Annotated in this window: 49 protein-coding genes and 2 tRNA genes (1 of these 51 only partly in view); 33 read left to right on the top strand and 18 right to left on the bottom strand. The window is 31.0% G+C overall.

Annotated elements, in window-relative coordinates; translation table 11 throughout:
* The first annotated feature begins 17 nt into the window (after positions 1–17).
* The 3 genes from BWR22_RS13580 to BWR22_RS13570 are packed head-to-tail and all read left to right on the top strand — an operon-like array spanning position 18 to position 2,593.
* Positions 18–1,004, top strand: coding sequence for an outer membrane beta-barrel protein (locus BWR22_RS13580; RefSeq protein ID WP_076734195.1), 987 nt, complete (start codon positions 18–20; stop codon positions 1,002–1,004).
* A gap of 12 nt (positions 1,005–1,016) precedes the next feature.
* Positions 1,017–1,355, top strand: a complete 339-nt coding sequence (locus tag BWR22_RS13575; protein WP_076734194.1) for a P-II family nitrogen regulator — start codon at positions 1,017–1,019, stop codon at positions 1,353–1,355.
* Between the two features lie 5 nt (positions 1,356–1,360).
* Positions 1,361–2,593: an ammonium transporter gene (locus tag BWR22_RS13570; protein WP_076734193.1), complete on the top strand. Its 1,233-nt coding sequence runs from the start codon at positions 1,361–1,363 to the stop codon at positions 2,591–2,593.
* A gap of 166 nt (positions 2,594–2,759) precedes the next feature.
* On the opposite strand, the gene BWR22_RS13565 is transcribed toward BWR22_RS13570, so the two are convergent.
* The 5 genes from BWR22_RS13565 to BWR22_RS13545 form a co-directional block, all read right to left on the bottom strand.
* On the bottom strand, positions 2,760–5,339 hold the full coding sequence (locus BWR22_RS13565) for a phosphoenolpyruvate carboxylase (RefSeq protein WP_076734192.1): 2,580 nt from the start codon (positions 5,337–5,339) through the stop codon (positions 2,760–2,762).
* A complete protein-coding gene (gene leuB / locus BWR22_RS13560; RefSeq protein WP_076734191.1) occupies positions 5,339–6,457 on the bottom strand; it encodes a 3-isopropylmalate dehydrogenase in 1,119 nt (372 codons plus the stop codon). Before leuB ends, BWR22_RS13565 begins: the two co-directional genes overlap by 1 nt.
* Before the next feature lie 201 nt (positions 6,458–6,658).
* Complete coding sequence (gene leuD, locus BWR22_RS13555; protein ID WP_076734190.1) at positions 6,659–7,246, bottom strand: 3-isopropylmalate dehydratase small subunit; 588 nt, start codon at positions 7,244–7,246, stop codon at positions 6,659–6,661.
* A gap of 1 nt (position 7,247) precedes the next feature.
* The gene (gene leuC, locus BWR22_RS13550) at positions 7,248–8,648 is read right to left on the bottom strand and encodes a 3-isopropylmalate dehydratase large subunit (protein WP_076734189.1); all 1,401 of its coding nucleotides are present in this window, start codon (positions 8,646–8,648) and stop codon (positions 7,248–7,250) included.
* A 3-nt stretch (positions 8,649–8,651) separates the two neighbouring features.
* Entirely contained in the window at positions 8,652–9,827 is a 1,176-nt protein-coding gene (locus BWR22_RS13545; protein WP_076734188.1) for a 2-isopropylmalate synthase, read from the bottom strand.
* A gap of 148 nt (positions 9,828–9,975) precedes the next feature.
* Here BWR22_RS13545 and BWR22_RS13540 point away from each other — a divergent pair, with 148 nt between their 5' ends.
* Entirely contained in the window at positions 9,976–11,517 is a 1,542-nt protein-coding gene (locus BWR22_RS13540; RefSeq protein ID WP_076734187.1) for a hypothetical protein, read from the top strand.
* Positions 11,518–11,555: 38 nt separating this feature from the next.
* Here the strand turns inward: BWR22_RS13540 and BWR22_RS13535 are convergent.
* Positions 11,556–11,631 (bottom strand) — tRNA-Phe (locus BWR22_RS13535).
* A gap of 192 nt (positions 11,632–11,823) precedes the next feature.
* Between BWR22_RS13535 and BWR22_RS13530 the strand changes: the two genes are divergently transcribed.
* The 7 genes from BWR22_RS13530 (at position 11,824) to BWR22_RS13500 (ending at position 19,634) form a co-directional block, all read left to right on the top strand.
* Positions 11,824–12,552 (top strand): type III pantothenate kinase, encoded by a 729-nt coding sequence (locus BWR22_RS13530; protein ID WP_076734186.1) that lies wholly within the window; start codon positions 11,824–11,826, stop codon positions 12,550–12,552.
* Positions 12,552–13,883 (top strand): hypothetical protein, encoded by a 1,332-nt coding sequence (locus tag BWR22_RS13525; protein ID WP_076734185.1) that lies wholly within the window; start codon positions 12,552–12,554, stop codon positions 13,881–13,883. Before BWR22_RS13530 ends, BWR22_RS13525 begins: the two co-directional genes overlap by 1 nt.
* Before the next feature lie 20 nt (positions 13,884–13,903).
* Positions 13,904–15,235, top strand: coding sequence for a hypothetical protein (locus BWR22_RS13520; RefSeq protein ID WP_076734444.1), 1,332 nt, complete (start codon positions 13,904–13,906; stop codon positions 15,233–15,235).
* Positions 15,235–15,789: an LPS export ABC transporter periplasmic protein LptC gene (gene lptC, locus BWR22_RS13515; RefSeq protein ID WP_076734184.1), complete on the top strand. Its 555-nt coding sequence runs from the start codon at positions 15,235–15,237 to the stop codon at positions 15,787–15,789. The genes BWR22_RS13520 and lptC overlap by 1 nt, the downstream gene beginning before the upstream one ends.
* Positions 15,790–15,843: 54 nt before the next feature.
* Positions 15,844–16,038: a hypothetical protein gene (locus BWR22_RS13510; RefSeq protein WP_076734183.1), complete on the top strand. Its 195-nt coding sequence runs from the start codon at positions 15,844–15,846 to the stop codon at positions 16,036–16,038.
* Positions 16,039–17,331 (top strand): hemolysin family protein, encoded by a 1,293-nt coding sequence (locus BWR22_RS13505; RefSeq protein ID WP_076734182.1) that lies wholly within the window; start codon positions 16,039–16,041, stop codon positions 17,329–17,331.
* Positions 17,332–17,489: 158 nt separating this feature from the next.
* Entirely contained in the window at positions 17,490–19,634 is a 2,145-nt protein-coding gene (locus tag BWR22_RS13500; protein WP_076734181.1) for a peptidylprolyl isomerase, read from the top strand.
* A gap of 74 nt (positions 19,635–19,708) precedes the next feature.
* Here the strand turns inward: BWR22_RS13500 and BWR22_RS13495 are convergent, their stop codons facing one another.
* Together BWR22_RS13495 and BWR22_RS13490 are read right to left on the bottom strand one after the other, a co-directional pair.
* The gene (locus BWR22_RS13495; RefSeq protein ID WP_076734180.1) at positions 19,709–20,632 is read right to left on the bottom strand and encodes a GYDIA family GHMP kinase; all 924 of its coding nucleotides are present in this window, start codon (positions 20,630–20,632) and stop codon (positions 19,709–19,711) included.
* Positions 20,632–21,930, bottom strand: coding sequence for a hydroxymethylglutaryl-CoA reductase, degradative (locus tag BWR22_RS13490; protein WP_076734179.1), 1,299 nt, complete (start codon positions 21,928–21,930; stop codon positions 20,632–20,634). The genes BWR22_RS13495 and BWR22_RS13490 overlap by 1 nt, the downstream gene beginning before the upstream one ends.
* Before the next feature lie 180 nt (positions 21,931–22,110).
* Here BWR22_RS13490 and BWR22_RS13485 point away from each other — a divergent pair, with 180 nt between their 5' ends.
* The 4 genes from BWR22_RS13485 to BWR22_RS13470 all read left to right on the top strand — a co-directional run bounded on the left by BWR22_RS13485 (position 22,111) and on the right by BWR22_RS13470 (position 28,211).
* A complete protein-coding gene (locus BWR22_RS13485; RefSeq protein ID WP_076734178.1) occupies positions 22,111–24,309 on the top strand; it encodes a S9 family peptidase in 2,199 nt (732 codons plus the stop codon).
* Positions 24,310–24,359: 50 nt separating this feature from the next.
* Entirely contained in the window at positions 24,360–25,949 is a 1,590-nt protein-coding gene (locus BWR22_RS13480) for a peptide MFS transporter (protein ID WP_076734177.1), read from the top strand.
* A 36-nt stretch (positions 25,950–25,985) separates the two neighbouring features.
* A complete protein-coding gene (locus BWR22_RS13475) occupies positions 25,986–27,557 on the top strand; it encodes a peptide MFS transporter (RefSeq protein ID WP_076734176.1) in 1,572 nt (523 codons plus the stop codon).
* 102 nt (positions 27,558–27,659) lie between these two features.
* Entirely contained in the window at positions 27,660–28,211 is a 552-nt protein-coding gene (locus tag BWR22_RS13470; protein WP_076734175.1) for a thioredoxin family protein, read from the top strand.
* Between the two features lie 4 nt (positions 28,212–28,215).
* Here BWR22_RS13470 and BWR22_RS13465 read toward each other — a convergent pair whose 3' ends face one another.
* Genes BWR22_RS13465 through surE form a run of 5 tightly spaced genes read right to left on the bottom strand, consistent with a single transcriptional unit; the run spans position 28,216 to position 32,957 of the window.
* Positions 28,216–30,234: a ComEC/Rec2 family competence protein gene (locus BWR22_RS13465; RefSeq protein WP_076734174.1), complete on the bottom strand. Its 2,019-nt coding sequence runs from the start codon at positions 30,232–30,234 to the stop codon at positions 28,216–28,218.
* A gap of 24 nt (positions 30,235–30,258) precedes the next feature.
* Complete coding sequence (locus BWR22_RS13460) at positions 30,259–30,774, bottom strand: C40 family peptidase (protein ID WP_076734173.1); 516 nt, start codon at positions 30,772–30,774, stop codon at positions 30,259–30,261.
* Between the two features lies 1 nt (position 30,775).
* A complete protein-coding gene (lpxB, locus tag BWR22_RS13455) occupies positions 30,776–31,897 on the bottom strand; it encodes a lipid-A-disaccharide synthase (RefSeq protein WP_076734172.1) in 1,122 nt (373 codons plus the stop codon).
* Between the two features lie 3 nt (positions 31,898–31,900).
* Positions 31,901–32,188, bottom strand: coding sequence for a hypothetical protein (locus BWR22_RS13450; protein ID WP_076734171.1), 288 nt, complete (start codon positions 32,186–32,188; stop codon positions 31,901–31,903).
* Positions 32,181–32,957 carry a 5'/3'-nucleotidase SurE gene (surE, locus tag BWR22_RS13445; RefSeq protein WP_076734170.1) on the bottom strand — a complete coding sequence of 259 codons (777 nt, stop codon included), beginning with the start codon at positions 32,955–32,957 and terminating at the stop codon, positions 32,181–32,183. Before surE ends, BWR22_RS13450 begins: the two co-directional genes overlap by 8 nt.
* 184 nt (positions 32,958–33,141) lie before the next feature.
* Between surE and BWR22_RS13440 the strand changes: the two genes are divergently transcribed.
* Together BWR22_RS13440 and BWR22_RS13435 are read left to right on the top strand one after the other, a co-directional pair.
* Positions 33,142–35,283: a carboxy terminal-processing peptidase gene (locus BWR22_RS13440; RefSeq protein ID WP_076734443.1), complete on the top strand. Its 2,142-nt coding sequence runs from the start codon at positions 33,142–33,144 to the stop codon at positions 35,281–35,283.
* Between the two features lie 2 nt (positions 35,284–35,285).
* Positions 35,286–36,377, top strand: a complete 1,092-nt coding sequence (locus tag BWR22_RS13435) for an ABC transporter permease (RefSeq protein ID WP_076734169.1) — start codon at positions 35,286–35,288, stop codon at positions 36,375–36,377.
* Between the two features lie 21 nt (positions 36,378–36,398).
* Here BWR22_RS13435 and BWR22_RS13430 read toward each other — a convergent pair whose 3' ends face one another.
* The 4 genes from BWR22_RS13430 to BWR22_RS13415 form a co-directional block, all read right to left on the bottom strand.
* Positions 36,399–37,265 (bottom strand): RluA family pseudouridine synthase, encoded by an 867-nt coding sequence (locus tag BWR22_RS13430; protein WP_076734168.1) that lies wholly within the window; start codon positions 37,263–37,265, stop codon positions 36,399–36,401.
* A 44-nt stretch (positions 37,266–37,309) separates the two neighbouring features.
* Entirely contained in the window at positions 37,310–37,972 is a 663-nt protein-coding gene (locus BWR22_RS13425; RefSeq protein WP_076734167.1) for a hypothetical protein, read from the bottom strand.
* Positions 37,973–37,986: 14 nt separating this feature from the next.
* Positions 37,987–38,595, bottom strand: a complete 609-nt coding sequence (gene yihA, locus BWR22_RS13420) for a ribosome biogenesis GTP-binding protein YihA/YsxC (protein ID WP_076734166.1) — start codon at positions 38,593–38,595, stop codon at positions 37,987–37,989.
* A gap of 128 nt (positions 38,596–38,723) precedes the next feature.
* The gene (locus BWR22_RS13415) at positions 38,724–39,488 is read right to left on the bottom strand and encodes an alpha/beta fold hydrolase (RefSeq protein ID WP_076734165.1); all 765 of its coding nucleotides are present in this window, start codon (positions 39,486–39,488) and stop codon (positions 38,724–38,726) included.
* 297 nt (positions 39,489–39,785) lie between these two features.
* On the opposite strand from BWR22_RS13415, the gene mraZ reads away from it, so the two are divergent.
* From mraZ to BWR22_RS13335, 16 genes are all read left to right on the top strand, one after another.
* Positions 39,786–40,256, top strand: coding sequence for a division/cell wall cluster transcriptional repressor MraZ (gene mraZ / locus BWR22_RS13410; protein WP_076734164.1), 471 nt, complete (start codon positions 39,786–39,788; stop codon positions 40,254–40,256).
* Positions 40,243–41,139, top strand: a complete 897-nt coding sequence (rsmH, locus tag BWR22_RS13405; RefSeq protein WP_076734163.1) for a 16S rRNA (cytosine(1402)-N(4))-methyltransferase RsmH — start codon at positions 40,243–40,245, stop codon at positions 41,137–41,139. Before mraZ ends, rsmH begins: the two co-directional genes overlap by 14 nt.
* The gene (locus BWR22_RS13400; protein ID WP_076734162.1) at positions 41,136–41,459 is read left to right on the top strand and encodes an FtsL-like putative cell division protein; all 324 of its coding nucleotides are present in this window, start codon (positions 41,136–41,138) and stop codon (positions 41,457–41,459) included. The genes rsmH and BWR22_RS13400 overlap by 4 nt, the downstream gene beginning before the upstream one ends.
* A gap of 60 nt (positions 41,460–41,519) precedes the next feature.
* On the top strand, positions 41,520–43,469 hold the full coding sequence (locus tag BWR22_RS13395) for a penicillin-binding protein (protein ID WP_076734161.1): 1,950 nt from the start codon (positions 41,520–41,522) through the stop codon (positions 43,467–43,469).
* Entirely contained in the window at positions 43,466–44,929 is a 1,464-nt protein-coding gene (locus tag BWR22_RS13390) for a UDP-N-acetylmuramoyl-L-alanyl-D-glutamate--2,6-diaminopimelate ligase (protein ID WP_076734160.1), read from the top strand. The genes BWR22_RS13395 and BWR22_RS13390 overlap by 4 nt, the downstream gene beginning before the upstream one ends.
* Before the next feature lie 24 nt (positions 44,930–44,953).
* Entirely contained in the window at positions 44,954–46,186 is a 1,233-nt protein-coding gene (gene mraY, locus BWR22_RS13385) for a phospho-N-acetylmuramoyl-pentapeptide-transferase (protein WP_076734159.1), read from the top strand.
* Between the two features lie 48 nt (positions 46,187–46,234).
* Positions 46,235–47,566 carry a UDP-N-acetylmuramoyl-L-alanine--D-glutamate ligase gene (gene murD, locus BWR22_RS13380; RefSeq protein ID WP_076734158.1) on the top strand — a complete coding sequence of 444 codons (1,332 nt, stop codon included), beginning with the start codon at positions 46,235–46,237 and terminating at the stop codon, positions 47,564–47,566.
* 18 nt (positions 47,567–47,584) lie between these two features.
* The gene (locus BWR22_RS13375; RefSeq protein WP_076734157.1) at positions 47,585–48,784 is read left to right on the top strand and encodes an FtsW/RodA/SpoVE family cell cycle protein; all 1,200 of its coding nucleotides are present in this window, start codon (positions 47,585–47,587) and stop codon (positions 48,782–48,784) included.
* 46 nt (positions 48,785–48,830) lie between these two features.
* Positions 48,831–49,937, top strand: a complete 1,107-nt coding sequence (gene murG, locus BWR22_RS13370; RefSeq protein ID WP_076734156.1) for an undecaprenyldiphospho-muramoylpentapeptide beta-N-acetylglucosaminyltransferase — start codon at positions 48,831–48,833, stop codon at positions 49,935–49,937.
* A gap of 2 nt (positions 49,938–49,939) precedes the next feature.
* Positions 49,940–51,292, top strand: a complete 1,353-nt coding sequence (murC, locus tag BWR22_RS13365; RefSeq protein WP_076734155.1) for a UDP-N-acetylmuramate--L-alanine ligase — start codon at positions 49,940–49,942, stop codon at positions 51,290–51,292.
* Complete coding sequence (locus tag BWR22_RS13360; RefSeq protein WP_076734154.1) at positions 51,282–52,001, top strand: cell division protein FtsQ/DivIB; 720 nt, start codon at positions 51,282–51,284, stop codon at positions 51,999–52,001. The genes murC and BWR22_RS13360 overlap by 11 nt, the downstream gene beginning before the upstream one ends.
* A 3-nt stretch (positions 52,002–52,004) precedes the next feature.
* Complete coding sequence (ftsA, locus tag BWR22_RS13355; protein ID WP_076734153.1) at positions 52,005–53,330, top strand: cell division protein FtsA; 1,326 nt, start codon at positions 52,005–52,007, stop codon at positions 53,328–53,330.
* Positions 53,331–53,412: 82 nt separating this feature from the next.
* Positions 53,413–55,398, top strand: coding sequence for a cell division protein FtsZ (gene ftsZ, locus BWR22_RS13350; RefSeq protein ID WP_076734152.1), 1,986 nt, complete (start codon positions 53,413–53,415; stop codon positions 55,396–55,398).
* A 178-nt stretch (positions 55,399–55,576) separates the two neighbouring features.
* Positions 55,577–56,026 (top strand): GatB/YqeY domain-containing protein, encoded by a 450-nt coding sequence (locus tag BWR22_RS13345; RefSeq protein WP_076734151.1) that lies wholly within the window; start codon positions 55,577–55,579, stop codon positions 56,024–56,026.
* A gap of 10 nt (positions 56,027–56,036) precedes the next feature.
* A tRNA-Arg gene (locus tag BWR22_RS13340) sits at positions 56,037–56,110 on the top strand.
* Positions 56,111–56,339: 229 nt separating this feature from the next.
* Complete coding sequence (locus BWR22_RS13335; RefSeq protein WP_083678312.1) at positions 56,340–57,233, top strand: zinc-dependent peptidase; 894 nt, start codon at positions 56,340–56,342, stop codon at positions 57,231–57,233.
* A gap of 61 nt (positions 57,234–57,294) precedes the next feature.
* Here the strand turns inward: BWR22_RS13335 and rpe are convergent, their stop codons facing one another.
* Positions 57,295–57,671, bottom strand: the 3' portion of a protein-coding gene (rpe, locus tag BWR22_RS13330; protein ID WP_076734150.1) for a ribulose-phosphate 3-epimerase. The gene runs 286 nt beyond the window's last position; only the last 377 of its 663 coding nucleotides appear in the window; its start codon lies off the right edge, out of view; it ends in the stop codon at positions 57,295–57,297.

Genomic DNA, 57,671 nt, shown 5'->3' with positions numbered 1-57,671 from the left:
TTAAAACAACTAAAATTATGAGATCTATTTTACTACTAATTATGTTATTTGCATCAACATTTATTTTTGCTCAGACTGATGAGGAGATTACTGAAAAAAAATTTTCTTTTGAGGGCAGTGTAGATGCGTATTACAGAACAAATTTAACAGCGTCAGATACTATAGCGCAATCTCCAGCGTCTTTTGCGGATCAAACAGGATTTGCTTTAGGAATGGCAAATGTAATTGCTTCTTATGAGTCTGGTAAGGTTGGAGCTGTGGCGGATTTAGTTTTTGGGCCTAGAGGAGATCAAGCTGTTGGTTCAGATGTTCTTTATGTGAATCAGTTATATGCTTATTGGAATGTGTCAGAGAAAACAACATTAACTCTTGGTCGCTTTAATACATTTCTAGGGTATGAAGTTATATCGCCTACTGGTAATTTTAATTATAGTACTTCTTATCTATTTGCAAGTGGTCCATTTTCTCACGTTGGATTAAAAGCTGATTTTTCTTTGTCTGAGGATTTTTCGTTAATGGTAGCTGCAATGAATGCAACAGATACTAACAATAATGTAACGGGAGATTATGCTTTAGGAGCTCAATTAGGTTATTCGGGACAATACTTGAATTTCTATTATGATTCAGGAGTGGTTTTGGGTTTTGAAGTTGATTATACAGGTGGTTTTGATGCCACTGAGGATTTCTATATCGGAATTAATGCTGCTTATCAAGATAATGATGGCTCAGGATTTTATGGCGCAGCGCTTTATCCACAGTATAGTTTAAGTGATGCTTTTGCTCTTGGATTAAGAGGAGAATATTTTGCTATGCACGGTGATGGAGACGATTTACCTAGTGTTTTCGATGTAACATTAACAGGAAGTTATACAGTGGATGATTTAACAATAAAACCAGAAATACGTTTTGATTCTTGGTCTGATTCAGAACCATTTTTAGATAATGATGGTTTACCAACAGAAAGTTTGGCGTCATTTATCGTAGCAGCAATATATAAATTTTAACTAAAACTAATTATGAAAAAAGTTGAAGCAATAATCAGAAAATCGAAATTTTCTTCAGTAAAAAAAGCTTTACACGAAGTCGGTGTAAATTTTTTCTCCTATTGGGATGTTACAGGATTAGGTAACGAAAAAGAAGGGCATGTTTATAGAGGTGTGTCTTATAGTACAAGCGATATACAAAGACGATACCTGTCTATAGTTGTAAACGATGATTTTGAAGAGGTTACTATTAAAGCCATTTTGGAAGCAGGATCTACAGGTGAAGTTGGAGATGGTAAAATTTTCGTCTCAAAAATAGATGAGGTATATAGAATAAGAACAGGAGAAAAAGGAGGAAACACTTTAAAATAAAAAACATGGAATTACTTACTACAAATAATGTATGGATGATGATCTGTACAGCACTCGTTTTCTTTATGCACTTAGGTTTTGCATTTTTAGAAATAGGATTAACGAGACAAAAAAATACAATTAATATACTTTTTAAAAATATTTTTATAATTACAGTTGGGCTATTATTATACTGTCTAGTTGGGTTTAATTTAATGTATCCTGGAGATTTTAATGGTTTTATTGGCTTCGCAGGATTTGGTTTAGATGCACCATTAAATGCAGAAGGAGCTCTAGATTTAGCATATAACGAAGGTTACACTTATTGGACAGACTTCTTATTTCAAGGTATGTTTGCAGCCACGGCAGCAACAATTGTTTCAGGTGCAGTTGCAGAGCGTATGAAAATTGGGCCGTTTATTGTATTTACACTTATTTATGTTGGGTTAGTTTATCCAATAGCTGGGTCTTGGAAATGGGGAGGTGGCTTTTTAGATGCCTTAGAAACTCCTTTCTATGATTTTGCAGGATCTACTTTAGTGCATTCTGTTGGTGGTTGGGCAGCATTAGTTGCTGTATTCTTGTTAGGTTCTCGTATTGGGAAATTTAGCGATGGAAAGCCACAAGCTATCCCAGGACACAATATACCGTTAGCTACTGCTGGAGTTTTAATACTTTGGTTAGGATGGTTTGGTTTTAATGGTGGTTCTGTTTTATCTGCAGATCCTTCATTAACATCGTTAACATTAGTAACTACTTGTTTGGCAGCTGCAGCTGGAGGTGTAGTTTCTGCATTGGTATCTACTTTAATGTATAAAAATTTAGATTTAACAATGTTTTTAAATGGAATATTGGGAGGTTTAGTTGGTATAACTGCTGGTGCAGATCAAATGAGTCCTACAGATGCTATATTAATTGGCGCAATAGCAGGAGCAATTATTGTTTTTGCTGTATCATTAATAGATAAATTAAAGTTAGACGATCCGGTTGGTGCTATTGCTGTGCATTTAGCTTGTGGTATTTGGGGAACACTAGCGGTTGGTATTTTTGGAGAATTAGCTAGTGGAGCGCAATTTATAAGTCAGCTTATTGGAGTTTTATCTTATGCTGCAATTTGTATTGTGTCTTCTTTTATAATAATATTTGTTTTAAAGAAAACAGTTGGAATACGCGTTTCAGAGAAAGAAGAATTAGAAGGTCTTGATGCTCACGAACATGGTATGGATGCCTATCCAGATTTTAGATTGAATGAGCATTAATGTTTAGTTAGTTTATATTGTAAAGCCTCGAAATTTAAATTTCGAGGCTTTTTTTTACACCTAATTTTATAGCTTTTTTTAATTAAATAATATTTATAAAAGAAAAAATCTCGAAACAAACTTTGCTTCGAGATTTTGTAATATTAAATTATAATAAAGTGTTGTGTTAAGCAGAATTACGACTTGCGTTTATATTTCCAAATAAAGATCTGGTAACTAATTTTTCGTAAATTCTTATTTGCGCTTCGTCTTTAATAGTAGCTTTTTCAAGCTCTTGAATTTTTTTAAGCGCATATTGTTGTATTGTTAATAGAGGAAGAACAATAGATTCTCTTACAGCAATAGAAGCTTTTCCGGCAGGTTCTTCTTGCATTAATTCTTTATAGCCAGTAAGTTTTAATAGTAGTCGTTTTGAAGTTTCATATTCATTATAAATTATATTCCAAAACTCTCCATATTCAGGATCTTCACTCATGTATTTTGTTAAATCGAAGAACGATTTAGATAGTGACATCATGCTGTTTTCTATTAATGTTTTAAAGAAATCTGATGTTTTAAATAAGCGTTGGACTTTTTCAAATTCATTATTGTCTTCATAATGTTTTAAAGCAGTACCAACACCAAAAAATCCAGGTACATTTTGTTTTAACTGGCTCCATGATCCTACAAATGGGATGGCTCTTAAATCTTCAAAAACTAAACCTTCTGCTTTTCCTCGTTTTGATGGACGGCTACCAATGTTTGTTTTTGCATAATACTTTAAAGTACTCATATGTTCTAAATACGAGATGAATTTTGGGTGTGCTTTAAAATCAGAATATGCTTTATAACTGCGTTCAGATAAATCGGTCATAACCTCACGATTTTCTGGAACCATACTTAAATCTTTATCGCTTAAACTGTTGTAAATTCCAGAGCTAATTAGTTGTTCTAAGTTGTATTGTGACGATTCTAAAGTTCCAAAATTAGACGATATAGTTTGACCTTGTATGGTTAATTGTACTTCTTTGTCTTCAATAGTTGGACCTAGAGATGCGTAGAAATTGTGTGTTTTTCCACCACCTCGAGCTGGAGGTCCACCACGCCCATCAAAGAAAATAACAGTAATACCATACTGTCTAGATATTTTGGTTAAATTTTCTTTAGCTTTATATATAGCCCAGTTAGCCATTAAATAACCACCGTCTTTTGTACCGTCACTAAAGCCAAGCATTATAGTTTGTTTATTTCCTCTAGCTTTTAAATGTGCAGCATATTCTGGGTTAGTGTATAGCTCCTCCATAACTTTTGGAGCATTTTCTAAATCGGTAATAGTTTCAAATAAAGGTCCAACATCTACAGTTAGTTTGTCTTGAAAGGCTACTAATTTAAGCATGGCAAATAATTGCATAACATGCAATGTTGTTTGGTTGTTACTAATTATGTATCTGTTAGCAGCAACTTCTCCATTTGTTTTTTGTATACTTTTAAGCACCTTCATTGTTTTAAGTGCTTTTAAAGTTTCTTCATTTTTAATTAGAGATAAATCTACTTCGCCTTTAACATTAGAGAGTAGTTTTACTTGTTCAGATTCAGATAAATCAAAGTAATTTTTTGGAAAAATATTACTTTCATTTTCAATTAACGTATTCACCATATCGTTAAAATATTGCTCATGTTTTCTGCTGTCTTGACGTATGTCTAAATTTGCAAAATGAAATCCAAATAGGTGAATTTTATTTAATAAGCTGTTTATTTCGGTAACATAAAGCGATTGGTGCTTTTCTATTATAACATTTTTAATTTCTTTTAATTCCTTAGTAAAAGAAGCTAAAGTTAATGTAGATTCTTGGTACGAGATTATTTTGTATAATTCGCGTTCTATTATAGTAATCCTGTCTTCTACGCCTTTAAAAGTTAATTTTCTTTTTAAGCGTCTTATGTCTCGATAATAATTTTTAATAACAGTTTCTCGTAATCTATTGGCTACTTTTAAGGTTATCTCTGGTGTAACAAATGGATTTCCGTCTCTATCTCCTCCAGGCCAAAAACCAATATTTATTATGTCGTTTTCTATGTGTTCTCCATCAAAAATATTTTGCTGTATATAGTCGTATATAGTTCCAAAAGATTTGTAAAATACGTTTTCAAGATACCATATTAAACTAACAGCCTCGTCGTAAGGTGAAGGTTTTTCGTGCTTAAAAAAAGGTGTTTTACCTAATTGTGCTAAAAGGTCATTTATTTTAAGTAAATCGTTTTCTCTAATGGCTTCTGTTAAATCTGTAATGATACCTAAAACAGAGCCAGGATAAAATTGTGTTGGGTGCGCGGTTAACACAATCCTTACTTTAAATTCTTCAAGATACTTTTTTAGTGTTTCTAATTTGTTTTCTGCAGTAACACTTTCTTTTAAACTACGCAAAGTACCAATGCCATCCATGTTGTTAACTACAGGAAATGCGGCATCCTCTATAGCATCAAATAAAACAACTTGACGTTCTATATATTGAATAAATTGAAATAGTAAATTTGTTTGGCTTTCTTTAGAGCGACTTGCTTGGTATTTTTTAAAAAACGTTTCAACAATAGTTGTTGGGTTGTCTTTTTTGCTAAAACCTTTTTGGCAAGTTTCATGAAAGAGCGGAAGCAACGCTCCTGTTTTTGTTATAGTATCAAAAGGAAGTGTCATAAATATACTATTGTATATTTGGTACTTCGATAATACTGTTTGATTAAATCGCGTAAGTTTTGGTTGTGTCGGCATTAAATTATGGTAGATTGTCCTAAGTGAATATTTGTGAAATTTAAATTTGAATCTTTTGGATTGCTAATAAAATCGGCAATAAAGTCTCCAACCTTACTAGTTGAAATATTATCATATTTAGTATTTAAATCTGGAGTAGTAACATTTAATTTTAAAGATTTATCTACGGCTTCCTTTACTAAATCTGCTTCTTCATGTAAGTGAAAATGCTCTAATAACATTGCGGCACTTAATATAGAGGCTACTGGATTAGCAATGCCTTTTCCGGTGGCTTGCGGATAAGAACCATGAATAGGCTCAAACATAGCGTGTTTTTCGCCAATGGAAGCAGAGGCTAATAAACCTATAGAGCCGCCAATAACACTAGCTTCGTCACTAATAACGTCGCCAAATAAATTTTCTGTTAAAATAACATCAAATTGTTTTGGATTTAAAATCATTTGCATGGCTGCATTATCAACAAATAAGAAGTCTAGTAAAACATCTGGATATTGCGATGCTAACTCGGTAACTACTTTTCTCCATAATCTAGAGGTTTCTAAAACATTAGCTTTATCTACTAAAGTTACTTTTTTATTTCTGTCTTGTGCAGCTTTAAAGGCTAAATGTGCAATGCGCTCAATTTCTTCACGAGAATATTCACATAAATCTGAAGCTGCATTTCCATCTTCACTCAAGTGTTTTTTGCCAAAATAAATTCCTCCGGTTAATTCTCTATAAATACTTATATCTGTGCCTTCAATAATATTCTTTTTTAAAGGAGATTTGTTTAATAATGTATCATAAGCTTTAACTGGTCTTACATTAGCAAATAAGCCTAATTCTTTTCTAAGTTTTAATAGACCTTGTTCTGGTCTTATTTTAGCACTAGGATCGTTATCGTATTTTGGATGGCCAATTGCTCCAAATAATATAGCGTCGCTAGACTTGCATAAGTCTAAAGTGTTGTCGGGAAGCGGATTGTTGTATTTGTCTATGGCAACTGCTCCAACAGCAGCTTCTTTAAATAAAAATGTATGATCAAATTCTAAAGCAATCGCTTTTAAAACTTTAATGGCTTGTTCTGTAACTTCTGGTCCAATGCCATCGCCTGGTAAAACTGCAATATTTAACTTCATATTTATTTTTGCTTCTAAAGCAGTCTCGAAAAGCATTCGAGATTATTTGCTTTCTGTTATATTTTATTTTTTTTGCGTTACTAAAGGTCGCGCTTTCGGCAGTCGCTCTCTGCGAGGAGCTTCAACAAAGCCTCAACTGCGAAGCAATCACGAGTTCTAATTTATCAAATAAAAATGAACGAGTAATCACTAACGCGTTTATTAATTAAGTGTTTTTTCAAACGCTTCAATTTCTGTTTTTTTACTAAGTAAGTAATCTATATCGTCATAACCATTAATCATACAGGTTTTTTTGTATGGATCTATTTTAAAATTCTCGAAACGCTTACTGCTTTTTATGCTAATTTGTTGTTCACGTAAATCTACTCTTAATTTTGTATTTGGGTCTGCTTTAATTTCAGAAATTAAATGTGCTAAAAATTCTTCAGATACTTGTACGGGTAGCAAACCGTTATTTAGGGCATTTCCTTTAAAAATATCTGCAAAAAAACTAGAAACAATAACCTTAAAGCCGTAACCAGTTAAAGCCCAAGCAGCATGCTCACGACTAGAACCGCAGCCAAAATTATCTCCAGCTACCAATATTTCTCCAGAAAAAACATTATTGTTTAATACAAATTCTTGATTTGTAGAGCCATCTTTATTAAAACGCCAGTCTCTAAAAACATTGTCTCCAAATCCTTTTTTATCTGTTGCTTTTAAAAAACGAGCAGGAATAATTTGGTCTGTATCTACATTTGCAATATCTAAAGGTATTGCTCTCGATGTTAATGTTGTAAATTTTTCCATATTATGCGAATTCTAAAGTTTCAATATTTTTTGTAACGTCTACTATTTTTCCTGCAACGGCAGTTGCAGCAGCAACTAAAGGGCTTGCTAAAATAGTTCTTGAACCTTGACCTTGTCTTCCTTCAAAATTTCTATTAGATGTAGATACGCAATATTCGCCTTGAGGAATTTTATCGTCGTTCATTGCTAAACAGGCACTACAACCTGGCTGTCTTAATTTAAAACCAGCAGCGTCAAAAATATCTTTTAAACCTTCTTCTATAATTTGTGTTTCTACTTGTTTGCTTCCGGGAACTAGCCAAGCGGTAACATTGTCTGCTTTTTGTTTTCCTTTTATATATTTTGCTGCTACTCTAAAATCTTCGATTCTAGAATTGGTACAACTACCAATAAAAACATAGTTTATTTGTTTGTTTATTAGTGTTTTGCCGGCTTCAAAATTCATGTATTCTAAAGCTTTTTTAAATGAAGGATCATTTTGTTTTGGAATGTTTTCAGATATTTTTATTCCCATTCCAGGATTTGTTCCATAGGTGATCATTGGTTCAATATCTTCGGCATCAAAATAATACTCTTTATCAAAAGTAGCGCCTTCATCAGTTGGTAATGTTTTCCAGTAAGCTACTTTTTTATCAAAAGCCTCTCCTTTTGGTGCGTATTCACGTCCTTTAACATAATTAAAAGTAGTTTGGTCTGGAGCAATCATGCCACCACGAGCACCCATTTCTATACTCATATTACAAACTGTCATTCTTCCTTCCATAGACATGTTCTCAAAAACATCTCCGGCATATTCACAAAAATAACCAGTACCAGAGTTGGTGCCTAATTTTGAAATAATGTAAAGAATGACGTCTTTGGGTAAGACGCCATTTTTTAACTTGCCATTAACCGTTACTCTTAAGCTTTTAGGTTTTGTAAGTAATAAACATTGGCTTGCAAAAACTTGAGCAACTTGACTTGTGCCAATACCAAAAGCAATAGTGCCAAAGGCGCCATGCGTTGAGGTGTGGCTGTCTCCACAAACCATAGTCATGCCTGGTTGTGTGAAGCCTAATTCTGGTGCCATGACGTGTACAATGCCATTGTATTTATGGCCTAACTCATATAGCGTAATGTTGTTTTTTTTACAGTTAATAGAGAGTTGTGCTAGTTGGTTTCTAGATAGCTCGTCTTTAACTGGTAAATGTTGATTTTCCGTAGGTGTATTATGGTCTGCGGTAGCAACAATTTGGTTTGGTCTAAAAACAGGTATGTTGCGTTCTTCTAATTCATTAAAAGCTTGTGGACTTGTTACCTCATGAATTAGATGTTTGTCTATATATAATATTTGTGGTCCGTTTTCTATACTGTCTACCACATGTGCATCCCAAACTTTGTCAAATAAGGTTTTCTTACTCATAATTTATGCGCTAATTATTTGTCTGTAAACATTACTTGTTTCGATTATTTGATGGATGTCGTTATCATTTATCTCTTTCTTTTTATCTGCGAAACTTAAAAAGTTTGAATAGACATCGTCTAATTGAAGTTTAGTTAATTCGTAACCAACATTTTTTGCTCTATAAGCTAATGCAGCACGACCACTTCTTGCAGTTAAAACAATTGCAGATTCTGTAACACCAACATCTTTAGGGTCTATAATTTCGTAAGTTTCACGGTTTTTAATTACGCCGTCTTGATGAATTCCTGAGCTATGAGCAAATGCATTGGCTCCAACAATTGCTTTGTTAGGTTGCGTGTATATTCCCATACTATCTGAAACAAGTTGGCTTAATCCGTAAAGCATTTCAGTTTTTATGTTGGTATCTAAATTAAGGTAAGGATGTTGTTTTAAAACCATAACAACTTCTTCTAAAGCAGTATTACCTGCACGTTCTCCAATACCATTTATAGTACATTCAATTTGTCTTGCTCCATTAATAACGCCTTCAATAGAGTTTGCTGTTGCTAACCCTAAATCGTTATGGCAATGGCAAGATAAAATGGCTTTTTCTATGCCTTTTACGTTTTCTTTTAAGTACTTGATTTTTGCGCCATATTCACTTGGTAAGCAATAGCCAGTTGTGTCTGGAATATTTAAAACAGTAGCTCCTGCTTTAATTGCTGCTTCGCAAACTTTAGCAAGATATTCGTTATCTGTACGTCCGGCGTCTTCTGCATAAAACTCCACATCTTCAACGAAAGATTTTGCGTATTTTACAGCGTCGTAAGCACGCTCAATAATTGTTTGTCTGTCAGATTTGAACTTGTGTAAAATGTGTGAGTCTGAGGTGCCAATGCCAGTATGTATTCTTGGTTTTGTTGCATGTTTTAATGCTTCAGCAGCTACTTTAATGTCGTTTTCTACTGCTCTAGTTAAACCGCAAACTGTTGCATTTTTTACTATTTTTGAAATAGCTTCAACAGAGTTAAAATCTCCAGGGCTTGACACTGGAAATCCAGCTTCTATAACGTCTACTCCTAATAAATCTAATTGTTTAGCAATGATTACTTTTTGTTCGGTATTTAACTTGCAGCCTGGTACTTGTTCTCCATCACGTAGTGTAGTGTCGAAAATTTGTATATTATTGTTTGACATTTAAGTGTATTTTATTTTTGTATTGAAATACTAATTTATACTTTGGTTACTTGTTACAAGCTATCACTATTTAAAGTGTTACGATGTTCAATCTTTGTAATTAAATGTAAAAACTTGATAAACAGTTGTTTAAGATAATTATTAGTTGATGACTAAAGACCAAAAAGATAATTTATTTGCCTTAGTAAAATCTTTAAATAAGTCGGAAAAACGACAATTTAAGTTGTATGTTGGAAGGTTGGGAGTAAATTCTGATTCAAAGTTTTTAAACTTATTTACAGTTTTAGATAAGCTTAAAAATTATGATGAGACATTTATTTTAAAGTCTACAAAAATTAAAAAGCAACAATTAGCTAATGTAAAAGCTCATTTGTATAAACAATTGCTTATTAGTTTAAAGCTTAATCCTTCGCATCAAAATATTCGCTCACAAATTAGAGAGCAATTAGATTTTGCTTCTATTCTATATCATAAAGGGCTTTATAAGCAAAGTTTAAAAATACTTGATAAAGCAAAAGAACTAGCCATTAATAATGAAGAAAAAAATATGGCTTTCGAAATTGTAGAGTTAGAGAAGGTTATAGAATCTCAATATATTACCAGAAGTATTAGTAGTCGAGCAGATGAGTTGACCATACAGGCAAAAGAATTGAGTTCGCAAAATGTAATTGCAAGTAAATTGTCTAATTTATCGCTTCAGCTATATAGTGTGATTCTAAAAACGGGTTATGTAAAAAATAAAGCAGAGAGTAATAAGGTAACAAAATATTTTAACAGTAGGCTTCCAGAATTTAACTTAAAAGAATCTGGTTTTAGAGAAAAACTCTGGTATTATAAAGCGCATTTGTGGTATAGTTTTTTGTTACAGGACTTTTTAAACTGTTATAAATTTGCTTCAAAATGGGTCGATTTATTTAATCAGTATCCAAATATGGTACATTTAAATCCTGTTTTTTATTTAAAAGGAAATAATTATTTATTAGAGTCGCTATTCTTTATAAGTAATAAAAAGAAATTTGATAAAAAATTAAATAATTTTATTAAAATAACAGGCAATCCAAGTTTTCCCAAAGATGAAAATGTCGCTTCGTTAGTATTTTTGTACACAAATTTTCATAATATAAATACTCATTTTATAGATGGAAGTTTCAATGAGGGCTTACAATTAATACCTAAAATCGAAAACGAGCTTGTTGAGTTTGATACAAGAATAGATGCTCATCATAAAATGGTGTTTTATTATAAGTTTGCGAGTTTGCATTTTGGTGCAGGAAATAATAAAGAGTGTATAAAATACTTAAATTTTATTATTTCGAACAAATCGCTTTCTATGCGAGAAGATTTGCTTTGTTTTTCAAGAGTTTTAAATTTAGTAGCTCATTATGAAGCAGGATTAGACTATCATTTAGAAGTTTTATTGCGTAGTACTTATAAGTTTTTAATTAAGATGAATGATTTGCATGAGGTGCAAAAAGAAATGATAAAATTTATACGTGGTTTACAAGATATTTATCCTCAAGATTTAAAAAATGCATTTCAAGAATTGCATAAAAAATTAAAAGTATTTGAAAATCATCCTTTTGAGCGTAGAGCTTTTTTATATTTAGATATTATTTCTTGGTTAGAAAGTAAAATTGAGGATAAACCAGTTGGGGAAATTATTAGAAATAAATATTTAGCTAAACAATAAAAACCAAAAAACCCGATTCAATTGAATCGGGTTTTTAGTGGTGGTGCCTCCAGGAATCGAACCAGGGACACAAGGATTTTCAGTCCTTTGCTCTACCAACTGAGCTAAGGCACCAGTTGCATTAAAATGCGAGTGCAAATATAGTTTCATTTTTAATACTACAAAAGAAAAAACACAAAATTTTAAATTGTTTTTTCTTTTTTCTTTTTTTAAGATAAAAAAGAGTGTTACAGTTATCGTAATATCAACGAATTAGATGTGTACATAATAACTTCATTTTTGTAAATTTGTTTTATAATTTATTATATGGATTTAATTATTGATGTTGGAAATACCTTTACTAAGCTTGCGGTATTCGAAAAAAATAAGCTAATTGATAAAAAACGTATTGAAACAAAAAACTGTATTTCTGGGATAAGAGAGCTTCAAAAAATACATGGTAATTTAATTAATGCAATAGTTTCTTCGGTTGGAGCCTTAGATAATGATACATTAAAATATGTTGATAAAGAATTTAGACTTCAAATATTATCCTACAAAACAAATCTTCCATTTAAAAACCTATATAGTACTCCTAAAACATTAGGTATAGACAGGATTGCATTAGTATGTGCATCGGTAGAAGAATTTCCAGATAACAATGTGTTAATTATAGATGCAGGAACATGTATTACTTACGACTTTATAAATAATAAAAACGAATATTTAGGTGGAGCAATTTCTCCTGGTATTCGTATGCGCTATAAAGCTATGTATAATCAAACAGCTGGTTTACCGCTACTAAAAACAGAAGTGCCAAAAAACCTAATAGGGGACTCTACAGCGAGTTCAATGCATTCTGGCGTAGTAAATGGTGTTTTAAACGAAATTGATGGTTGTATAACTCAGTATCTTGAAGAATATCAAGATTTAACAGTAATTTTAACAGGAGGAGATGCTAAAATGTTGTCTAAACAATTAAAAAGTAGCATATTTGCGAACTCAAATTTCCTGTTAAAGGGTTTGAATTTTATTTTAAATTATAATTTATACTAATGATAAGAAAACTTGTATTAGTTTTTATTGCATTATTTGCAATTCAAAGTTACGCTCAGGAAACAACTGCATCTCCATATTCTTTTTACGGTATTGGAACCTTGAAATTTAAAGGTTCTGTGGAGAATACTAGTATGGGTGGATTGAGTATTTATAAAGATAGTATTCATATAAATTTTAGAAATCCTGCTACTTACGGAGGCAATAATTTAGAGTCTTTTAATAATGAAAGCCGTCCAGTAAAATTCACTATAGGAGGAAGCCATACATCTACAAAATTAAAAAGTAATACAAGCTCAGATCGAGTAAAGTCATCTACTTTCGATTATGTAGCTTTATCTATTCCGCTTGGTAAATTAGGTTTTGGCTTTGGTTTATTGCCATATACATCGGTAGGTTATAGGTTAGATACTAATAACGATGCAGGAAATCTAGATACTCGTTTTAATGGAGAAGGTGGTTTAAATAAGGCTTTTTTATCTTTTGGTTATCAAATAACAGAAGGTTTAAGTGCAGGAATAGATGCAAATTATAATTTTGGAAACATTCAAAATAATACTATCGAGTTTAACTATAATAGTGACGGAGAGCTTTTACAAACACAATCTAGAGAAGAGAATAGGTCAGACTTAAGTGGACTTAATTTAAACTTTGGATTACACTACCAAGGCATGATTTCAGATAAATTAGAACTACAATCTGCATTTACTTATTCTCCTTCAAGTAATATTACTTCTACTAATGAACGTTCTTTTTCTAATGTACTTGTAGACATCGCAACAGGTTCAGAAATTGCACCAACATCAGAGTACAGTCAAACAATTGAAGCAGATTTAGCTGCGGCAGGTTTAGATAAAACAGATTTAAAATTACCATCAAGAATTTCTTTTGGAGCAGGATTAGGAGCACCAAGAAAATGGTTTGCAGGAATAGAATACACAACTCAAAATACAAGTGAGTTTTCTAATGTTTTATATGAGAATACCGGAAGTACTTTTGTAGATGGCTCAACTTTGTCTTTAGGAGGTTTTTATATTCCTCAATATAATTCGTTTTCAAGTTACTGGAAACGTGTTGTTTATAGGGCTGGTTTGCGTTTTGAAAACACAGGTTTACAAGTGCAAAATCAAACAATAAAAGAGTTTGGCATATCTTTTGGAGTGGGTATACCAGTTGGAACAATTAGAAATCCATTCTCAAATGCCAATTTTGGTTTTGAATTAGGAAAAAGAGGCACAACAGAAGCAAACTTAATTCAAGAGAACTTTTTAAAGTTTAAACTCAGTCTATCTTTAAACGATAGATGGTTCGAAAAAAGAAAATTCAACTAATAACACAAACATTAAATATTATGAAAACTAAAATCACACTAATAATTGCTTTTTTGTTTTTAGGGCTAAATACAAGCTTTGCTCAAGCTAGTAACGAAGATTGTACAATCAATATGTCTTTATTAGCAGAAACAGTAAAAGGTAAAAAGTTTACTGAAGCATTACAATATTATAATAAGGCGATAAAAGATTGCCCTAAATTTAACCTTTCTGGATTATACAAATATGGAGAAGACATGTTTGAAGGTCTATTAAAAGAAGCAACAACAGATGCTAAAAAAGTAGAATATATAAACGAGTTAACTGGACTTTGGGATTCTAGAATGGCTAATTATGCAAGTAAATCTCCAAAAGGTAAATTTGAAGCTAAAAAAGCAGAATTAAGATACGATTATAGAGAGTTGTTAGGTTTAACAGATGAGCAAATTTATAACGAATTTGATGCTATTTATACGTCAGACTTAAAAAACTTTAAAAGCCCAAAAGGTTTATATGTTTATTTTAAAATGATGGTAAGTCTTTATGATAAAGGTCAAAAAACACCTCAGGAATTATTTAATAAATATGATGATGTTGTAGATAAAATTGAAACTGAAGTTGAAAAAAACTCTGTAAAACTTAACGAGTATATTGCTAAAGGAGATAATTTATCCTCAAAGGACGAGAAGTACAAAAAGTTTTATTCTCAAACTTTAACAGCATTCGAAAAAATATCTGGGAGTGTAGAAGCAGAATTAGGAGATAGAGCAAATTGTTCTGTATTAATTCCAATTTACCAAAGAGATTACGAAGCAAATAAGGATAACGGTGTTTGGTTACAAAGAGCAATGAACAAGTTGTACTCTAAAGGTTGTAAGGAAGATCCAATGTTTGTAAAAATTGTAAAGCAGAAAAACACATTAGAGCCAAATGCAGATACAGCATGGTACTTATATGTAATTACTGGAGAGCAAAAATATTTCGACCAATCATTATCTTTACAAACAGATCCATTAAAGAAATCTAGATTATATTATAAATTAGCTGGTGAGTTTAAGTCTAAAGGAAGTTATGGTAAAGCAAGAGAATATTACTATAAATCTATGGAATTAAATCCTGCAAATACAACAGGTTATTTACAAGTAGCATCAATGTATGCATCAAGTGTAAAAAGTTGTGGTACTACTAATTTTGAAAAAAGATCTATATATTGGTTAGCAGAGAGAGAAGCTGCAAAAGCAAACAAATCTACAGCATCTAAATATGGAGCTTTAGCACCAACTAAACAAGATATTTTCTCAGCAGGTATGTCTGGAAAAACTATTAAAATAGGATGTTGGATAGGAAGAAGTGTAACAGTGCCTACTATTTAATGAAACTTAATAAATTACATAATATTAAAAACGGAGTCATAGCATTAGCTGTGACTTTGTTTTTTTCATGTACAAATAACTTTAAGGAGGTTAATAAAATTGGTGTTAGTGAAAACGAACCGCAAGGTGTTGGTGTAGATATTAATGTTATCCGTACAGACTCTGGTCGTGTAGCAGCAAATTTAATTAGCCCAAAACTATTGGATTTCGAAAATAGAAAATTTGGTTATTCTGAATTTCCAGAAGGAGTAATACTGCATATTTTTGATGAGCAAAACCAACGTACAACAATTGTTTCAGATTACGCTATAATTTATAGCGAAACAGATGTTATAGACTTACAAGATAATGTAATAGTATCTACACATGAAGGCGATAGCTTGTATGCAGACCAATTGTTTTTCGATCAAAAAAAAGAATGGCTTTTTACTAATCTACCAGTAAAATATAAGTCTAAAGATTATCTTACAAAAGGACAAGGTTTCGATTCTGATAGAGATTTTACAAAAGCCGAAGTCTTAGAAATTAGTGGCGTTTTTGCGGTTAGTGAATAACAATATTCTACACTTTAAAATTTTACATATCTTTACTATAATTAATATTACCCAATGAAATATTTAAAATTCTCACAATACATATATATAATAGCAGGTGTTTATTTTCTATACGATTGTATAGTGAATTGGAATACAGATAGAAATCATGCATATTTATCGCTATTTTTATTTGTTCTTGCAGCTTTTATGTTTTTTTTTAGAAGGCATTTTCATAAAAAATATGAAGATAGAAACAATAATAAATAAATGTCCACAACAGTAATTGTCGTTATAATTGTAGTGTCGTTGTTATTATCGGCATTTTTTTCAGGCATGGAAATTGCCTACGTTTCTGCTAATAAAATTCATATAGAAATAGAAAAAAAGCAAGACGATTTTTTGGCAAGAATACTATCTAAACTTACAGCAAAACCATCAAAATTTATTGCAACTATGCTTATTGGTAACAATATAGCATTAGTTATTTATGGTTTTTTTATGGGCGATTTATTGGTGAAATGGTTTGCCTCTCTGGTAAATAATTATCCTTTTTTACATTATTTACTTACAGATTTAAGTTTATTGTCTCAAACTATAATTTCAACATTAGTAATATTATTTACAGCAGAGTTTCTACCTAAAGTTTTTTTTCAAATTTATAGTAATACCTTAATTAAGGTATTGGCTTTTCCTGCCTATTTATTTTATTTACTATTTACTTTTATATCAGATTTTGTACTTTGGATTTCAGATTTTGTATTAAAAAAGTTCTTTAAAACCGAAGGCGACCAAGTACAATTAGCTTTTACTAAAGTAGAATTAGGTAATTATATAAGTGAGCAAATGGAATCTGTAGAAGAACATGATGAGATTGATACAGAAATCCAAATATTTCAAAATGCCTTAGAATTTGCAGAAGTTAAAGCAAGAGAAGTTATGATTCCTAGAACGGAAATTATGGCTTTAGAAATTAACGATTCTGTAGCGAATTTAAGCACACTATTTACCGAAACAGGGATGTCTAAAATATTAATTTATAAAGACACTATAGATGATATTGTAGGTTATGCACATGCTTTTGAGTTATTTAAAAAACCCAAAACAATTAAGGCAATGGTGCTACCAGTAGAGTTTGTTCCAGAAACCATGTTGGCTAACGATATTTTAAATGTTTTAATAAAAAAACGTAAAAGTATAGCTGTAGTTTTGGATGAATACGGTGGGACATCAGGAATAATGACTGTAGAGGATATTGTTGAAGAGCTTTTTGGTGAAATTGAAGACGAACATGATACTGTAGTTTTAAAAGAAGAAAAAATAGACGATACTAACTATATTTTTTCTGCAAGATTAGAAGTAGATTATTTAAACGAAACTTATAAATTAAATTTACCCGAAGGCGAAAATTATGAAACCTTAGGAGGTTTAATTGTAGACCATACAGAAGAAATTCCACAACAAAATGATATTGTTATAACCGAACATTTTCAGTTTAAAATTTTAGAAGTATCAAACACTAAAATAGACCTAGTCTCTTTAAAAGTAAAAACAGATGATTAACAGATAATAAGAGCTGTTTTTCTACTATTTGCTATAAAAAACACAATCATTTTAATAATTCTTAAATTATTGCCAAATTCTACTTTTATTATTAAATAGAAAATGGTATTTTCGCCCACTATATTTTAACAATAACAGAATACAATCTATTTAAACAGATGGCAATTTTAAATAAAATAAGACAGAAAACAGTTGTACTAATTTTAGTAATCGCATTAGCACTTTTTGCTTTTATACTATCGAGTCTTTTCGATAATAAAGATGCGTTATTTAACAAGTCTCCAGATGTAGTTGCTACTATTAATGGAAAAGATATTTCTCGTCAGGAATTTATGGCTCAAGTAGAAGCTCGTAATAATCCAAATGCTACACAGTCTCAAATCATGAACCAAGTTTATGAGGCAGAAGTAAGAAAATCTGTAATGGAAGATCAATACAACCAATTAGGTTTAACTGTTGGTAGAGAGCAAATGCGCGATTTATTAAGCACAACTTATGGTAATAGTCCTCAGTTTTTAAATGCAGATGGTGTTTACGATGAGTCTTTACTTAATCAATATATATTAGATTTAAAAAACTCTCCAAACCAAGATTTTTATAACAGATGGGTACAAGGAGAAGAGAGTATTGCTTCTGGTGCATTACAACAAAATTATATTAACATGATTAAAGCTGCATCTAATGCAACTTTAGCAGAAGGAGAACTAGAGCACAAGTTACAAAGTGATTTGGTAGATATTAAATATGTATCTGTGCCTTATGCTACAATTCCAGATAGTACTGTAGAAGTAACTAAGTCTGAAATTAAAGCTTATGTTAGTAAGAACAAAAATAAATATGAAGTTGAAGCATCAAGAAATATACAGTACGTAAAGTTTGATAATGTAGCTTCATTAGAAGATGAAAACACGTTTCAAAACGAATTAATTTCTTTTATAAAAGGAGGAGAGGTTTACAATGAAACTACAAAGCAAACCGATAAAGTACCAGGTTTTTTAAATATGAACGAAGAGGAAGCAATTACTTTAGTAAATGCAGAATCAGACGCAGCTTTAAAATTTCAAGATAAATTTGTTTACGCATCAGCTTTTCCAAATGGTGTGAAAGATAGTATTTCAAAATTAAATATAGGAGCCGTTTACGGACCTTACAAAGATGGAGGAGCATTTAAAATAACTAAACTTTTAGATAGAAAAGTTTTAGCAGATTCTGTACAGTCTAGTCATATTTTAATTCCTTATGTTGGGTCTCAAGCAGCAACAGCAGAAACTGTAAAAACAAAGGAACAAGCAAAAATTAGTGCAGATAGTATTTTAAAATTAGTTAAAAATAATAAAACTAAATATGCAGAAATAGCAAACGAAATAAATACAGATGGTTCTAAAGGTAAAGACGGAAGTATAGGATGGTTTCGTTTAACAAACTACAATCCTGCATCATTTGACCCAGATTTTGCAAACTTCCTATTCTTTAACGACGCAGGAAGTATTGATGTTGTAGAAACTAAATTTGGATACCATATTATTAGAATAGACGACAAGAAAAACGAAGATACTGCTTATAAAGTAGCAACTATAGAAAGAACTATTGAGCCTTCTGTAGATACAGAAAATGCTGTTTTTAGAGCGGCTACAAATTTTGAGGTAGCTGTTAATGATAAAGATTTTCAAGCTGTTGCCAAAGAAAATAATTTAGCAGTAAATCCTGTAAGTACAATTAAAGAATTAGACGAAAGCATTCCTGGAGTTGGACCATTAAGAACTTTAGTACGTTGGACTTTTGAAGACGATGCAAAGGTTGGAGACACAAAACGTTTTGAAACTACTAACGGTTATATTGTAGCTCAAATTACAGAGAAAAATGAAGCTGGTTTAATGAATGTTGAAGATGCCTCTGTAACTGCTTTACCAGAAATAAGAAAAGAAAAGAAAGCTAAACTTATAAAAGATAGAGTTTCTGCTAGAACGTTAGCAGATTTTGCTGCAGCAGAAAACCAACAAGTAAAAACAGGTTTAGCTATTAATATGAAAAATCCAACAATTTCTGGAGCAGGCTTAGAACCAATAGTAGTTGGTCATGCTTTTGGTTTAGAAGAAGGACAAACATCTAGGTTAATTGCTGGAGAAAAAGGTGTTTATATGGTTGAAGTTACTAAAAAAACAGATGCTGTTAGTTTAGAAAATTACCAATCTTTTGCAAACCAAGTAGCTGCAGAAAAAACAAATGCAATTAACACAAGGTTATATAATGCATTAAAAGAATCTGCAGAAATTGAAGATTATAGAGCAAAAACAATACAATAGTATTACTTTTTAGATATTAAATTTAAAGCCTTGCATTGCAAGGCTTTTTTTATGTAATAAATTAATGTTCGAAGTTAAGTAAGTTTTAAAATCATAGTATTAAAACTAACTATGGTGTTATAACCTTTAGATTTAAAATAGGTTTCAATATAAGTTTGCTCTCCTGTAGCTAAAATAAAATCACCATTCCAACCACCAAGACTTTTAATTTCATTCTTAAAATCACTAAATAAGCGCTTTTTTACTGGTGTTTGATTTGTAATATTTCCAATTAAAGTTTCGTGTTCCTTAATTAGCTCGTTAAATTCTTCAATAGTATTTGTAGTAATTAATTTTGAAGTAATTTTATTTATTCTCAAAATTATTTCTTCGCTATTAGATTTGTTATTTTTATAAGTTTTAATAGAATCTCGACTATTTTGCTTTCTATTTAAATAAACAAAAAACAATTGGTCGTTAAATGGTTTATTAAATAAAATACGTTCAATTTTAGGCTTACTAGCTGTTAATTGATATACAATAGCACTATCATTTTTTGCACAAGCAATATCATATCCGCTACCTCCAAAGGTTTTATTAGATAAAGTAAAAGCATCTACTTTAGCCCATTGTGCTATATTGTTTAAAAGTGTAGAAGACGATCCTAATCCCCAATTATTAGGGAACTCCAATACAGATGTTACTTTGTAACCTTTTTCATTTTTTAAAAAATCAGGATTAAGCTGTTTGGCTACATTTAATATTTTAATAAGTCTTTTACTTAAATCATTATGTTGTTTTGGGAGAAACTTAATATTTCCGTTTAAAAGAGTATATGTTTCTTCAAACCAAATGGCACCGTTACAATCTATACTTTGCCAAATAAGTTTCTGTTCTAGAATTGGTTCTACAGTTAAAGATTGTCCTAATTTTGTTGGTAGAGCTAAAGCTTTTGCTCCGTCAAGAACTACATATTCTCCAGAAAGTAATAATTTTCCATGACTGTAAAATGTTAGCATTACTGTCTTAGTTTTTCTAATTCTAAAACCACAGCACTATGTGTTACTGTATTAGTTTTAAAATAATTTACTATAACTTCTTTTTCTTCGTTAGTAGCGTTAAATTGATTTAAAATATTCATTAAATGCATTTTCATGTGTCCTTCTTGTATTCCTGTTGTAGTTAATGAGCGTAAAGCTGCAAAATTTTGAGCTAAACCAGCAACAGCTACAATTTGCATAAGTTCTTTAGCTGATGGTTTTCCTAAAATATTTAAAGCGATTTTAACTAAAGGATGTAATCCGGTAAGACCTCCAACGGTTCCTAATGCCAATGGTATTTCCATCCAGAAAGTAAATACACCATCTTCAATCTTTGCATGAGTTAAACTAGTGTATTTTCCATTTTTTATTGCATAAGCATGCACACCAGCTTCAATAGCTCTAAAATCGTTACCGGTAGCAAGTACTACGGCATCAATGCCATTCATTATACCTTTGTTGTGTGTAACAGCTCTATGTGGCTCTACTTCTGCAATATTTACTGCGCGAACAAACTTTTCGGCGAAAGCCTTGCCTTCAATACCCTTATGTTTTAATTCTTCAACATTACAAGAAACCTCTGCTCTAACTAAGCAATCTGGAACATAGTTAGAAAGGATACTCATAACTATTTCAATAGAGGTATTTAAGTGTTTTTCTGCTTCAGCTTTAAACGTTTTGGAAAATTGCTCTAAACACGAATTTATAAAATTCGCTCCCATAGCATCTAATGTTTCAAAGGTTGCATGAAGTTGATAATAGTTATTTAAATCAGAAGTTTTATTTCTTAACTCAATATCTAAAATTCCACCACCACGTTTTTCCATGTTGGCGGTTATTGGTTTGGTATCTAATATTAATTTAGGTTTAACGGTTTCAAAAACTTTTTTTAAAGTTTCAAAATCGCCATCAAACATAAAATGAACCTGTCCAATTTTTGTAGTAGAGATCACTTTAGCCTTAAAACCACCACGTTGCATCCAGAATTTAGCAGCATTACTAGCAGCTGCAACAACCGAGCTTTCTTCAATAGCCATTGGGATTGCGTATGTTTTTCCGTTAATTTCGAAATTTGGAGCTACACCAAGTGGTAAATAATAATTAGAAATAGTGTTTTCTATAAACTCATCGTGAAGCTGTTGTAGTTTACTGTCTGCATTAAAATACTGCGTAATAGTTTGCTTTGCAGTATTGGAGTTTGAAAGGTAGTTGCTAACTATCCAGTCTATTTTTTCAGATTTAGATAGTTTTGAAAAACCAGAAATTGTTGTACTCATTAGGTTAAATTTGTGATTGCGAAGATACTAAATAACAGCTGTTTTGAAGATAACTTACTTTAACGAAATTTTAAACCAAGCATTTTACTTATTATCTTACCTGAATTAAGTGTTAATAATTAGGGTTTTTTGCTTATTTTTTAGTAAACTTGACATTATTTTATCAAAAAAATATTCTTAATGACAATATCTAAATATATAGCATTTTTATGCTTATTAGTAACTACTTTATGTACAGCACAAAACAAATCTATAACGCTTGATGATATTTGGTCTAATGGTACATTTAGACAAGAAAGATTAGATGCTTTACATTCTATGAAAAATGGAAAAGAGTATTCAGTTTTAAATTTTGATAGAAAAAATGGCTCTACTACAATTGATATTTACGATTATAAAACCTTAGAAAAAGTAAAAACATTAGTAAGCTCTTTAAACCTTGAAGACATAAAGTTTTTTACAGATTATAAATTTAGTGATGATGAGTCTCAGGTACTTTTAGCTACAAATCAAGAATCTATTTTTAGACGCTCAACATTGGCTAATTATTATGTTTTAGATACAAAAACAGGGATGCTAACTTCTGTTTCTAATGAGAAAATTCAAGAACCTACTTTTTCTCCAGATGGACAAAAGGTTGCTTATGGTTTAAATAATAATTTATATGTAAAAGATTTAATATCTGGTAATACAACACAATTCACTAAGGATGGAATAAAAAATAAAATTATAAACGGTATTACCGATTGGGTTTATGAAGAAGAATTTGGTTTCGTGCGTGCTTTTGAGTGGAATGCAAATAGCGATAAAATAGCATTTATACGTTTTGACGAAACTAATGTGCCAGAATTTTCAATGGATGTTTATGGTAAAAATTTATACCAAACACAAACTGTTTTTAAATATCCTAAAGCCGGTGAAGCAAATGCTATTGTATCACTTTATGTTTATGATTTTAAAGAAAATAAAACAAACGAAGTAAAAGTAAATAAGGATTATAAAGATTTTTATATTCCTAGAATTAAATGGACAAATAACCCAGATGTTTTAAGCGCTCAGTTCTCTAATCGTCATCAAAATGAGTTAGACTTATGGATGATTAATACTAATAAAAATAAAGCAATTTTAGCAGTTGAAGAGAGAGATAAAGCATATGTTGATGTAACAGATAATCTTACTTTTTTAGAAGATAATAGCTTTATATGGACTAGTGAAAAAGATGGTTTTAATCACATTTATCACTATACTAAAGATGGAGAATTAATTAATCAAGTAACAAAAGGAAATTGGGAGGTAACTAATTACTATGGTTTAGATGTAAAAACAAATAAAATTTACTACCAATCTGTAGAAAATGGTTCTATAAATAGAGACGTATATTCTATAAACCTTAATGGAACTAATAAACAACGATTAACAAAAAATACAGGTACTAATAATGCAGATTTTAGTGCAGATTTTACATATTTTATTAATACTTTTTCTAGTGCTACAACACCTCCTGTGTATACATTAAATAGTGCTGCAAATGGAAATGTAATTAAAAAAATAAAAGATAATGAAAAACTAGCCGAAACAGTTTCTCAATATTCATTATCACAAAAAGAATTTTCTACAATACATGTAAATGGTAACGATTTAAATATGTGGGTAATTAAACCTGCAAATTTCGATGTCAATAAAAAATATCCATTATTAATGTACCAATATTCTGGACCAGGTTCTCAACAAGTTACAAACCGTTGGAATAGTTCAAATGATTATTGGTATCAAATGCTTGCACAAAAAGGATATATTGTGGCTTGCGTAGATGGTAGAGGAACAGGATTAAAAGGAGCAGATTTTAAGAAAATAACTCAAAAGGAATTAGGGAAATTTGAAGTTGAAGATCAAATTGAAGCTGCAAAATTATTAGGGCAAAGAAATTATATAGATGCTTCTAGAATTGGAATTTGGGGATGGAGCTACGGAGGCTTTATGTCTAGTAATGCTCTTTTAAAAGGTAACGATGTGTTTAAAATGGCAATTGCAGTTGCACCAGTAACAAGTTGGAGATTTTACGATTCTATTTATACAGAACGTTACATGACTACGCCTCAAGAAAATGCAAGTGGTTACGATGATAATTCACCAATAAACCATGTAGATAAGTTAAAAGGAGATTTTCTATTAATTCATGGTACTGGAGATGATAATGTACATGTGCAAAATACAATGCGAATGGTTGAAGCCTTAATTCAAGCCGATAAACAATTTGAATGGATGATTTATCCAGATAAAAATCACGGTATTTATGGAGGTAATACACGCAAACACTTGTACACTAAAATGACTAATTTTATAGATCGTACTTTGGGAGACAAGTTAGAAGCTAATTAGTAGATTCTTCTAAAACTTAAATTAAAAATAACTAACTAAAATAAATAAATATGGAATTAAAATATGGAGGTTCTGTAGAGAACCAAAAAACAGTATTAGGTCACCCGTCAGGACTGTTTGTGTTATTCTTTACAGAAATGTGGGAACGTTTTTCGTACTATGGAATGCGAGCGTTATTAGTACTGTTTTTAGTTTCAACACTATTAGATGGTGGTTGGGAATGGACAAGTGCAGATGCATTAGTTCTTTACGGTTGGTATACTGGATTGGTATACTTAACACCAATAATTGGAGGTTTTATTGCAGATAAATTTATGGGTTATAGAAATGCTGTTGTATTAGGAGCATTAATTATGACTCTTGGTCACGCATCTATGGCTTTAGAAGGTATAACTTCAATTTTTTTCTATATTGGTTTAGCAGGTTTAATTATAGGAAATGGTTTTTTTAAGCCTAACATCTCATCAATGGTTGGGCAATTATATAAATCTCAAGGAAAAGAAAAAGATGGTGGTTATACAATTTTCTATATGGGAATTAATGCCGGAGCTTTTTTAGGAATTCTTTTATGTGGTTATATAGGAGAAAAAATAGGATGGCACTATGGTTTTGGACTTGCTGGAGTATTTATGTTCTTAGGAATGTTACAGTTCTATTTCACTCAAAAAATATTTGGAAAAATAGGATTATCGCCAAAACAAACTGAAGATTTTGATGATGTAATTGAAGATGGAGTAGAAAAAATAGGAGAAGATATTGAAGAAGCAGTAGAGGAAGCAGAAAGCTCTAAAGTAGTAAGAGATAGAATGATTGTAATTGGAGTATTCTCTTTATTTGTAATATTCTTTTGGTGGGCATTCGAGCAAGCTGGTGGATCTATGACAATTTTTGCTAAGGATTATACAGATAGAGCTTTAGTAGGTAATGCCGCTCTAACATTTAAAGTTATAAATACAATTATAACTGTTGTGCCAATGTTAGTAATCACTTGGGTGTTAGCTATGTTGTTTAAACAAACATTTAAAAAATTCGCTTTAGCTAATATATTACTTGGTTTTAGTTTTGTAATTATATGGGCAATAGTAATTTGGATGCTTAGTAGAGAATTTAAGGCAGATACAACAGAGGTTCCAGCTTCTTGGTTTTCAGTGTTAAACTCATTATTTATAATATTATTCGCACCATTATTTTCTAAATTATGGGAAAGTAAACTTAATCCATCTGGTCCAATTAAGTTTGCTATTGGATTATTATTGGTAGGTTTAGGCTTCGGAATTTTAGCCTATGGAGCTTCAGGAATACCAGAAGGAGCAAAAACAGCTTCTGTTAGTTTAATGTTTTTAGTTGGAGCTTATTTTTTACATACAATGGGAGAGCTTTGTGTTTCTCCAGTAGGATTATCTTACGTTAGTAAATTAGCTCCAGTAAAATTTGTAAGCTTAATGTTTGGTATTTGGTTTACAGCAAACTTCTTTGCTAACTTATTAGGAGGATTTACAGGAAGTTTTATTGATCCAATCTCAGAAGAATATGGCTTGTCCACTTTCTTTTTAATATTTACTGTAATTCCAATAGGAGCAGCTATAATAATGATGCTTCTAAATCCTATTCTTAAAAAGAAAATGCATGGCATTGAGTAATTTTAAATTTAAAAAATATTAAACTAAATTATAAATATGAGTGTAGCTAAATTTAGATTCGAAGGATCTGAAATGAATCGAAAATTATTAATGGGACATCCGTCTGGGTTATTTGTCTTGTTTTTTACTGAAATGTGGGAACGTTTCTCTTACTATGGAATGCGTGCTATATTAGTACTATTTTTAACCTCTGCTATTATTGATGGCGGTTGGGGATGGAGTAGAGAAGATGCTTTAGGCTTGTATGGTACATATACAATGCTGGTATATTTCTCGCCAATAATTGGTGGTTTTTTGGCCGATAAATTTTTAGGATACAGAAGAGCAGTGGCAATTGGAGCACTAATAATGACATTAGGTCACGCTGCTATGGCTTTCGATACTCCATGGAGTTTATATTTAGGTATCGCACTTTTAGTTGCAGGAAACGGATTGTTTAAACCAAATATTACCTCTATTATAAATGGTGTTTATGTTAACGCTCAAAATAAAAAGGATGGTGCATTTACCATTTTTTATATGGGAGTAAATGCAGGAGCATTTTTAGGTATTTTACTATGTGGATACATAGGAGAAACAGTTGGATGGCATTATGGATTTGGCTTGGCAGGAATATTTATGTTTATAGGAATGATTCAATTTTTGTTAGCACAAACAATTTTTGGAAAAATAGGATTGTCTCCTTCAGAAAGTATTGATTATGTTGATGCTATTTCAAATAACGAAGAAGAAATAAAGGCAGAAATTGTACCAGCAAAAGTGCAAAGAGATCGTTATATAGTTGTGGGAATTTTAGCATTTTTCACAATATTTTTCTGGGCAGCTTTTGAACAAGCAGGTGGTTCTATGACTATTTTTGCTTCAGATTATACAGACCGTGTTTTAGAAGGAAGCTCAGCAAATATTTTTAGAATTGCAAATACACTATTAACAGTAGTGCCTTTAATAATAATAACTTACGTTCTTTTTCAGTTATTTAAAATTACATTTAGTAAATACAAAGTATCTAATTTAGCTTTAGGCTTAAGTTTTGCAATTATTTGGGCTATTGTAATATGGATGTTAAAAAATCAATTTACTCAAGAATCTACCGAAATTCCTGCATCTTGGTTTGGAATATTAAATTCATTCTATATTATTGCTTTTGCACCTTTAGTATCTAAAATATGGGAAAGTAAATACAATCCTTCTGCTACAGTTAAGTTTGGAATGGGATTAATTTTACTTGGACTTGGTTTTGGAATTTTAGCTTATGGTTCTGCTTCAATTCCTCAAGGAGCGCAAACAGCATCTGTAAGTATTGTGTGGTTAATATTAGCTTACCTTTTACATACTTTAGGTGAATTATCTTTATCTCCAGTAGGCTTATCTTATGTTAGTAAATTAGTGCCAGCAGCTAAAATTGGTTTAATGTTTGGTCTATGGTATATAGCCATTGGGTTAGGAAATAAAGCCGCAGGATCTATGGGTGGAATGATAGATAAAATTACAGCAGAGTACGATATGAGTACTTTCTTTTTAATTTTTACAATTGTTCCAATTGTGGCAGGATTAATTTTAATGGCGCTTACTCCAGTAGTAAAAAAATTAATGCATGGTGTTAAATAAGCACATTTTATTATAAAACTTTAACAAAACGCCTTTTATAAGGCGTTTTGTATTTTTGTAACTTTGGAACACTATTTGCGACTCTTTAAAAAAATCTATAAAATGAAAAAATATATATTATTAGCTCTATTCGCTGTTTTAGCAACCGAAACAATTTCTGCACAAGAAATTAATTGGATAACACTAGAAGAAGCTGTGAAACTTCAAGAAAAGAATCCTAAAAAAATAATGATGGATATGTACACCTCTTGGTGTGGACCATGTAAAATGTTAGATCGTAATACCTTTAGCAATAAAGATGTTGCAAACTATGTTAACAAGCACTATTATGCAGTTAAATTTAATGCAGAAGGCAATGATGTTGTAAATTTTAAAAATAGAACATTTAAAAATCCTAATTACGATCCTGCAAAAGCTAAACGAAGAAACTCAGGACATGAGCTAGCAAGATATTTTAGTATACGTTCGTATCCTACTATTGTATTTCTAGATGAAAAAGCAGATTTTATTGCTCCTATTATTGGATATAAAAAACCACAACAATTAGAGCTTTACTTAAAAATGTTTAAAAAGAATGAGCATACAGGAATGGATACACAAGAGAAATTTAATGAGTATTTTAAGAATTTTAAGCCAGAATTTTCTCAAATATAATTCTTCAATTTAATATAAAAGCTCCCTTTTCGCCAGTATAGTGAAAAGGGATTTTTTGTTTTAAACATGTCGCTTTCCATCGTGCTATGTAAGATTTGTAATTGCTTCCGTCAGCAATAATTTGTTTCGGTTTTAAAGAATCTATAAGTCTATTTAAATTAATTTTTGGAGACTGTGTAATTAAAACATAATTAGGTTTAATTTTCTTTAAATTATATACACCAAGACTATCGATTATAAGTACAGTGTGGCTTTTTGTTTTAATAAATGAAGGTTTTTTATTAGCTGTAATCTCTTTAATGTTATTACCAATTTTATAATCAATTAAATTACTAAATTGAGATAAGCTATCTAAATCTGAAAACACATCTAATTTTTGCTTCTTTTTTAAGCCAATTACTGTGTACCTACTTTTATGAAATAGTGTTAACGTGTTTGTGTTGTGAGTATATTTATTATACAAATTCACACCTTGAAACAGAAGTACAGAAACTAATGTTAATTTTAGCCACTCGTGTTTTTTGTAAATTGTTAACTGTATAAACAAAACAATAAATATATAAGCTGTAATTACTTGCCATCCATTAAAAAATATATCTTTAAATAAAAAGGTTTCTTGAAGCGATAACCACTTCATTAACGAGTTCATGCTAGATATAATAAACCCAAAGCCATCGGCTAAAAATTGAGGTAAAAAATCACATAAAGCAAGAATAATAATTAAAATTCCGATGGCTAGAATTGCTCCTAAAAAAGGAATTATTATAATATTGGCAACAAAAAATAAACCTGGAAACTGATGGAAATAATATAAGCTAATTGGCACAACACCAAACTGTGCAGCAATTCCAACAGTAAAATAGTCCCAAATTTTTTCTAAAAGAAAATTTTTAGGATTCCATAGTTTTTTTAATCTTGGTTGGATAGCTACAATTGCTATAACAGCTAAATAGCTTAATTGAAAACCAACATCAAATAAAAATAGAGGTTTAAAAAGTAGTAAAATAAATATAGATATAGCTAATGTGTTATAAATATTTGTTGGACGTTTTAAATGCATCCCAATAGCAATAATACTAAACATTGTTACTGCGCGTGTTACAGATGCAGATAGACCTGCAATTATGGCAAAGCTCCACATAAAAATTACCAAAATAATAATAGTTATTGCTTTACCATATTTAAAACGGTTTAAAGGTTTTAAAGCAAAATTAAGAAGTAGTAAAATTAAAGCAACATGTAAACCAGAAACGGCAAGAATATGTACAGCTCCAGCATCTGTATAGCTGTCGTAAATATCTTTACTTAAATCTTGTCTTTGCCCTAAAATAAGAGCATTAATTATAGCTAAAACATCTGGCTTAAAATTGTACTTTTTTAATTTAATATTTATAGTTTCTCTAAATAAGTCTGCATACCCATAAATAGTATGCTTATTTGTGCTTATAGCTAATAGTCTTTTAGGATTTACATATAGTTGCTTAAAAACATATTGTTTAGATAGGTAACTTCTATAATTAAATTGAAAAGGATTAATTGTCGAGGTAATAGGTTGAAACTCTTCAGATGTAACATAAATTTCATCAACTTTAAGAGGTTTGTTTATACTGTCTTTTACTACGTTAAGTAGTGCTTTGCCAGATACCGAAGCATCTGCAATTTTTAAAATTTCAATAATGTATTTATCGTTAAAATTTCCAGATTTTAATGTCGATCGAATTCTAAAAGTAATTGGTTTTTTATTGTAGTCAATATTTGTATAATTATTTTCATCAAGTTTTTCATTGTGAAAATTTGTAACTAAAATTCCAATAAAAATCATAGTTACAAAGGTTACAAGGCCAAACCAAATGTTTTTTATTCTTTTATGCTTAGAAGAAAAGTAAATTAAGGTTAATATAAATAATAGAAAAATTGTTGCATACAACGAAACATGTATTGGAATTTCAATAAAAAAAGCAATTAAAATTCCAAGAACTAAGCAAGTGGTTAGCTTTATTATGGTGAAGTTAAGGAGTCTCACTTCTTGAAGATAATAAATTATTTCTTACAAAACCCTTCTGGCTTGTACAAAAGCAAAATACCAGTACTTTTCTTTAATATTAGAAGTCATAACGCCTTTACTGGTGGAAGCATGAATAAATTCTACATTATCACCATTAGTAGCTGTAACTAAGCCTACATGATTTACTTTTCTGCTATTTTTTTTTGTAGCAAAAAATACTAAATCTCCTTCTCTAACTTTTTTTAAATCTATCCAATCGCCATAAGAAGATAATCCAGATGTAGTTCTAGGAATGCGAAGTTGTTCTTCTAAAAAAGCGGTGTAAATTAAACCAGAACAGTCCATTCCTTTTTTTGTAGTTCCTCCGTATTTATAGCGTGTACCTTTATATTTTTCAGCATTGTTAATAATAGATTCTGCTATTTCAGAAATCGCTACTTTAGGTTGGTTAACTTTTTTTGTGGTTTGTGTTTTTCTGGTAACTACACGCTTATTTTTGCTAGCTCCGCAACTAGATAATATAAAAATAGTAAGTAGAATTAGGGCAATTTTTCGCATTTTAAGAGGTCGCGTTTATTGATTTGTAAATTAATTTGGCAGTGTTTTTGCTCGCGCCTTTACCGCCTAAATCTCTTTCTAAATCGTAATAATCTAAAAAGAATTTGGTTCTTTCGTAGTCGTCAAGTATAATATTTAACTCTTTTTTTAAGCGTTTGGTATTAAATTCGTTTTGAATAAGTTCTGTAACAGCTTCTTTTTTTAAAATTAAATTTACTAAAGAAATATAGTCTAAATTTACTACGCGTTTACCAATTTGATAAGATAACCAGCTACCTTTATAGCAAACTACCTGTGGTACTTTAAACAATGCAGTTTCCAATGTTGCGGTTCCAGAGGTAACTAGGGCAGCTGTAGAGACGCTAAGTAAATCGTATGTTTTGTTGTTTAAAAAATGAACATTTGATTTTTTTATAAACTGCTGGTAAAATTCATAATCTTGACCTGGTGCACCAGCAATTACAAATTGATAACTTTTGTAATCGTCTACCAAACTAAGCATAATAGATAGTACTTTTTTAATCTCTTGTTTTCTACTTCCTGGTAATAAGGAAATTATAGGTTTTTCGCTCAAGCCATTTTCTATTCTAAATTTAGATTCATCAACTTGGTGTCTATTGCCAATAGCATCAATTAATGGATGGCCAACAAAATGTACAGGAAAGTTATGTTTGTCTTCATAAAATTGTTTTTCAAAAGGAAGAATAACATACATTTCGTCTACATCTCTTTTTATACTTTTAATTCTACCTTCTTTCCATGCCCATATTTGCGGTGAGATATAGTAATGATTCTTATAACCTTTTTGTTTTGCCCATTTGGCAATTCGTAAATTAAATCCTGGGTAATCTATATAAATAATAACATCAGGATTAAAGGCTTCTATATCCTGTTTGCAAAAGGTAAGATTTTTTGTAATTGTTCTTAAATTCATTATTACTTCTGCAAAACCCATAAAGGCTAATTCACGATAGTGTTTTACTAAAGTGCCACCAATAGCTGCCATAAGGTCTCCTCCCCAAAATCTAAATTCGGCATTAACGTCTTCACGTTGTAATGCTTTCATGAGGTTTGAACCATGTAAATCGCCCGAGGCTTCTCCAGAAATAATATAATATTTCATTTGTTAAAACTTATTCAGTATAAAAATTAAAGCTACTAAAACTATAGCAATAATTACACCTTTTGCGGTGTCTTCTTTTTTCTTATTTAAAAAATAATAAACAACAGGTAAATTTAATAATATACCAATACTAGCACGTTTACCTAAAACGCTTGTTGATAATATTTTGTTTGTAATATCTTGGATAGATAAACCTAAATTTAGACCAATAATTAAGGTATAAATAGAAATACCTATAAAGGTTGTAATTAACCCAATAAGAAAACCAATAATTATAGCTTTTTTATTCATTTAAATTCCACGTGTTTAATTGTTGTAAAGCATGATGTGCTGTTAAATCAAACTGCACTGGTACAACAGAAATGTAACCTTTTTCTAAGGCCCATTCATCTGTATCTTTGCCTTTATCGTAATTTACAAATGTTCCCGTTAACCAATAATAGTCTTTGCCTTGAGGAGTTTTTCTTTTGTCGAACTTTTCTTTCCAATTAGCTCTTGCTTGCCTACAAACTTTAATACCTTTTATTTTTTTTTGCTGTAAATTAGGAATATTAACATTAAGTACAATACCATCTGTTAAGCCTTCTTTTAAAACATTTTTTACAATAGTTTTAATAAATGGTTTTGAAGGTTCAAAATCGGCATTCCAACTATAATCTAAAAGAGAAAAACCAATAGCAGGAATACCTTCAATTCCAGCTTCTATTGCAGCGCTCATAGTTCCAGAATAAATAACATTTATAGAGGAGTTACTACCATGATTAATACCAGAAACTACTAAGTCTGGACGCCTATCTAAAATTTCATTTACAGCAATTTTAACACAATCGGCTGGAGTTCCAGAGCAGCTATAAGCATGATAGTCTCCATTTTTAACATGAATTTTTTCAATATGTAATGTAGAATCTAAAGTTATGGCATGACCCATACCGCTTTGAGGGCTATCGGGTGCAACAACTACAACATCTCCCAAGGTTTTCATAACATTTATTAAAGTGCGAATGCCAGGAGCTGTTATACCATCGTCGTTAGTAACTAAAATTAATGGCTTGTCTTTCATGTGTATTTTACTGGAATGAGGTAGCTTTATTAATAACAAGCTAAAATACATAATTTCTATAGTATTTTCCTAAATTTAATGCTTTAACAAAAAATTAGGCCGGTTACAGATAGTTGGCACGATTTTTTCTTTTATTTTAGTGAAAATTTTCCTTTAATTAAGAATGGAAAAAAATAGAAAGTATATGAAAAGGAAATATAATATATTAATGTTAGTACTTCTGCTAGCTTTTGGTTCTTGCAGTTTTACAGCAAAAGTAGATAACGATCCAAATAAAGATAAGCTCTTAATACAAATTATTACGTTGGCATTAGAGCAGTTACATTTTGAGCCTAAAGATTTTAATGATGAATTTTCGGAGGATGTTTACAATACTTATTTAAATCAAATAGATCCTCTTAAACGTTTCTTTTTAAAAAGTGATATAGAAGAGTTTGAAGCATATAAAACTCAAATTGATGATGAGTTAAGAGCTTACGATATTACTTTTTTTAATATAACAAACGAGCGTTTAATTCAGCGTATGGCCGAAGCTAAAGAATATTATAAAGAAGTTTTAGATAAGCCTTTCGATTTTAGTATTGACGAAGATTTTAATACAGATTACGAAAATCATGAATATGTTAAAAGTAAGAAAAAATTAAAAGAGCGTTGGAGACAATTATTAAAGTTTAGTACTATTTCTAATTACGATGAGCTAATTAGAACTCAAGAAAGAGATACGGTAGCTTCACTTGATGGAGAACCTAAAGTTAAAAAGTCTTTAAAAGAATTAGAGGTTGAAGCAAGACAAGAAACTAAGAAAAGTTTAGATGTTTATTATACAGATTATGTAGAGGATTTGGAAAGAAAAGATTGGTTTTCAATGTACATAAATGCAATTGTAGAAGAGTTCGATCCGCATACATCTTACTTTGCACCAACAGATAAAGATCGTTTCGATCAACAAATGTCTGGTAAACTTGAAGGTATTGGAGCAAGATTATCTAAAAGAATGGATTATACTAAAATAGTTGAAGTAATTTCTGGTGGTCCGGCTTGGAGAGGTCAAGAGTTAGAGGTTGGAGATATTATTTTAAAAGTGCGTCAAGAAGATGAGAAAGCTGCAGTTAGTATTGTAGGAATGCGTATTGATGATGCAATAAAATTAATTAAAGGGCCTAAAGGAACAAAAGTATATTTAACACTTAAAAAAGTAGATGGATCTATTGAAGATATTTCAATAACAAGAGATATAGTAGAGTTAGAAGAAACTTATGCAAAATCATCTACAGTTTTAAAAGGTGATAAAAAGTTTGGACTTATTAATCTTCCAAAATTTTATATAGATTTTACAGATTATAATGAACGTAATGCAGCATCAGATATTAAAAAAGAAATAGAAAGATTAAAAGAAGAAGGAATAGAAGGTTTAGTTTTAGACCTTAGAAATAATGGAGGTGGATCTTTAAAAACTGTTGTAGATATTGCAGGTTTATTTATTAAAGATGGGCCAATTGTGCAAGTACGCTCAACTAACGAGCCTAAGGAAGTTTTAGAAGATACCGATAAATCTATTGTTTGGGATGGACCTTTAGTAATTATGGTTAACGAGTTATCGGCATCGGCATCAGAGATTTTAGCTGCAGCTATGCAAGATTATAAACGAGCTATTATAATTGGTAGTAAACAAACTTATGGAAAAGGAACTGTTCAAAATGTATTAGATTTAAATAGAATGGTACGTAATAGTTCTCATGGAGATTTAGGAGCTATTAAAATAACACGTCAAAAATTTTATAGAATTAATGGTGGGTCTACGCAATTAGAAGGTGTAAAAAGTGATGTGGTAGTGCCAGACCGTTATAGTTTTATCGATATAGGAGAACGCGATCAAGAAAATCCATTAGCTTGGGATAAAATAGATGCTGTAAAATACGATTATTGGAATAGTTATTTCGATTATGATGCTACTGTAAGTAATAGTAAGAAACGTATGGAAAACAATCCACAATTAAAGCTAATCGAGGAAAATGCTAAGTGGTTAAAGTCTCAAATTGAGGAAAATGTATTTTCTTTAAATTATAAAAAGTATAAAGCAGAATTAAAGGCAGACGAAGAAAAGGCAAAAGAATATGATGCTATTTCTAAGTATACAACAAATTTAACCTTCAACTCATTACCTTATGAAGTAAGGCTTTTTGAAGAGGATACTGTTTTAAAAGAAAAACGTGATAGATGGCACGAAAGTTTAAGTCATGATGTCTACGTAGAAGAAGCATTAAATGTGCTTAACGATTTAAAAATGACCTACGAGATTAAAAAAGTAGCAGCTATAAAAGAATAAAATTGAGTACTAAAACAAACTCACTAAGTAAATTAGCGCTCCAAAAATTCAAAAAGAATTTTTGGGGCGTTTTTAGTTTTTATTTTATAATATTTGTTGGTGTAATTTCTGTGTTTGCATATGTTTTTGCGCCAGATAATTCTAAACATGCCAACCAAATGCATGTCTCTATTCACTCTAAGGCACCTGGTTTTTCTATAAATATGCTAATGTTGCCATCTCAAATTAAAACTAAGCAAGGTTTTTTAGATAAGATTTTTTTCGGTAAAATAAATACCGTAACCGAAATCCCTATTTCGGAATATAATATAAATGGAAATCGAATAAATTACACAGAATATGCTTCTGATGGCTTAAAAGGTATTGAAAAGAGTTATATTAATAAAGATAAATCAATTGACACCGAAGCTTTAATAACTACAAAAACCTTTTATTTAGGAACCGATAAATATGGGCGAGATTTATTAAGTAGAATCTTGGTAGGAGCGCGTATTTCGTTTTTTATAGGGTTTGTTGCTGTGTTTATTTCTTTGCTTATTGGAGTTTTTATGGGAAGTGTTGCTGGATATTTTGGTGGTAAAATAGATGCTGTTATAATGTGGTTTATAAATGTAACTTGGTCAATACCAACATTGTTATTGGTTATTGCAATTACATTAGCTTTAGGAAAAGGTTTTTGGCAAGTTTTTATCGCAGTTGGTTTAACTATGTGGGTAGAAGTGGCTAGAGTAGTAAGAGGACAAATTATTAGTGCAAAACAAATGCAATATGTTACTGCCGCTCGTGCTTTGGGATTTAATAATTTTAGAATAATAACTAAACATATTCTACCAAATATAATGGCTCCGGTAATTGTAATTTGTGCTGCAAATTTTGCTGCGGCAATTTTAATAGAAAGTGGACTGAGTTTTTTAGGTATTGGAGCGCAACCGCCAATGGCAAGTTGGGGAGCGATGATAAAAGACCATTACAACTACATTATACTCGGTAAGCCTTATTTGGCTATTATTCCAGGCTTGTGCATTATGTTTTTAGTTATGGCTTTTATGCTAATAGGTAATGCGCTTAGAGATGCTTTAGATGTTAAAAATTAATTTTTCTATTTAAAAGGATAATTAAATAATATTACTAAATATTTTATTAAAACGTTTAGGTAATTTGTCTTCTATAAAAATATATTTATTTGTAAAAGGATGAGTAAAACTTAAAGAATAAGCATGTAGATATAAGCCTTTTCCGTTTAAAATTAAATTATCTATAGCGTAATCTTTGTCTCCTAAAATGGGATGACCTATGCTTAACATATGTTTTCTTAATTGGTGTTTTCTTCCTGTTTTAGGTTTTAGTTTTACAAGATTTAAAACGCTAAAGCGTTTAGAGTCTACGCTTGCTTTTACTTCATAAAGTGATAGAGAGGGTTTGTTATCGATTAATGAGGCTATTTCACCATACTTCTGCATTTTGCCAATAGTAATAGCGTAGTATGTTTTTTTTATTTCTTTATTTTCAAAAAGTTTATTTAAAGCGCGAATGCTACTATTCGTTTTTCCTATTAATAATAAGCCTGTTGTTGGGTAATCTAGCCTGTGAACTGGTTGAGGTGAAGTACTGTCTTTTAAATTACTTGGTTTTAAATTTTGTTCTAAAGCATTTGTAACTGTTTTAAAACTATTACCACTTACTAGAATACCTGCAGGTTTGCGAATTATTGCTAAATAATCATCTTCGTATAAAACGTCTAATTTTAAAACAAGTTTGGTTTTATGTTTATTACTTTCTTTAATTGTTAAACAAATAGTTTCTCCGCCATGTATATAGGTTGCAGTAGATGCTAATAAATTGTTTACGGTAATATAATTTTTTTTTAAGGCTTTTTTTAGTGCTGACTTTGTTTGAATAGAATCAAAAATATTTACACCGTATTCTTGTAGTCGAATTGGTTTTGTAAGCTTTGGAACTTTGTGTGTTTTAGTTTGATTCATTTGTAGCTTAACAAATATTTTGAACTAAGCCGAAAAAAAATGAGTTAAAAAAAATGCTTCCAGATTTCTGGTTTTAAATGTTTAGCCATTTGATCTGGTCTATACTCACCATTTCTAATAACTGTTTCTCCATTCTTTTTAAACAAAGCATAAGCGCCACAAAGTGTAGGGTTTTTAAAAAATTTATTTCTAAAATAATTATCCTTATCTATGTAATAATATTCGCTTTTTCGTTTAGGTTTATTCTCTATAATTATTCCATTTTCAAATAAAGTAATCATTGTAATTTCTTCATTTTTAAGCTCATCTCTTATTGGGTTAGTAAAAAATTTACGCTCAGTAATTCTATCAACATCCCATTTGTTTTTTACTGAAGAGGAAGTGCAAAGGTCATCTTTAAAATAATATTCTATAAGTATAGTAGTACTATCTTTAAAATTCTTGTTAGTGATTTTTTTTAGTTGCTTTATTGTTTCACTATAATTAAAAATACCTTTTAAGTATAAATCTTTTTTTAAAGTATAATATGTCTTACCATTTTTATCTATATGAGACCATGTGCTAAGGAGTAAATCCTTATTTCTCCATTTCTTTAAATATTCATTTTTATTTATAGTGTCTCCTTTTTCGTCTATATATAAACTTTCTTGACTTTGTGCTAAGCCAGTAAAAAATAATAAAAGCGTAACTATAACAAAAGTTTTCATTTTTCTAATTTAGGTTAAGCATTTTCTACCATTCCGGAATTTAGTTCGTCAATAAATTCAAGAACTTCTTCTTTTCCAATACTTTTAGAGCTAGAAGTAATAAAATGTTTAGGCATTTCTTCCCAGGTTTCTAGCATGATATGTCTGTAATCATCAACATGGTTGTCTATAGCGTTAGGTTTTAATTTATCTGCTTTAGTAAAAATAATACAAAAAGGAATACCTCTTTCTCCTAGATATTGCATAAACTCTAAGTCTATAGGTTGTGGTTTGTGTCTAATATCGACCAATACAAACGCGCAGATAAGTTGCTCGCGTTGTTCAAAATATTTAGTAATAAATTTTTGAAATACTTTTTTCGTGCTTTTAGAAACTCGTGCATAACCGTAACCCGGTAAATCTACTAAATACCATTCTTTATTAATAATAAAATGGTTAATAAGTTGAGTTTTACCTGGTCTTCCAGAAGTTTTCGCAAGACTCTTTCTGCTGGTAAGCATGTTTATAAGTGAGGATTTTCCAACATTACTTCTACCAATAAAGGCATATTCTGGTAGCATGTCTTTTGGACATTTTGTAACATCAGAATTACTTACTACAAACTCAGCAGATTTTATTTTCATCTCTATAACACGTTTCCGTTAAAACGGAAATTTCTTTTAATTAATTGTAAAACACAAAAGTAAGCACATAAGAATAAGTGACCAAGTGTAAAAGGTCTATTTCTCTATGTTGTTTCTCTTGTAGGTTTTTAAAAACCACGTTTTTTCAACCAGTCTTCAAGAATTTCATTAAACAGAATTGGGTGCTCCATCATAGCTGCATGGCCACATTTGTCAATCCAAAACAAATCAGAGTCTGGAAGTAATTCGTTAAACTCATTTGCAACTTCTGGAGGAGTTACTGCATCATTTTTTCCCCAAATAATACACGTAGGTGTATTCATTTTAGGTAAGTCTTTTGCCATGTTATGTCTAATAGCACTTTTGGCAATAGTTAATGTTTTTATAAGTTTAATTCGGTCGTTTACTGTTTCGTAAACTTCGTCTACAATTTCTTTAGTGGCAATCGCAGGATCATAAAAAACGTCTTGTGCCTTTTTCTTGATAACTTCATAATCACTTCGTTTTGGGTAGCTTCCTCCCATTGCACTTTCGTATAATCCAGAGCTTCCTGTGATAATTAATGCTTTTACCTTCTCGGCATTTAATTTTGTGTAATATAATCCAATATGGCCACCAAGAGAATTTCCTAATAAAATTACCTGATCAAAATTTTTAAATTCTATAAATTCGCCTAAGTACTTAGAAAAAGCCTTTACATTGGTTTTTATAAGTGGCATTGTATATACAGGTAATTGTGGGATAATTACTTTGTAGCCTTCTTTGCTAAAGTGATTAATTACTGCATCAAAATTGCTTAAGCCACCCATAAGTCCATGTAGAACAATTATTGGTGTGCCTTCTCCAGCTTCAATATATTTAAATTTTCCTTCAGAAATAAGTGTGTGAGACATTGGTTTGTTTAAGTCAATCGATTAAAGCAAATATAGTTATTTCGTGTAAATAAAAGTAGTAATATTTAGATACTTGAAAAAACTATTGCTTTATACATATTAACATCTGTTCATTACTATTTTGTCTTGTATTTAAGTGTTTGAATTACAAATATTTATGTTTTAAGGATTCTTTTTAAATGCCTTTAAATATGCGATTTAAAGAAGTATTTATTAACAATGTGGTAAAATGTGGTAAAAAGTGGTAAAATTTTCAATATATTTGACTCTTATATATTGAAGCAATAAAAAATCACATTGAACTCATTAATAGGAACATACGAATGTAAAGCGGATGCCAAAGGAAGGCTAATGCTTCCTGCTGCGCTTAAAAAGCAGTTGGCTCCTGTGTTGCAAAATGGGTTTGTGATAAAACGAGCGGTTTTTCAACCTTGTCTGGAATTGTATCCAATGTCGGAATGGGAGGTTTTGATGCAGAAGGTGAATAAGCTAAATAGATTTAAGAAAAAGAACAACGATTTTATTCGTCGTTTTACTGCGGGAGTTAAAATGGTAGAGGTGGATGCAAGTGGTAGATTGTTAATTCCAAAAGATTTAACTGTATTTGCTGCTATTTCAAAAAATGTGGTAATGTCTTCAGCAGTAAATATTGTGGAGATTTGGGATAAAGATAAATATGAACAAGCCATTGATGATGCTACTGTAGATTTTGCAGATTTAGCAGAAGAGGTAATGGGACAAGACGATGAAATAGATGGAATATCATAATCCTGTATTGTTAAAAGAGACGGTTGATGGTTTAGCTATTAAACCGGACGGTGTTTATGTGGATGTTACTTTTGGTGGTGGTGGTCATAGTAGAGAGATTTTAAGTCGTTTGGGAGAAAAAGGAAAGTTGTTTGCTTTTGATCAAGATGCAGATGCTCTTGAAAATGCAATAGACGATTCGAGATTTACGCTTATCCACGAAAACTTTAGATACATCAAGCGTTTTTTAAGATTTCATGGTGTAAAAGCGGTGGATGGTGTTTTGGCAGATTTTGGTGTGTCATCACATCAATTTGATGTTGCGGAACGTGGTTTTTCAACTCGATTTGAAGCTGAGTTGGATATGAGGATGAACCAAAAAAATCAATTATCTGCATTTCATGTTATAAACGAATATGATGAAGACCAGATAAAAAACGTGTTATTGCAATATGGAGAGCTGCGTGCGGCGCCAGCAATGGCGAGGTTAATTGTTGAATTTCGTAAGGATGAGGTGATAAAAACGGGTAATCAATTAAAAAAAGTGCTAAAAAAGTTTTTGTCTCCAAAGCATGAAAATAAAATTTTAGCGCAAATATATCAGGCAATTAGAATAGAGGTTAATCAAGAAATTGAAGCGTTAAAAGAGTTTTTAAAACAAACACCAGAAATTCTTAAGCCTGAAGGAAGATTGAGTTTAATAAGTTATCATTCTTTAGAAGATAGGTTGGTAAAACGTTTTATAAGAAATGGATTGTTTGAAGGCGAGCCGGAAAGAGATGTTTTTGGAAATTTTGATGTGCCGTTAAAAAAGGTTGGGAAATTAATAGTGCCTTCAGCAGAAGAAATTAAAATTAATAATAGAGCAAGAAGTGCAAAGCTTCGTATTGCTGAAAAAATATGAAAAAAAATATCTATAGCATATTAAGAGGAACGTTTTTAGTGAGCGACGATTCTTTTAAGAATTGGAGAATGATTCTCTTTATTTCTGTGTTGGCTATAGTAATGATTGCGAGTTCGCATAGTGCAGATAAAAAAGTGCATGAAATAGCAAGGTTGAGTAATGAGGCGAAAGAGTTGCGAAGTGCCTTTATAGATGGTAGAGGTCGATTGATGGAGTTAAAGAAAGAATCAGTCGTCTCGGCAAAAATGATAAAAAAAGGCTTGAAAACTTCCGAAGTTCCGCCTCAAAAATTAAAAGTAAAAAGCAAGAAGCAAGATTAGGTAATCGTGGCAGTAAACGAAACGAACATATTAAACCGATTGTATTTTGTAGCTGGATGTATGTTCATCTTCGGCCTTGCTGTGGTTGTAAAATTATTAACCATTCAGTATGTTAATGGAGATAAGTATCGAGAATTAGCAGAAAGTAGGGTTATTGAAGATAGGCCAATACCTGCTAATAGAGGTAACGTTTATTCTGTAAACGGTAATTTATTGGCTACTTCAATTCCTAAGTACGATATTAGAATAGATACAAAAACACCTAAAAAAAAGGTGTGGCAGGAGCAAATTGGTCCGTTATGCGATTCGTTATCTAGTTATTCAGGAAAACCATCAAGTTACTATAGAGAAAATTTAAGAAAAGCAAAAGCAAAACAAAATAGGTATTATTTGTTAGCGCGCGATATTGGATATTCGGACTATTTAAGATTACGTGAATTTCCGTTATTAAATTTAGGAGCATATAAAGGAGGTTTAATTGTAGAGCAAACTACTAAGCGCGAACATCCTATGGGTGGTATAGCGCAAAGAACAATTGGTTACGAGCGCACAGATGAAAATGGAGATGTAACAAGACCTGGTTTAGATGGCGCTTTTGGAGAAAAATACCTAAAAGGTATTGATGGCCATCGATTAAAACAAAAAATTGGTAAAGGACAGTGGAAACCAATTAGGGATAATAATGAGGTTGAGCCTCAAGATGGTTACGATATTTATACCACTATAAATACAAATATTCAAGACATTGCGCACCATTCTTTATTAGAGCAATTAGAAAAGTATGATGCAGATCATGGTTGTGTTGTTGTAATGGAGGTTAAAACTGGAGAAATTAGAGCTATTTCAAATTTAGGAAAATCTAAATCTGGTAAATATTACGAGAAAAGAAATTATGCAGTTTGGGAGTCTCATGAGCCAGGCTCTACTTTTAAGTTAATGGCGGTAATGGCGGCATTAGAGGATAAGGTAATAGATACATCAAGTATTGTAGATACAAAAAAAGGTTATAAAACTTTTTATGGAAGAGGTATTACAGATACGCGTGGTTATGGAAAAATTTCTGTTGGAGAGGCTTTTGAGAAATCTTCAAATATTGGTTTAGCTACTATTATAGATGATGGTTATGCTAAAAACCCAAATAAATTTATTAATAGATTAAAAAAATGGAGGCTTCATGAGAATTTAGATCTACCTATAATAGGAGAAGGAGATCCAGTAATTCCGTCGCCAGGAGATAAAATATGGAGTAGAAATGCTTTGCCGTCTATGGCTTACGGTTATAACATGCAGCTTACGCCTTTACAAACCTTAACGTTCTATAATGCGGTTGCTAATAATGGAGAGATGTTAAAACCTCGATTTTTACGTCAAGTAAGAGAATTGGATAGAGAGATTGAAAGTTTTGAAAAAGAAGTGCGTGTTAAAAAAATTGCTTCAGATGAAACAATAAAAAAAGCACAAAAACTTTTAGAAAATGTTGTGGAGTTTGGAACAGGAAAAGGAATGTATTCAAAATACTTTTCTATGGCTGGTAAAACCGGAACTGCAAGAACAGATTATAGAAATTTTGAAGCTTGGAAAAAAGATAGAAAATACGTGTCGTCTTTTGCAGGTTATTTTCCTGTAGAAAACCCTAAGTATTCTTGCATTGTTGTAATTCATAAGCCAAGTATAAAGGTAGGTTTTTATGGAGCAGATGTTACTGGACCAGTGTTTAAACGTATTGCGCAAAAGATTTTTACAGACACACCAATTATAGATGAGATAGAGTCTTTAGAAGTTAAAAATGTAAAGGTAGATGAAGAGTATCAAAATTTTTACAATACATCAAATACCTATTTAACAATAATGCCTAGTGTAGTTGGTTTGCCAATTATGGATGCGGTAGCATTATGCGAAAATTTAGGCTTAAAAGTAAAAATGAATGGTAATGGTGTTGTTAAAAGTCAATCTATTGCCAAAGGTCAAAAAGTAAAGAGAAATCAAACTATAGTTTTAGAATTATCATGAATTCATTAATCGACATATTATATAAAGTAACCATCAATACTGTTGTTGGTTCTACAAACGTGTTTATTAGAAATATTCATTTTAATTCACGTAGTGTAGCTGTTAACGATCTATTTGTAGCGATAAAAGGAAGTGTTGTAAATGGTCATAATTATATTGAAAGTGCCATACAACAAGGAGCAATAGCTATAGTTTGCGAGCAGTTACCTAAAAATTTAAAAGAAGGAATAAGTTATATAGTAGTAGAAAATTCTAGTAGTGCATTAGCAATAATGTCATCAAACTATTATGGTAATCCATCATCAAACCTAAAACTAGTTGGTGTTACAGGAACTAATGGGAAAACTACAATAGCAACATTGTTATTTCAGTTATTTAAAAATGCAGGTTATAAAGTAGGTTTGCTTTCTACTGTTGTTATAAAAGTAGATAATAAAGACTATAAAGCAACGCACACAACACCAGATTCTTTAACAATTAATCATTATTTAAAAGAAATGAATAATGAAGGTGTAGAGTTTTGTTTTATGGAAGTAAGTTCTCATGGTATTCACCAAAAACGAACGGAAGGCTTAGAGTTTGCAGGAGGAGTTTTTACTAATTTAACACACGATCATTTAGATTATCACGATACGTTTGCCGAATATAGAGATGTTAAAAAATCGTTTTTCGATAATCTTGGAAAACAGGCTTTTGCATTAACAAATGCAGACGATAAAAATGGAGCAATAATGCTTCAAAATACAAAAGCAAAGCAATATAAATACGGTTTAAAAAATTACGCAGATTATAAAGCGCAAATTTTAGAAAATTCCTTTAGTGGTATGTTGCTTAAAGTTAATGAAAGTGAAGTATGGACCAAGCTAATAGGTGATTTTAATGCTTCTAATGTATTGGCAATTTATGCTACTGCAGAATTGCTAGGTCTTGAAAAAACAGAAATTTTAAGATTAATAAGTGCTTTAGAAAGTGTAAGTGGAAGATTTCAATATATGATTTCTGAAGACAAAATAACTGCTATTGTAGATTATGCGCACACACCAGACGCTTTAAAGAATGTGTTAGAAACTATAAATAGTATTCGCACTAAAAACGAAGAGTTAATCACTGTTGTTGGTTGTGGAGGTGATAGAGATAAAACTAAACGTCCAAGAATGGGACATATAGCATCAGCTTTAAGTACAAAAGCCATTTTTACAAGTGATAACCCAAGAACAGAAGTTCCAGAAAGTATAATTGAGGATATTGAAAAAGGTGTAGAGCCTCAAAATTTTAAAAAAACTTTATCAATAGTAGATAGAAAGCAGGCTATTAAAACGGCATGTCAACTTGCAAATGCAGGAGATATTATTTTAATAGCAGGAAAAGGCCATGAAACATATCAAGAAATAAATGGAGTGCGAACAAATTTTGACGATTTTAAAATTGTAGAAGAATTATTAAAGCAATTACAGAAATAGTAAATAAATATTAATAGATAAAAAATGCTGTATTACTTATTCGAATATTTAGAAAAACAATTCCAGTTAACAGGAGCAAGTGTGTTTCAGTTTATAACTTTTCGTGCTGCTTTAGCTATTATTTTATCGTTGTTGTTTTCTACAATTTTCGGAAAGAAAATTATAAGATTATTGCAAAAAATGCAAGTAGGAGAATCGGTTAGAGATTTAGGTTTAGAAGGTCAAGTTGAAAAAGCAGGTACACCAACAATGGGTGGTTTAATTATTATTTTTTCAACATTAATACCAGTATTGTTATTTGCTAAGCTAGAAAATATTTATGTGATAATGTTAATTGTAACCACGGTTTGGATGGGATTAGTTGGTTTTACAGACGATTATATTAAAGTATTTAAAAAAGATAAAGCAGGATTGAGTGGTAAATTTAAAGTGCTTGGTCAAGTTGGATTAGGGATTTTTGTTGGGTCTATTATGTATTTTCATCCAGGAGTTACTATAAGAACAGAAAAAGTAAACCCAATTTACGAGACAGAAAAAATAACTCAAAACTCATCTAGCGAGTTTAATCCAGCAGAGCAATCTTTAAAAACTACAATTCCTTTTGTAAAGGACAATGAGTTTGATTATTCAAATTTAATCAATTGGTTAGGAGAAGATTATTCTAAATACGCATGGTTGGTATTTATCCCAATAGTAATTTTTATAGTTACTGCAGTTTCCAATGGTGCAAACTTAACCGATGGTATAGATGGTCTTGCGGCAGGAAGTTCCGCCATAATTGTATTTACATTAGCTGTATTTGCCTTTATTTCTGGAAACTTTGTTTTTGCAGATTACCTTAATGTTATGTTTATACCACAATTAGGAGAGCTTGTGGTGTTTATTGCAGCTTTTGCCGGAGCATTAATAGGTTTTCTTTGGTATAATACATATCCAGCACAAGTGTTTATGGGTGATACCGGGAGTTTAACAATTGGAGGAATTATAGCAGTAATAGCTATTGCGGTTAGAAAAGAGTTATTAATCCCATTATTGTGCGGTATATTTTTCGCAGAGTCGCTTTCGGTAATATTACAAGTGAGCTGGTTTAAATACACGAGAAAAAAGTATGGAGAGGGACGTCGTATTTTTAAAATGTCGCCTTTACATCATCATTATCAAAAAGGAGGTTATCACGAAAGTAAAATAGTAACACGATTTTGGATTGTTGGAATTTTCTTAGCGATTTTAACAGTAGTAACATTAAAGTTAAGATAAAATTTTATCATTTCTATAAAGTTAAAGATGATAAATAAAGAGTAAAAAATGAAACGATTAGTAATATTAGGAGCTGGAGAAAGTGGTGTTGGAACTGCACTTTTAGCAAAGGCAAAAGGTTACAATGTATTTGTTTCAGACAAAGGAAAAATTAAAGAAAAATATAAAGAAGTTCTTATACATAATGAAATTGAATGGGAGGAAGAGCAGCATACAGAAGTTAAAATTCTTAATGCTAATCTAGTGATGAAGAGTCCTGGGATTCCTGATAAGGTTGCGTTAATTCAAAAGCTTATTAGTAATAATATTCCAGTAATTTCTGAAATAGAATTTGCTTCAAAATATACAAATGCAACTATTGTTGGTATTACAGGAAGTAATGGTAAAACAACTACAGCTTCATTAACACATCATATTCTTAAACAAGAATTAAATGTTGGTTTGGCAGGTAATATAGGAGATAGTTTTGCAAAACAAATTTTAGAAGAAGATTATAAAAACTATGTTTTAGAAATAAGTAGTTTTCAGCTAGATGGTATTGTAGATTTTAAGCCCAATATTGCTGTACTTACCAATATTACACCAGATCATTTAGATAGATATGATTACAAGTTTGAAAACTATATTAATTCTAAATTCAGAATTGCTTTAAACCAAACAAAGGAAGATTATTTAATTTATGATGCCGATGATGAGGTGATAACAAACTGGTTAAAACAAAACACTATTCAATCTACATTATTACCATTTTCGTTAAAAAAAACGTTTGAAAATGGAGCGTATTTAGATAAAGAAAATATAAAAATAACAATAGATAACATCGAGATAATTATGCCAACAAAAAATTTAGCTTTAGAAGGAAAGCACAATATAAAAAATGCAATGGCTGCTTCAACAGTATCGCACTTATTAAAAATTAGAAAGCAAACTATTCGTGAAAGTTTAGAAAACTTTCATGGTGTAGAGCACCGTTTAGAGCAGGTTCTAAAAATTAATAAAGTTCAATATATAAACGACTCTAAAGCAACAAATGTAAATGCAACATATTATGCATTAGAAAGTATGGATGCGCCAACAGTTTGGATTGTGGGTGGAGTAGATAAAGGTAATGATTATACAGAGTTGTTTCCATTTATAAACGAAAAAGTAAAAGCAATAATTTGTTTGGGCGTAGACAATGAGAAGCTTATGGAAAACTTTTCTAATATGGTAGATGTTATTGTAGAAACTCAGTTTATGAGTGAGGCTGTAAAAATTGCTTATAAAGTAGCAGAAGCAGGTGACAATGTATTGTTGTCTCCAGCGTGTGCAAGTTTCGATTTATTTGAAAACTACGAAGATAGAGGAAGACAGTTTAAAAATGCTGTAAGAAATTTATAAAAAGAAAGTATAAAAGAAGTGCAACAACTGTTTAAAAACATAAAAGGAGATCGATTAATATGGGCAATAGCTGCTTTGTTGGCTATTTTCTCATTTCTTCCTGTGTACAGTGCGGCTAGTAATCTAGTAAATGTAGGAGGAGGAAATACCTTTACCTATTTTGTAAAGCACTTTATGCACTTGTTTTTAGGTTTTGCAATAATGTATGGTGTACATAAAATACCATATCGTTATTTTCGAGGTTTGTCTATGGTAATGATACCTGTTGTGTTAGTATTGTTGGTTGTTACTATTTTACAAGGTACTACTATTGATGGAGCAAACGCAAGCCGTTGGATAAGAATTCCATTTGTAAATATGTCTTTTCAAACCTCTACATTGGCATCTGTAGTTTTAATGGTTTACGTGGCAAGATATATGTCTAAAATAAAAGATAAAACAGTGTCTTTTAAGGAAACTATATTGCCGCTTTGGTTGCCAGTTTTTTTAGTTTTAATAATGATTTTACCATCAAATTTTTCAACTACAGCGTTAATATTTTTAATGGTAATTGTATTAGTGTTTTTGGGTGGTTATCCTATTAGATATTTAGCTGTAATTATTGGTTCAGGAATATTAGCATTGGTTATGTTTATTTTGGTGGCAAAAGCATTTCCAGACGCAATGCCAAACCGTATTGATACCTGGATGAGTAGAATAGAAAGTTTTTCAGATGATGGAGATACAGAAGGAGATTACCAAATTGAAAAAGCAAAAATTGCAATAGCTTCTGGAGAATTAACAGGTGTTGGTCCGGGAAAAAGTACACAGAAAAATTTTTTACCACAATCATCGTCAGATTTTATTTTTGCAATTATTATTGAAGAATATGGATTAATTGGCGGATTGTTTTTAATGGTTTTATATATGTGGCTATTATTTAGAATAGTAATAGTTGCGCAAAAATCTGACACTATTTTTGGAAAATTAATAGTGCTTGGTGTTGGTATTCCAATTGTGTTTCAAGCGCTAATAAATATGGCAGTTGCTGTAGAGTTGTTTCCTGTAACAGGCCAAACACTACCATTAATTAGTAGTGGTGGAACTTCAATATGGATGACGTGTTTAGCAATAGGCATAATTTTAAGTGTTAGTTCTAAGAGAGAAGAAATAAAAGAAAAAGAAAGTGATGAGGATTTAGAACAAAATCCATTAGAAATTCTTTCAGAAACTATTTAAGTAAATATTGAAAAATCAACGAATATAATTCTTGAGATATAATTAAGTGAGTAATAAAAAGAAAACATATAAAATAATACTAAGTGGCGGTGGAACAGGAGGTCATATTTATCCTGCTATAGCTATTGCTAACGAATTAAAATTGCGTTTTCCAGATGCCAAATTTCTTTTTGTAGGAGCAAAAGATCGTATGGAAATGGAAAAAGTACCACAAGCAGGTTATAAAATTAAAGGCTTATGGATTACTGGAATAGAAAGAAAATTAACACTTAAAAACTTAGCATTTCCATTTAAATTAATCAATAGTTTATGGAGTGCAAGGCAAATTGTAAACAAATTTAAACCAGATGTAGCCATTGGTACAGGAGGTTTTGCAAGCGGACCGTTATTGCAAATAGCAGCTTTAAAGGGAATACCAAGTTTAATACAAGAACAAAACTCTTATCCAGGAATTACAAATAAACTATTATCAAAAAAAGTACAAAAAATATGTGTGGCCTATAATGGCTTAGATCGTTTTTTTCCAAAGAATAAAATATTAAAAACAGGAAATCCGGTACGTCAAGATTTGTTAGATATTGATTCTAAAAGAAGTGAGGCAATAAAATATTTTGGTTTAGTAGAAGGGAAAAAAACACTCTTAGTTTTAGGAGGAAGTTTAGGAGCAAAAGCTATTAACGAACTCTTAAAACGAGAATTAGATTTTTTGCAAACACAGCAAGTTCAAATTATTTGGCAAACAGGAAAATTGTATTATAACGATTATAAAATTAATGGAGATATAAAGCATGTACAAGTGCATCAATTTATAAATAATATGGATTTTGCTTATGCCGCTGCCGATATTATTATATCACGTGCAGGAGCAGGTTCTGTATCAGAGCTTTGTATTGTTGGAAAACCTGTAATTTTTGTGCCATCACCATATGTGGCTGAAGATCATCAAACCAAAAATGCAAAAGCTATAGTAGATGAAAACGCTGCTTTAATGATTGCTCAAGAAGATTTAGAAGTCGATTTTAAAAATAAATTCTCTCAGTTAATAGCTTCAGACGAAAGGCAAAAACAATTAGGTGTAAATATTAAAAAACTAGCATTAGTAAATGCAACAAAACATATAGCGGATGAAGTTGAAAAACTTCTGAATAAATAATTATGAATTTAAACAACATACATAACATCTATTTTATAGGTATTGGAGGTATTGGAATGAGTGCCATAGCACGCTATTTCCATGCGGCTAATATGTATGTCGCTGGTTACGACAAAACCAAAACAGAAATAACAAATTCACTTGAGGATTTAGGGATAAATATTCATTTTAACGATAATGTTAAAAACATAGAAGCTCCTTTTTTAGATACCCAAAACACTTTAGTGGTTTACACACCTGCAATTCCAAAAGATAGTAAAGAATTAAACTATTTTAAAACCAATGGCTTTAATCTTTTAAAACGTTCTGAGATTTTAGGTTTAATTACTAAAAACACGTTTTGTTTAGCAGTAGCTGGTACACACGGTAAAACAACTACTACAAGTATTTTAGGTCATTTATTAATGGAGTGTAATGTTCCTTTAACTGCTTTTTTAGGTGGTATTAGCGAAAATTACAATTCCAATTTAATATTAAATGGAAGTGAGGTAAGTGTTGTTGAAGCTGATGAATTTGATCGTTCATTTTTAACACTATCTCCAGATTTAGCATGTATTACATCAATGGATGCAGATCATTTAGATATTTACGGAGATGCTTCAGAGTTAACAAAAACTTTCGAAGATTTTTCAAAAAAACTAAAACCAAACGGAAAACTATTTGTAAAAAATGGTTTGCCAATTAAAGGAATAACTTACGGTATTGAAGATGATTCAGATTATACTGTTCAAAATATAAAAATAGAAAATGGTGCTTATGTATTTGATGTTAAAACACCAAGTACAGTACTAAAACAAGTTCAATTTAACCTACCTGGTAGACATAATTTGTCGAATGCATTAATAGCCTTAGCGATGGCTGTAGAATACGGTGTCCCTTCACCACAGCTCGTTAAGGCATTAGCATCTTACAAAGGTGTTAAGCGCAGGTTTACATACCAGATTAAGAGCGATGATCTTGTTTTTATAGATGATTATGCTCATCATCCAGAAGAGATTAATGCAGTGCATCAGGCAGTTAGAGAGATGTATCCAAAAGATAAGGTGTTAGCAGTTTTTCAGCCTCATTTGTTTTCAAGAACTAAAGATTTTGGAGCAGAATTTGCAAATAGTCTCTCAAAATTTGATGAAGTACTGTTGTTAGATATTTATCCAGCAAGAGAATTGCCAATAAAAGGTGTGACTTCTAATTGGCTTTTAAACCAGATAGAAAACGATAGTAAAGAATTAATAAAGAAAACAGAAATAATAAAAAAAATAAAAGCTAGTAAGGCAAAAATAATTCTTACAATAGGAGCAGGCGATATAGGAGCAGAAGTATTAAAAATTAAAGAAGCATTAGTCCATGAAAATTAATTGGAACTACATAAAAGCTGTTGTGCTATTTGGCGTAGTTGTTTTCTTATTTGCATTTTCTTCAGCAAAAAATGGTAATAGAAAGGTGGAGAAAACAACCATAGAATTTGTAGAAGAACAGAAGCCATTTATCACGCATGCAACTGTTAGTAAATTGTTAATACAAAATCAACAACCACTTACGAGTGTGCCTAAAGAAACTTTAGATTTGAATGTATTAGAATCTGCCCTGAACGCTAATGCAATGATTGAAAAAGCCGACATTTTCTTAGATGTAAACGGTGATTTTTCGGTTAAAATAAAACAAAAAAAACCTATAGCAAGAGTATTAAATTCAAACTCTTATTACATAGATAGTAAAGGCGGTTATATGCCCTTATCATCTAATTTTACAGCGCGAGTGCCAATTGTAACTGGCGAAGTATCAAAAAAAAAGTTAGGCAATGTTTTTGCAATTGCTAGTAAAATAGAACAAGACGAGTTTTTAAAAAAGAATGTAGTCGAGATAATTCAAAATAAAAATAACTCTATAGATTTAAAGTTAAGACAATGTAGTTTTATAGTACAGATTGGAAAACTTGAACATTTAGACAAAAAAATAAATAACCTTAAAGCTTTCTTTAAAAAAGCACTTAAGGATAAAAGTTTAGAGAAGTACAGTAAAGTGAATTTGCAGTTTGAAAATCAAGTTGTTTGCACTAAAGTATAAATTATGGAACAGAATTTAGCAGTTGGGTTAGACCTTGGGACCACAAAAATTGTGGCAATGATTGGTCGTAAAAATGAGTATGGTAAAGTTGAAATTTTAGGTATTGGTAAATCTAAAAGTTTAGGTATCCATCGAGGTGTTGTAAATAATATAACGCAGACTATACAATCCATTCAATTGGCAGTACAAGAAGCCGAAGCAGCAGCAGCGTCAAAAATTGAAGGTGTAACTGTTGGTATTGCAGGACAACACATTAGAAGTTTACAGCATAGCGATTATATTACTAGAGCAGATTCAGAAACGGTTATAGACGATAATGATATTGAGCGTTTAATTAATCAGGTACACAAGTTAGTAATGTTACCTGGAGAAGAAATTATACATGTATTACCACAAGAGTATAAAGTAGACGGTCAAGCCGAAATAAAAGAACCAATAGGTATGTATGGTGGAAGATTAGAGGCTAATTTTCACGTTGTAGTTGGGCAAGTATCTTCAATTAGAAATATTGGACGTTGTGTAAAAAGTGCAGGCTTAGATTTAGAAGGTATTACTTTAGAGCCGTTAGCATCTGCAAATGCTGTTTTAAGCCAAGAAGAAAAAGAAGCAGGAGTTGCTTTAATAGATATAGGAGGAGGAACAACAGATCTAGCTATTTTTAGAGATGGTATAATTCGTCATACAGCAGTAATTCCTTTTGGAGGAAATGTAATTACAGAAGACATAAAAGAAGGATGTTCTATTATTGAAAAGCAAGCCGAATTATTAAAAATAAAATTCGGATCAGCTTGGCCTGGAGAAAATAAAGATAATGAAATTGTATCTATTCCTGGTTTACGAGGCAGAGATCCAAAAGAAATTACACTTAAAAATTTATCTAAAATTATTCATGCAAGAGTAGTTGAAATTATAGAACAAGTGTATGTAGAAATTAAAAATTACGGTCACGAAGAACAAAAGAAAAAACTAATTGCAGGTATAGTATTAACAGGAGGTGGAGCACAATTAAAACACCTAAAACAATTAGTAGAATATATTACAGGAATGGATACCAGAGTAGGTTATCCAAACGAGCACTTAGCAGGAGATAGCGACGAAGCTATAACAAGTCCTCTTTTTGCAACAGCCGTAGGTTTGGTTATGGATGGTTTAAAACGACAAGATCGTGTAAAAGCCGAAGCTAAAGTAGAAGAAACAATTGAAGAGACTAATATTTTAGTTGAAGAAGAAGAAGAGCAACCAATACCAGAACCGGTTAAAAAACCAAAACGCTCTTTTTTAGATAGTTTAACAGAACGCGTAAGAGATTTTTTAGACAACGCAGAATAAAGTATAAACGTTTTAATAAACGTTTCAAATAATAATAAAGAAAACAAGAGAAGCAAATTACTTCTCGACAAAACAGAATTTTATGAGCAACAATGAATTCGAAAGTATCGCCTTTGATTTACCTAAAAATCAATCTAACGTCATCAAGGTTATTGGTGTTGGTGGAGGTGGTAGCAACGCTATTAACCACATGTTTCAACAAGGTATAAAAGGAGTAGATTTTGTAATCTGTAATACAGATGCACAAGCACTTCAAAATAGTGGAGTACCAAACAAAATCCAGTTAGGTGTTAACTTAACCGAAGGATTAGGAGCAGGTGCAAACCCAGATGTAGGTATGCAATCTGCCGTAGAAAGTTTTTCAGATATTCAACAAATGCTTGGAACAAATACTAAAATGGTATTTATTACAGCAGGAATGGGAGGAGGAACTGGTACAGGAGCAGCACCTATTATCGCTAAAATGGCCAAGGAAATGGATATATTAACAGTGGGAATTGTTACTATGCCTTTTCAGTTTGAAGGAAAAATGCGAAATGAACAAGCGCAAATAGGAATAGAAAAACTACGTAGCGAAGTAGATTCTTTAATTGTTATTAATAATAATAAATTAAGAGAAGTTTATGGAAACCTTGGGTTTAAAGCTGGATTCTCTAAAGCAGACGAAGTTTTAGCTACAGCCTCTCGCGGTATTGCTGAGGTTATAACACATCACTACACTCAAAACATCGATTTACGTGATGCTAAAACTGTATTAAGTAATAGTGGTACAGCTATTATGGGTTCATCAACCTCTTCAGGACAAAATAGAGCTCACGAAGCCATTACTAAAGCCTTAGATTCACCATTATTAAACGATAATAAAATTACAGGAGCTAAAAACGTATTGTTGCTAATCGTTTCTGGTTCTCAAGAAATAACAATCGATGAGATTGGTGAAATTAACGACCATATTCAAACAGAAGCTGGACACGGTGCCAATATTATTATGGGTGTTGGTGAAGATGAATCTTTAGAAGAATCTATTGCTGTAACTATTATAGCAACAGGATTTAATATAGAACAACAAGACGAAATCTCTAATACAGAAACTAAAAAAGTTATCCACGCATTAGAAGAGGATCAAAGTATAGAAAAAGATTTAACGCCTAACGAAGCTTCTCCGGCAATTATTAGACCAGATATTGTTTTAGAAAAACCAGAACCTCCTAAAATTGTAAAGCATACTTTAGATATAGATGAGGATACAGAAGATACTTTAAGTAAACTAGAAATGGACTTGGTAAACAAGCAAAATACTGTGTCTTTAGAAGAGTTAGGCTTAATATCAACAACAGAAGTAATTAAAAATATAGATGTTGTTTACGATGAGGTTGTAGCTACATTTAATACAGAAGAAGAGTTTGTAATAAATTCAACTCAAGAAAATGTAGAGAATGAAAATACACCAAAAACAAACGATGAAGATAAACAACAAATAACCTTAAGTTTCGATTTACCAATAAAAGAAGAAAGTATAGAAGTTGATTTTGAACCTGAAGCAAAAAAAGAAGAAAATATAGTTTTCGATTTAAATGATATTGAAGTAAACGATCACGTAGAATTTATACCAGTAACCGAAGTTTCCGAAACTAAAGAAATACGTTATGCTTTAGACGATTATGAAGAAGCAGATTCTTCTATAAATACAAAGCAAAAAGAAGTTAAAACTGGAAAAATCGAAGAACAGGAAGAAGTTATTTTCGAAAAGAAAATAATTGCTCAAGAAGAAGTTGTTGAGGTAGAAGAAGAGGATTTAGATCCAATGAATAGTTCTATTTCAGATATTTTAAGAGATAGAGCAGATGATAGACGAAAAAAAATGAAGTCTTTCAATCATAAATTCAATACTTCAAAAATTGATGATATTGAAAAAATTCCAGCATATAAGCGTCAAGGTTTAAATTTAGATGACACACAACATTCATCATCCGAAAACAATGTGTCTAAAACAACTTTAAGCATAGACGATAATGACGATATCCAACTAAGAAATAACAATTCTTTTTTACACGATAACGTAGATTAGTAAAATGCTATTTTATTAAAAGAGAAAATCTTTTATAAAATTTGTTAATCCATTTTAACCCAAAATGTCCCTCAACATTTTGGGTTTTTTGTTTATAAATACAAGCTTTTAAAGCTTAAAGGCGTTAAGTTTAGCTTAATAGTTTTTGTTATCTTCGTAACCTAAAAAAATATCAAAAATGAGCTTATCAAAAAATATAATGACAGCTTTAAAAGAAGCGATGAAAAGTAAAGATCAAACAGCTTTAACTGCATTACGTGCTGTAAAGTCTGCAATTTTATTAGCACAAACAGAAAGTGGAGCAAAAGAAGAATTGACTGAAGAGCAGGAAATGAAAATTCTTCAAAAACAAGTAAAGCAACGCAAAGATAGTGCTGCAATATTTTTAAAGCAAGGTAGAGAAGATTTAGCAGAACCAGAATTAGCCGAAGCAAAGGTTATAGAGCAATTTTTGCCAGAAGCAATGAGTGAGGAAGAAATAGGAGCTTTAGTAGAAGATGCTATAGTAAAAACAGGAGCTCAAGGTATGAAAGATATGGGTAAAGTAATGGGTATAGTAAACCAAGCAGTTGCTGGAAGGGCAGATGGCAAAACTATTTCTAATATAGTTAAAGCTAAACTAGCTTAAATAAATTACGGGCTGCGTAGTTCAACTGGATAGAATATCAGATTTCGGCTCTGAGGGTTGGAGGTTCGAATCCTCTCGCGGTCACGAATAAGCCAAAAACTCAAACATTAAACCAAGCTTGCTTGTGTTTATAAGTTTGAGTTTTTGGTTTTCAAGGCGGAACGCATTGAGGAAAGCTAATCCTAAAAAAAAAGAAGTATAATAAAATTTAAGAAAAAGACTTGCTTGTGTTTATAAGTTTGAGTTTTTGGTTTTCAAGGTTGAACACATTGAGGAGAGCTAATATTTTTTTATAAAAACAATAATTTAATTTATGGGTGATAGTAAAATACAACAACTTATAGATACTTTACAAAACCCAGAAACACCTATAATGTTTAGAGTTGTTGTAAGTATAATTCTTGTTGGTATTATATCACTCGCCATATTTGTAGTTTTTAGAGGTATTTTTAATTTTTTTGAAATGGCATTTGTAGAATATTTTAAAAAGCAACAATTTTTTACAAACCCATACATAAGAACAAAAACTTTAAAAGAAGAATATAAGTCTATTTTAAAAAATGAATTCGATTTCTATAACAGCTTAAAACCTTTAAAACAAAAGCATTTCGAGCACCGTATTCAATATTTTATTAAACATTGGGAATTTATAGGTAAGGATATTGAAATTACTAATACTATGAGAGTTAAAGTTGCAGCAACCGCAACCAAACTTACACTTGGCTTTAGAGATTATAAAATTAAAGCAGTAGATAAAGTTGTAATTTATCCTAAAAAATACTTTTCAAATATTAATAAGCAAGACCATAAAGGAGAATTTAATATGTCTTATAAGGCTTTGGTTTTTTCATGGGAAGATTTTGAAAAAGGATATGCAATTTCAAACGATAATTTAAATTTAGGTGTTCATGAGTGTATACACGCTATGCATATTACGTTTTTAAAATCTAGAAGAAAAAGCACAAGCGCAGCAATTTTTTTAGATTCTTTTTATGAACTAACAGAATTTATAGAAACAAATGTATTAATTAAAAAAAAGCTTATTTCTTCAGGATATTTTAGAGACTATGCTTTTGAAAATCAGTTTGAATTTGTTTCGGTATTAGTAGAGAACTTTATTGAAACACCTTTGGAGTTTAGAGCTCAATTTCCAAACATATATAGTAAAGTAAAAGAAATGTTGAATTTTAATTTTGCGGGCTATTAAAGCTTAAAATTTCTAGAATTAAAAAAGGCTTTAAATTTTAATTTAAAGCCTTTTTTGTTATTTATAGATTAGCTAATTGCTTTAACTTTTTAATTGTAGCAGTTTGGTCCTCGCTTTTAAAAACATGACTGCCAGCAACAAAAACATCTGCGCCAGCTTCTACAAGTTTTTCTATATTTTTATCTGTTACGCCACCATCAATTTCTATACGTGTGTCTAAACCTTGCTCATCAATCATTTTGCGTAGTTTTTTTATACGTTGGTATGTAACGTCTTCAAATTTTTGACCACCAAAACCAGGATTAATAGACATTAATAATACCATATAACATTCTGGTAAAATATCTTCTAAAACAGAAACTGGTGTTGTTATATTTAAAACGACACCTGCTTTACAACCAGCATCTTTAATTTGTCTTAAAGTTCTATGTAAATGTA

This window comes from Lacinutrix venerupis, from assembly GCF_001971745.1.
Classification (GTDB): domain Bacteria; phylum Bacteroidota; class Bacteroidia; order Flavobacteriales; family Flavobacteriaceae; genus Lacinutrix; species Lacinutrix venerupis.
The sequence above is the reverse complement of the archived record's forward strand: the minus strand, read 5'-3'. Positions and strand labels throughout refer to the sequence as shown.

Excerpts from the sequence above, each read along its gene's own strand:
- BWR22_RS13580 (WP_076734195.1), top strand. The coding sequence starts at position 18 with ATGAGATCTATTTTACTACTAATTATGTTATTTGCATCAACATTTATT.
- BWR22_RS13575 (WP_076734194.1), top strand. The coding sequence starts at position 1,017 with ATGAAAAAAGTTGAAGCAATAATCAGAAAATCGAAATTTTCTTCAGTA.
- BWR22_RS13570 (WP_076734193.1), top strand. The coding sequence starts at position 1,361 with ATGGAATTACTTACTACAAATAATGTATGGATGATGATCTGTACAGCA.
- BWR22_RS13565 (WP_076734192.1), bottom strand. The coding sequence starts at position 5,339 with ATGCCGACACAACCAAAACTTACGCGATTTAATCAAACAGTATTATCG.
- leuB (WP_076734191.1), bottom strand. The coding sequence starts at position 6,457 with ATGAAGTTAAATATTGCAGTTTTACCAGGCGATGGCATTGGACCAGAA.
- leuD (WP_076734190.1), bottom strand. The coding sequence starts at position 7,246 with ATGGAAAAATTTACAACATTAACATCGAGAGCAATACCTTTAGATATT.
- leuC (WP_076734189.1), bottom strand. The coding sequence starts at position 8,648 with ATGAGTAAGAAAACCTTATTTGACAAAGTTTGGGATGCACATGTGGTA.
- BWR22_RS13545 (WP_076734188.1), bottom strand. The coding sequence starts at position 9,827 with ATGTCAAACAATAATATACAAATTTTCGACACTACACTACGTGATGGA.
- BWR22_RS13540 (WP_076734187.1), top strand. The coding sequence starts at position 9,976 with ATGACTAAAGACCAAAAAGATAATTTATTTGCCTTAGTAAAATCTTTA.
- BWR22_RS13530 (WP_076734186.1), top strand. The coding sequence starts at position 11,824 with ATGGATTTAATTATTGATGTTGGAAATACCTTTACTAAGCTTGCGGTA.
- BWR22_RS13525 (WP_076734185.1), top strand. The coding sequence starts at position 12,552 with ATGATAAGAAAACTTGTATTAGTTTTTATTGCATTATTTGCAATTCAA.
- BWR22_RS13520 (WP_076734444.1), top strand. The coding sequence starts at position 13,904 with ATGAAAACTAAAATCACACTAATAATTGCTTTTTTGTTTTTAGGGCTA.
- lptC (WP_076734184.1), top strand. The coding sequence starts at position 15,235 with ATGAAACTTAATAAATTACATAATATTAAAAACGGAGTCATAGCATTA.
- BWR22_RS13510 (WP_076734183.1), top strand. The coding sequence starts at position 15,844 with ATGAAATATTTAAAATTCTCACAATACATATATATAATAGCAGGTGTT.
- BWR22_RS13505 (WP_076734182.1), top strand. The coding sequence starts at position 16,039 with ATGTCCACAACAGTAATTGTCGTTATAATTGTAGTGTCGTTGTTATTA.
- BWR22_RS13500 (WP_076734181.1), top strand. The coding sequence starts at position 17,490 with ATGGCAATTTTAAATAAAATAAGACAGAAAACAGTTGTACTAATTTTA.
- BWR22_RS13495 (WP_076734180.1), bottom strand. The coding sequence starts at position 20,632 with ATGCTAACATTTTACAGTCATGGAAAATTATTACTTTCTGGAGAATAT.
- BWR22_RS13490 (WP_076734179.1), bottom strand. The coding sequence starts at position 21,930 with ATGAGTACAACAATTTCTGGTTTTTCAAAACTATCTAAATCTGAAAAA.
- BWR22_RS13485 (WP_076734178.1), top strand. The coding sequence starts at position 22,111 with ATGACAATATCTAAATATATAGCATTTTTATGCTTATTAGTAACTACT.
- BWR22_RS13480 (WP_076734177.1), top strand. The coding sequence starts at position 24,360 with ATGGAATTAAAATATGGAGGTTCTGTAGAGAACCAAAAAACAGTATTA.
- BWR22_RS13475 (WP_076734176.1), top strand. The coding sequence starts at position 25,986 with ATGAGTGTAGCTAAATTTAGATTCGAAGGATCTGAAATGAATCGAAAA.
- BWR22_RS13470 (WP_076734175.1), top strand. The coding sequence starts at position 27,660 with ATGAAAAAATATATATTATTAGCTCTATTCGCTGTTTTAGCAACCGAA.
- BWR22_RS13460 (WP_076734173.1), bottom strand. The coding sequence starts at position 30,774 with ATGCGAAAAATTGCCCTAATTCTACTTACTATTTTTATATTATCTAGT.
- lpxB (WP_076734172.1), bottom strand. The coding sequence starts at position 31,897 with ATGAAATATTATATTATTTCTGGAGAAGCCTCGGGCGATTTACATGGT.
- BWR22_RS13450 (WP_076734171.1), bottom strand. The coding sequence starts at position 32,188 with ATGAATAAAAAAGCTATAATTATTGGTTTTCTTATTGGGTTAATTACA.
- surE (WP_076734170.1), bottom strand. The coding sequence starts at position 32,957 with ATGAAAGACAAGCCATTAATTTTAGTTACTAACGACGATGGTATAACA.
- BWR22_RS13440 (WP_076734443.1), top strand. The coding sequence starts at position 33,142 with ATGAAAAGGAAATATAATATATTAATGTTAGTACTTCTGCTAGCTTTT.
- BWR22_RS13430 (WP_076734168.1), bottom strand. The coding sequence starts at position 37,265 with ATGAATCAAACTAAAACACACAAAGTTCCAAAGCTTACAAAACCAATT.
- BWR22_RS13425 (WP_076734167.1), bottom strand. The coding sequence starts at position 37,972 with ATGAAAACTTTTGTTATAGTTACGCTTTTATTATTTTTTACTGGCTTA.
- yihA (WP_076734166.1), bottom strand. The coding sequence starts at position 38,595 with ATGAAAATAAAATCTGCTGAGTTTGTAGTAAGTAATTCTGATGTTACA.
- BWR22_RS13415 (WP_076734165.1), bottom strand. The coding sequence starts at position 39,488 with ATGTCTCACACACTTATTTCTGAAGGAAAATTTAAATATATTGAAGCT.
- rsmH (WP_076734163.1), top strand. The coding sequence starts at position 40,243 with ATGGAATATCATAATCCTGTATTGTTAAAAGAGACGGTTGATGGTTTA.
- BWR22_RS13400 (WP_076734162.1), top strand. The coding sequence starts at position 41,136 with ATGAAAAAAAATATCTATAGCATATTAAGAGGAACGTTTTTAGTGAGC.
- BWR22_RS13395 (WP_076734161.1), top strand. The coding sequence starts at position 41,520 with ATGTTCATCTTCGGCCTTGCTGTGGTTGTAAAATTATTAACCATTCAG.
- BWR22_RS13390 (WP_076734160.1), top strand. The coding sequence starts at position 43,466 with ATGAATTCATTAATCGACATATTATATAAAGTAACCATCAATACTGTT.
- mraY (WP_076734159.1), top strand. The coding sequence starts at position 44,954 with ATGCTGTATTACTTATTCGAATATTTAGAAAAACAATTCCAGTTAACA.
- murD (WP_076734158.1), top strand. The coding sequence starts at position 46,235 with ATGAAACGATTAGTAATATTAGGAGCTGGAGAAAGTGGTGTTGGAACT.
- murC (WP_076734155.1), top strand. The coding sequence starts at position 49,940 with ATGAATTTAAACAACATACATAACATCTATTTTATAGGTATTGGAGGT.
- BWR22_RS13360 (WP_076734154.1), top strand. The coding sequence starts at position 51,282 with ATGAAAATTAATTGGAACTACATAAAAGCTGTTGTGCTATTTGGCGTA.
- ftsA (WP_076734153.1), top strand. The coding sequence starts at position 52,005 with ATGGAACAGAATTTAGCAGTTGGGTTAGACCTTGGGACCACAAAAATT.
- ftsZ (WP_076734152.1), top strand. The coding sequence starts at position 53,413 with ATGAGCAACAATGAATTCGAAAGTATCGCCTTTGATTTACCTAAAAAT.
- BWR22_RS13345 (WP_076734151.1), top strand. The coding sequence starts at position 55,577 with ATGAGCTTATCAAAAAATATAATGACAGCTTTAAAAGAAGCGATGAAA.
- BWR22_RS13335 (WP_083678312.1), top strand. The coding sequence starts at position 56,340 with ATGGGTGATAGTAAAATACAACAACTTATAGATACTTTACAAAACCCA.